Origin of the sequence: Anaeromyxobacter soli (assembly GCF_022808855.1) — a bacterium.
GTDB lineage: Bacteria > Myxococcota > Myxococcia > Myxococcales > Anaeromyxobacteraceae > Anaeromyxobacter > Anaeromyxobacter soli.
Genome location: NZ_JAKZLF010000001.1, coordinates 1 through 55497, shown reverse-complemented (window position 1 = coordinate 55497; position 55497 = coordinate 1). Strand labels below are relative to the sequence as shown.

Annotated in this window: 57 protein-coding genes and 1 tRNA gene (1 of these 58 only partly in view); 48 read left to right on the top strand and 10 right to left on the bottom strand. The window is 72.7% G+C overall.

The window, feature by feature from the left end:
- Together MLV88_RS00280 and MLV88_RS00275 are read left to right on the top strand one after the other, a co-directional pair.
- Window positions 1-1815: the 3' portion of a hypothetical protein gene (locus MLV88_RS00280; protein ID WP_243336544.1), read on the top strand. Its footprint begins 1620 nt before the window's first position; the window shows 1815 of its 3435 coding nt (coding positions 1621-3435); its start codon lies beyond the left edge, outside the window; its stop codon occupies window positions 1813-1815.
- Window positions 1812-4127 (top strand): hypothetical protein, encoded by a 2316-nt coding sequence (locus MLV88_RS00275; RefSeq protein WP_243336543.1) that lies wholly within the window; start codon window positions 1812-1814, stop codon window positions 4125-4127. Before MLV88_RS00280 ends, MLV88_RS00275 begins: the two co-directional genes overlap by 4 nt.
- Here MLV88_RS00275 and MLV88_RS00270 read toward each other — a convergent pair.
- Entirely contained in the window at window positions 4120-5421 is a 1302-nt protein-coding gene (locus MLV88_RS00270; RefSeq protein ID WP_243336541.1) for a DUF4388 domain-containing protein, read from the bottom strand. The two genes, MLV88_RS00275 and MLV88_RS00270, sit on opposite strands and share 8 nt — an antisense overlap.
- 65 nt (window positions 5422-5486) lie before the next feature.
- Here MLV88_RS00270 and MLV88_RS00265 point away from each other — a divergent pair, with 65 nt between their 5' ends.
- From MLV88_RS00265 to MLV88_RS00240, 6 genes are all read left to right on the top strand, one after another.
- Entirely contained in the window at window positions 5487-5882 is a 396-nt protein-coding gene (locus MLV88_RS00265) for a VOC family protein (RefSeq protein ID WP_242335337.1), read from the top strand.
- A gap of 32 nt (window positions 5883-5914) precedes the next feature.
- Entirely contained in the window at window positions 5915-6697 is a 783-nt protein-coding gene (locus tag MLV88_RS00260) for a hydroxyacylglutathione hydrolase C-terminal domain-containing protein (RefSeq protein WP_243336539.1), read from the top strand.
- A gap of 26 nt (window positions 6698-6723) precedes the next feature.
- Entirely contained in the window at window positions 6724-7326 is a 603-nt protein-coding gene (locus tag MLV88_RS00255) for a CDP-alcohol phosphatidyltransferase family protein (protein ID WP_242335331.1), read from the top strand.
- Window positions 7327-7383: 57 nt separating this feature from the next.
- A complete protein-coding gene (locus tag MLV88_RS00250) occupies window positions 7384-8460 on the top strand; it encodes a metallophosphoesterase (RefSeq protein WP_242335328.1) in 1077 nt (358 codons plus the stop codon).
- Window positions 8461-8594: 134 nt separating this feature from the next.
- Window positions 8595-8666, top strand: a tRNA-Val gene (locus MLV88_RS00245).
- 421 nt (window positions 8667-9087) lie between these two features.
- Window positions 9088-9345, top strand: coding sequence for a DUF2917 domain-containing protein (locus MLV88_RS00240; protein WP_242335270.1), 258 nt, complete (start codon window positions 9088-9090; stop codon window positions 9343-9345).
- Window positions 9346-9351: 6 nt separating this feature from the next.
- On the opposite strand, the gene MLV88_RS24760 is transcribed toward MLV88_RS00240, so the two are convergent.
- On the bottom strand, window positions 9352-9906 hold the full coding sequence (locus tag MLV88_RS24760) for a YfhO family protein (protein ID WP_408628789.1): 555 nt from the start codon (window positions 9904-9906) through the stop codon (window positions 9352-9354).
- Between the two features lie 182 nt (window positions 9907-10088).
- On the opposite strand from MLV88_RS24760, the gene MLV88_RS24755 reads away from it, so the two are divergent.
- Both MLV88_RS24755 and MLV88_RS24750 read left to right on the top strand, forming a co-directional pair.
- Complete coding sequence (locus MLV88_RS24755; RefSeq protein ID WP_408628788.1) at window positions 10089-10556, top strand: hypothetical protein; 468 nt, start codon at window positions 10089-10091, stop codon at window positions 10554-10556.
- A gap of 333 nt (window positions 10557-10889) precedes the next feature.
- Window positions 10890-11240 (top strand): hypothetical protein, encoded by a 351-nt coding sequence (locus tag MLV88_RS24750; RefSeq protein WP_408628787.1) that lies wholly within the window; start codon window positions 10890-10892, stop codon window positions 11238-11240.
- Between the two features lie 526 nt (window positions 11241-11766).
- On the opposite strand, the gene MLV88_RS00230 is transcribed toward MLV88_RS24750, so the two are convergent.
- The 4 genes from MLV88_RS00230 to MLV88_RS00215 form a co-directional block, all read right to left on the bottom strand.
- Window positions 11767-12390 carry a class I SAM-dependent methyltransferase gene (locus MLV88_RS00230; RefSeq protein WP_242335264.1) on the bottom strand — a complete coding sequence of 208 codons (624 nt, stop codon included), beginning with the start codon at window positions 12388-12390 and terminating at the stop codon, window positions 11767-11769.
- Window positions 12387-13535, bottom strand: coding sequence for a glycosyltransferase family 2 protein (locus MLV88_RS00225; protein WP_242335261.1), 1149 nt, complete (start codon window positions 13533-13535; stop codon window positions 12387-12389). Before MLV88_RS00225 ends, MLV88_RS00230 begins: the two co-directional genes overlap by 4 nt.
- Window positions 13536-13638: 103 nt before the next feature.
- Window positions 13639-14592, bottom strand: a complete 954-nt coding sequence (locus MLV88_RS00220; protein ID WP_242335258.1) for a glycosyltransferase — start codon at window positions 14590-14592, stop codon at window positions 13639-13641.
- Window positions 14589-15635 (bottom strand): lysylphosphatidylglycerol synthase transmembrane domain-containing protein, encoded by a 1047-nt coding sequence (locus MLV88_RS00215; RefSeq protein WP_242335254.1) that lies wholly within the window; start codon window positions 15633-15635, stop codon window positions 14589-14591. The genes MLV88_RS00220 and MLV88_RS00215 overlap by 4 nt, the downstream gene beginning before the upstream one ends.
- A 242-nt stretch (window positions 15636-15877) precedes the next feature.
- On the opposite strand from MLV88_RS00215, the gene thrS reads away from it, so the two are divergent.
- From thrS to MLV88_RS00085, 26 genes are all read left to right on the top strand, one after another.
- On the top strand, window positions 15878-17839 hold the full coding sequence (gene thrS / locus MLV88_RS00210) for a threonine--tRNA ligase (RefSeq protein ID WP_242335251.1): 1962 nt from the start codon (window positions 15878-15880) through the stop codon (window positions 17837-17839).
- 528 nt (window positions 17840-18367) lie between these two features.
- Window positions 18368-19933: a 2-isopropylmalate synthase gene (locus tag MLV88_RS00205; protein ID WP_242352392.1), complete on the top strand. Its 1566-nt coding sequence runs from the start codon at window positions 18368-18370 to the stop codon at window positions 19931-19933.
- The gene (gene leuC / locus MLV88_RS00200; RefSeq protein WP_242352390.1) at window positions 19933-21372 is read left to right on the top strand and encodes a 3-isopropylmalate dehydratase large subunit; all 1440 of its coding nucleotides are present in this window, start codon (window positions 19933-19935) and stop codon (window positions 21370-21372) included. The genes MLV88_RS00205 and leuC overlap by 1 nt, the downstream gene beginning before the upstream one ends.
- Before the next feature lie 4 nt (window positions 21373-21376).
- Entirely contained in the window at window positions 21377-21949 is a 573-nt protein-coding gene (leuD, locus tag MLV88_RS00195) for a 3-isopropylmalate dehydratase small subunit (RefSeq protein ID WP_242335242.1), read from the top strand.
- A 105-nt stretch (window positions 21950-22054) separates the two neighbouring features.
- Window positions 22055-23767: a biosynthetic-type acetolactate synthase large subunit gene (ilvB, locus tag MLV88_RS00190; RefSeq protein WP_242335239.1), complete on the top strand. Its 1713-nt coding sequence runs from the start codon at window positions 22055-22057 to the stop codon at window positions 23765-23767.
- Between the two features lies 1 nt (window position 23768).
- Complete coding sequence (gene ilvN / locus MLV88_RS00185) at window positions 23769-24302, top strand: acetolactate synthase small subunit (protein ID WP_242335236.1); 534 nt, start codon at window positions 23769-23771, stop codon at window positions 24300-24302.
- Between the two features lie 13 nt (window positions 24303-24315).
- On the top strand, window positions 24316-25344 hold the full coding sequence (gene ilvC / locus MLV88_RS00180; protein WP_242335233.1) for a ketol-acid reductoisomerase: 1029 nt from the start codon (window positions 24316-24318) through the stop codon (window positions 25342-25344).
- 177 nt (window positions 25345-25521) lie between these two features.
- A complete protein-coding gene (gene infC / locus MLV88_RS00175; protein ID WP_243336534.1) occupies window positions 25522-26214 on the top strand; it encodes a translation initiation factor IF-3 in 693 nt (230 codons plus the stop codon).
- Window positions 26215-26290: 76 nt separating this feature from the next.
- Entirely contained in the window at window positions 26291-26494 is a 204-nt protein-coding gene (rpmI, locus tag MLV88_RS00170; protein WP_242340039.1) for a 50S ribosomal protein L35, read from the top strand.
- A 100-nt stretch (window positions 26495-26594) separates the two neighbouring features.
- Complete coding sequence (gene rplT / locus MLV88_RS00165) at window positions 26595-26939, top strand: 50S ribosomal protein L20 (protein ID WP_242340038.1); 345 nt, start codon at window positions 26595-26597, stop codon at window positions 26937-26939.
- A 10-nt stretch (window positions 26940-26949) separates the two neighbouring features.
- The gene (gene pheS / locus MLV88_RS00160) at window positions 26950-28065 is read left to right on the top strand and encodes a phenylalanine--tRNA ligase subunit alpha (protein ID WP_242356931.1); all 1116 of its coding nucleotides are present in this window, start codon (window positions 26950-26952) and stop codon (window positions 28063-28065) included.
- A 9-nt stretch (window positions 28066-28074) separates the two neighbouring features.
- Window positions 28075-30552, top strand: a complete 2478-nt coding sequence (gene pheT / locus MLV88_RS00155; RefSeq protein WP_243336531.1) for a phenylalanine--tRNA ligase subunit beta — start codon at window positions 28075-28077, stop codon at window positions 30550-30552.
- A gap of 3 nt (window positions 30553-30555) precedes the next feature.
- A complete protein-coding gene (locus tag MLV88_RS00150; RefSeq protein WP_242340036.1) occupies window positions 30556-31014 on the top strand; it encodes a hypothetical protein in 459 nt (152 codons plus the stop codon).
- Window positions 31015-31096: 82 nt separating this feature from the next.
- Window positions 31097-31399, top strand: a complete 303-nt coding sequence (locus MLV88_RS00145) for an integration host factor subunit alpha (RefSeq protein WP_242340035.1) — start codon at window positions 31097-31099, stop codon at window positions 31397-31399.
- A 254-nt stretch (window positions 31400-31653) separates the two neighbouring features.
- Window positions 31654-31881 carry a hypothetical protein gene (locus tag MLV88_RS00140; RefSeq protein WP_242340034.1) on the top strand — a complete coding sequence of 76 codons (228 nt, stop codon included), beginning with the start codon at window positions 31654-31656 and terminating at the stop codon, window positions 31879-31881.
- A 104-nt stretch (window positions 31882-31985) separates the two neighbouring features.
- Window positions 31986-32279, top strand: coding sequence for a nitrite reductase small subunit NirD (gene nirD, locus MLV88_RS00135; RefSeq protein ID WP_242356935.1), 294 nt, complete (start codon window positions 31986-31988; stop codon window positions 32277-32279).
- 7 nt (window positions 32280-32286) lie between these two features.
- Window positions 32287-32676 carry a 6-carboxytetrahydropterin synthase QueD gene (queD, locus tag MLV88_RS00130; protein WP_242340032.1) on the top strand — a complete coding sequence of 130 codons (390 nt, stop codon included), beginning with the start codon at window positions 32287-32289 and terminating at the stop codon, window positions 32674-32676.
- On the top strand, window positions 32666-33328 hold the full coding sequence (gene folE, locus MLV88_RS00125; RefSeq protein ID WP_243336530.1) for a GTP cyclohydrolase I: 663 nt from the start codon (window positions 32666-32668) through the stop codon (window positions 33326-33328). The genes queD and folE overlap by 11 nt, the downstream gene beginning before the upstream one ends.
- Window positions 33325-33999 (top strand): SDR family NAD(P)-dependent oxidoreductase, encoded by a 675-nt coding sequence (locus tag MLV88_RS00120; protein ID WP_243336529.1) that lies wholly within the window; start codon window positions 33325-33327, stop codon window positions 33997-33999. Before folE ends, MLV88_RS00120 begins: the two co-directional genes overlap by 4 nt.
- Window positions 33996-35381 (top strand): FAD-binding oxidoreductase, encoded by a 1386-nt coding sequence (locus MLV88_RS00115; protein ID WP_243336526.1) that lies wholly within the window; start codon window positions 33996-33998, stop codon window positions 35379-35381. The genes MLV88_RS00120 and MLV88_RS00115 overlap by 4 nt, the downstream gene beginning before the upstream one ends.
- A 192-nt stretch (window positions 35382-35573) precedes the next feature.
- On the top strand, window positions 35574-37439 hold the full coding sequence (locus MLV88_RS00110; RefSeq protein WP_242340028.1) for a 2-oxoacid:acceptor oxidoreductase subunit alpha: 1866 nt from the start codon (window positions 35574-35576) through the stop codon (window positions 37437-37439).
- 23 nt (window positions 37440-37462) lie between these two features.
- Window positions 37463-38512 (top strand): 2-oxoacid:ferredoxin oxidoreductase subunit beta, encoded by a 1050-nt coding sequence (locus MLV88_RS00105; protein WP_242340027.1) that lies wholly within the window; start codon window positions 37463-37465, stop codon window positions 38510-38512.
- Window positions 38513-38808: 296 nt separating this feature from the next.
- The gene (locus MLV88_RS00100) at window positions 38809-39081 is read left to right on the top strand and encodes a 4Fe-4S dicluster domain-containing protein (RefSeq protein ID WP_242340026.1); all 273 of its coding nucleotides are present in this window, start codon (window positions 38809-38811) and stop codon (window positions 39079-39081) included.
- A gap of 9 nt (window positions 39082-39090) precedes the next feature.
- A complete protein-coding gene (locus tag MLV88_RS00095) occupies window positions 39091-40254 on the top strand; it encodes a 2-oxoacid:acceptor oxidoreductase subunit alpha (RefSeq protein ID WP_242340025.1) in 1164 nt (387 codons plus the stop codon).
- Window positions 40251-41129: a 2-oxoacid:ferredoxin oxidoreductase subunit beta gene (locus MLV88_RS00090; protein ID WP_242340024.1), complete on the top strand. Its 879-nt coding sequence runs from the start codon at window positions 40251-40253 to the stop codon at window positions 41127-41129. Before MLV88_RS00095 ends, MLV88_RS00090 begins: the two co-directional genes overlap by 4 nt.
- A gap of 22 nt (window positions 41130-41151) precedes the next feature.
- Window positions 41152-41703 (top strand): 2-oxoacid:acceptor oxidoreductase family protein, encoded by a 552-nt coding sequence (locus MLV88_RS00085; RefSeq protein ID WP_242340023.1) that lies wholly within the window; start codon window positions 41152-41154, stop codon window positions 41701-41703.
- Window positions 41704-41812: 109 nt separating this feature from the next.
- Here the strand turns inward: MLV88_RS00085 and MLV88_RS00080 are convergent, their stop codons facing one another.
- A complete protein-coding gene (locus MLV88_RS00080; RefSeq protein ID WP_242361689.1) occupies window positions 41813-42586 on the bottom strand; it encodes a tetratricopeptide repeat protein in 774 nt (257 codons plus the stop codon).
- A 29-nt stretch (window positions 42587-42615) separates the two neighbouring features.
- On the opposite strand from MLV88_RS00080, the gene MLV88_RS00075 reads away from it, so the two are divergent.
- The gene (locus tag MLV88_RS00075; RefSeq protein WP_242361687.1) at window positions 42616-43113 is read left to right on the top strand and encodes a hypothetical protein; all 498 of its coding nucleotides are present in this window, start codon (window positions 42616-42618) and stop codon (window positions 43111-43113) included.
- On the opposite strand, the gene MLV88_RS00070 is transcribed toward MLV88_RS00075, so the two are convergent.
- Window positions 43104-43613 (bottom strand): hypothetical protein, encoded by a 510-nt coding sequence (locus MLV88_RS00070; RefSeq protein ID WP_242361685.1) that lies wholly within the window; start codon window positions 43611-43613, stop codon window positions 43104-43106. The two genes, MLV88_RS00075 and MLV88_RS00070, sit on opposite strands and share 10 nt — an antisense overlap.
- Before the next feature lie 50 nt (window positions 43614-43663).
- Between MLV88_RS00070 and MLV88_RS00065 the strand changes: the two genes are divergently transcribed.
- The 4 genes from MLV88_RS00065 (at window position 43664) to MLV88_RS00050 (ending at window position 46849) form a co-directional block, all read left to right on the top strand.
- Window positions 43664-43855 (top strand): ribbon-helix-helix domain-containing protein, encoded by a 192-nt coding sequence (locus MLV88_RS00065; protein WP_242340019.1) that lies wholly within the window; start codon window positions 43664-43666, stop codon window positions 43853-43855.
- Between the two features lie 12 nt (window positions 43856-43867).
- Window positions 43868-44809, top strand: coding sequence for a UDP-glucuronic acid decarboxylase family protein (locus tag MLV88_RS00060; protein WP_242361683.1), 942 nt, complete (start codon window positions 43868-43870; stop codon window positions 44807-44809).
- 27 nt (window positions 44810-44836) lie between these two features.
- Window positions 44837-45775, top strand: a complete 939-nt coding sequence (locus MLV88_RS00055) for an NAD-dependent epimerase/dehydratase family protein (protein ID WP_242356486.1) — start codon at window positions 44837-44839, stop codon at window positions 45773-45775.
- 126 nt (window positions 45776-45901) lie between these two features.
- Window positions 45902-46849: a hypothetical protein gene (locus MLV88_RS00050; RefSeq protein ID WP_242340016.1), complete on the top strand. Its 948-nt coding sequence runs from the start codon at window positions 45902-45904 to the stop codon at window positions 46847-46849.
- 14 nt (window positions 46850-46863) lie between these two features.
- Here MLV88_RS00050 and mtgA read toward each other — a convergent pair whose 3' ends face one another.
- Entirely contained in the window at window positions 46864-47736 is an 873-nt protein-coding gene (mtgA, locus tag MLV88_RS00045; RefSeq protein WP_242340015.1) for a monofunctional biosynthetic peptidoglycan transglycosylase, read from the bottom strand.
- A 334-nt stretch (window positions 47737-48070) separates the two neighbouring features.
- Here mtgA and MLV88_RS00040 point away from each other — a divergent pair, with 334 nt between their 5' ends.
- Entirely contained in the window at window positions 48071-48676 is a 606-nt protein-coding gene (locus tag MLV88_RS00040; RefSeq protein WP_242356481.1) for a Fe-Mn family superoxide dismutase, read from the top strand.
- 79 nt (window positions 48677-48755) lie between these two features.
- Here the strand turns inward: MLV88_RS00040 and MLV88_RS00035 are convergent, their stop codons facing one another.
- Window positions 48756-49610, bottom strand: coding sequence for a DUF1206 domain-containing protein (locus tag MLV88_RS00035; RefSeq protein WP_242361681.1), 855 nt, complete (start codon window positions 49608-49610; stop codon window positions 48756-48758).
- An 89-nt stretch (window positions 49611-49699) separates the two neighbouring features.
- Here MLV88_RS00035 and mutY point away from each other — a divergent pair, with 89 nt between their 5' ends.
- The 6 genes from mutY to MLV88_RS00005 all read left to right on the top strand — a co-directional run.
- Entirely contained in the window at window positions 49700-50851 is a 1152-nt protein-coding gene (mutY, locus tag MLV88_RS00030; protein ID WP_243336524.1) for an A/G-specific adenine glycosylase, read from the top strand.
- A 54-nt stretch (window positions 50852-50905) separates the two neighbouring features.
- Window positions 50906-52045 (top strand): class I SAM-dependent methyltransferase, encoded by a 1140-nt coding sequence (locus MLV88_RS00025; RefSeq protein WP_243336522.1) that lies wholly within the window; start codon window positions 50906-50908, stop codon window positions 52043-52045.
- Between the two features lie 166 nt (window positions 52046-52211).
- Window positions 52212-52583 carry a 30S ribosomal protein S12 gene (gene rpsL, locus MLV88_RS00020; protein ID WP_242341481.1) on the top strand — a complete coding sequence of 124 codons (372 nt, stop codon included), beginning with the start codon at window positions 52212-52214 and terminating at the stop codon, window positions 52581-52583.
- A gap of 20 nt (window positions 52584-52603) precedes the next feature.
- Window positions 52604-53074 (top strand): 30S ribosomal protein S7, encoded by a 471-nt coding sequence (gene rpsG / locus MLV88_RS00015; protein WP_012096690.1) that lies wholly within the window; start codon window positions 52604-52606, stop codon window positions 53072-53074.
- Between the two features lie 171 nt (window positions 53075-53245).
- Window positions 53246-55339, top strand: a complete 2094-nt coding sequence (gene fusA, locus MLV88_RS00010) for an elongation factor G (protein WP_242341482.1) — start codon at window positions 53246-53248, stop codon at window positions 55337-55339.
- Window positions 55340-55372: 33 nt separating this feature from the next.
- Window positions 55373-55497, top strand: a 125-nt coding sequence (locus MLV88_RS00005; protein ID WP_242356372.1) for a GTP-binding protein, incomplete at its 3' end; no start/stop codon positions are given.

The window sequence follows — 55497 nt, the reverse complement described above, 5'->3', positions numbered from 1 at the left end:
GCGCCGCCCGTGCTCGCGACCGGAGAGCCGTTCTCGGCCCAGCGCGCGATCGTCGTCGTCGACTATCAACACGCCGCGACCGGTCCCGGCGGGGAGGACCTCGCCGGCGGCCGGGTCGGCGCGGCGGCCGGACCGCTCACGCTGGCCGTGCATGGCGCGAACGAGGAGCGCGCCGGCGGCTACCGCCTCGCCGCCGGGGCGGCGTCGCTCGACCTCGGTGCGCCGCTCCTCCTCCGCGCCGAGGCGGCCCGGAGCCGGGGCACGCCCTTCGGCGAGGCGGCGGGGAGCGCGTTCGGGAGGAGCGCGGACGGCGGGATCATCTTCGCGCCCGTGGCGGCGGGCGAAGGCGAGGCCGGCGCGGTGCACGTCGAGGCGCAGGGCGCCATCGGGCCGGGGCGGTACGCGGCGTGGTGGCGCGAGCGCGAGGCGGGCTACGTCGACTTCGAGTTCGCCGAGCCGGTCGCCGCGCGCGAGCGCGGGGTCGAGGCCGGGGGGCACGCCGGGATCTTCACCGCCACCGCCATCTACGCGGAGCGCGAGGGCGCGGGTCCGGCGGAGGAGGGCGACGCCACGCCGAACGAGGCGCGGCGGCTCGTCGGCCGCGGGACGGCGCGGGTGGGCGGCGTCGCGCTCACCGCCGAGGCGGCGCACGCGCGGCTCGTCGCGCCCGAGCCCGGCGAGGAGACGTCCGCGGGCGTTCGCGCGAGCTGGCGCGCCGCGCCGGGCCTCTCGCTCGACCTCTCCCACCACCAGGGGCTCGCGGTCTCGGGCGCCGGCCGCGATCCCACCTTCACCGCCGCGGGCGCGACGGTGCACCGGGGCGACGGGCGGCTCTCGGTGCGGGGCGGGTGGGGCCCCGAGCTCGGCCCGCGGGTGCTCGTGGGCGGAGAGCGCGGCCGCGACGGCGAGGCGGTGTACGGCACCTACACCGTGGATCCCGACGCGCCCTCGGCGTTTCGCGAGGCGGGGAGCGCCCTCGGTGCCCGCCGCCGCGCCGGCGCGACGGAGGTGTTCACGGAGGAGCAGTTCGTGCGCGACGCGCTCGGGCTCCGCGCCGCCCGCGTGGTGGGCGCGAGCGTCTCGCCGCTCCGTGGTTTCACGCTCACGGTGACCGGCGAGCGCGGGGCGCGGCTCCGACCGGACGGGAGCGACCTCGAGCGGTCGGGGGCCGGCGGCGCCGCGGCGCTCGTCCGCGGGCCGGTGCGGCTCGCGCTCCGCGGCGAGGCCCGGCGCGACGGGGGCGACGCTCGGGTGGCGACGGGTGGGGCCGCGGAGTGGAGCGCGCTCTCCCGGCTCACGCTCTCGACCCGCGCCGCCTGGGCGCACGCCGCGGGCGCGCGCGAGGCGCTCGCGTTCGAGGCCGCCGCCGGCGCGGCGCTCCGGCTCGAGCGCGCCGGGATCCTCGTCAGCCTCGCGCGGCTCGCCGATCAGCGCCCGGGCGCGATCCGGCGCGACGCGCTCGTGGGACGCCTCGCCGGGACGGCCGACGTGGCCGAGCGCCTCTCGCTCGGCGCGGGGGCGGCGATCGGGTGGCAGCGCGCGGAGGGCGTACGGGACGAGCGCGCGTCGGGGAGCGTCCGCGCGGTCGTGCGCGTCGGGGGGCCTTTGGACGTCGGCGCGGAGTACGCCCGCCGCGCCTCGCTCGAGGGCCTGCCGATCGGCGATCTCGACGCGGTCCGCGCCGAGGCCGGGGTCCGGGCCGGCCAGAGCCGCATCGCGCTCGGCTACACGTTCCTCGGCTTCTCCGGCGACGGGATCGCGCCCCGGGACGACGGCCGGATCTTCCTGCGCGCCCAGCTCGCCTACGGCCCATGAAGCGCCTCCTCTGCACCGCGGTCCTCGCCGCCGTCCTCGCTCCCCCCGCGCGCGCACAGCTCCGGGCCGACCCCATGCGGATCGCCATCCCCGACGGCCGCGCCGAGCTGGCGGTCGCCCCCATCGCGAGCGACGCGCCCGCGAACGACGTGCTCCTCCTCTCGTCCACCGGCGCCGGGGCGGAGGTGAGGCTTCATCGCCAGCTGGCCGTGGCGGCGACGCCGGGTCGCCCCGTGGACGCGAGCGCGCGCGACGTGGCCGCCGCGTTCCTCCGCGGCCCCGCCGTGCGCGCGGATCTCGTGTTCGCGCGCGGCGACGGCGTGTCGGTGTCGTGGGGCGCCTCGGCGAGCCCGCTGTGCGTCGTCCCCGGGCTGTTCACCGGGGGCGCGCCCAGCGTGACGGCGGCGCGGCTCCGGGCCGGAGCTGACGTGGCGGTGGCGCCCGTGGGCACCGGCGGCTGGCTCCCCGGCGTGGTCCAGGCGGTGGACGTGAGCGGCTGCAGGCGTGCGGACGCGGCGGCCTGGACGATCGGGGTGGTGCTCTCGCGCGTCGGGCTCACGGATCAGGTGTACCCGCTGCGGCTCGGGCCCACGGCCCGGGCGCTCGGGCTCGACGATCTCGCGCTGCCCGGGCTCGGAGAGGTGCAGCTCCTCGTGCACGGGCGGGCGCCCGACGCGGGCGTCGGCCTCGCGGGGGTCCACCTGACCGCCGTGAAGGTCGGCGATCACGTCCCCGAGTGGCAGGCGACGTGGCTCCCCGCGGGCGTGCGGCAGGGGGACGTCCAGGGCGTCGCGGCGGTCGACGTCGATCTCGACGGCGTGCCGGAGCTGGTGATGTCGCTCGCCGTCTGGGCGACCGCGCCGGGCGCGACCGGCGCGCTCGTCTCCGTCCGGAACCCCGGCGACCCCGCCGCCCTGGCCACGGCGCCCTGGACGAACCTGACCCGGCGTCCGGAGCTGCAGCCGCTCGTCGATCCGGTCACGCTGCGCGCCGTGGCGATCGACGGCGTCGTCGGCGCGGCCGCGTGGGACCGGACCCTCGGCGAGATCGTCGTGTTCTGGCCGGAGGGCGGGCGCCTCGCGAGCTGGCGCGGCGACGCGCTCGCCCTCGCGGTGAGGGAGATCGTCGCGGCCGACGTGGTCGGCTCGGGCGCGCCCGACCTCATCGCGCTCGCCGAGGATCCGCGCACCGGCGCGGGCGCGCTCCTCGTCTACCCCGACCTCGCCGACGGCTCGCCCACCGTCGCCTGGGCAGCGGGGAGCCCGGGCGAGGCGGAGCGCGGCGTCGATCACGCGCTCGCGGTGGAGGCCCAGGATCCGGAGGGTCCCGTCTCGATCGAGTGGTTCGTCGGCGCGGGCGCGAGCCCCGCCGGTCTCGGCCCGGCGGTGACGCTCCCGGGCGCGCTCCTCTGCGGTCCGGGGGGCGACGTGCCGGTGGTCGCGCGCGCGACGGACGCGGAGGGCGTCTTTCGAGAGGTGGCGGGGACGGTGAAGGTGCGGCTCGCCGCGCCGCGCCTCGCCGTGGCGGGCGGGCCGGGGCACGAGGCGATCGCGCTCGCGCCCGGCGGGGCGGGGGCGGTGCTCGAGGGCGAGGCGTGGAGCGGCTGCGGGCGTCCGGTGCGCTTCACCTGGACGACGAGCGGGTTGCCGGCGGGCGCCCTGCGAACGCTCGACGCCGGTCCGACCGAGTCCCGGCGGGCGCTGGAGCTCCCCGAGGCAAGCTACCCCTCCGTCCTCGCGGGCGCGCCTGCCGTCACGCTCGTCGCTTCCGACGACACGGGCGTCACGAGCCCGCCGGCGACGCTCCCGCTCGTCCTCGACGCGACCGGGCTCGTCGAGGTCACCCACGACGCGGACGCGGCGGCGCTCGCCCGGGGAGAGGTGGCGATCCTCCGCACGCGGCTCCGCAGCCGGATCTCCGCGGCGTTGCCGCGCGTGCGGATCGTGGACGTGCTGCGCGGGGTCGCGCCGGTCGGGGCGCCGCGCGTGAAGGGGGCCCACGCGGCGGAGGTGGCCGCCGGGGGCGCCGAGCTCGTGCTCGACGCGCTGCCCCCCGCAGGCGGAGAGGTGACCATCGAGCTGGCCGTGAGCGGCGACGGGGGTCCGGGCGGCTCGGCGGTGGAGGTCCGCTCCGAGGGCGGACACCTCCTCGCGCCGGCCGCGGCGGCGAGCGACGGCGGCGCGCGGCTCCCGGGCCGCGGCTGCGCCTCTGGCGGTGGCGGCGGCGCCGCCTCGCTGCTCGCCGTCGCGGGGCTCGCGCTCGGGCGGGCGCGGGGCGGTCGGGACAGGCGGGCGCGCCGGCGCGTCACATGAAGCCGATGCGGCGGGTCCCTGCGAGGACGCGCGCGACCTCCTCGAGGACGCGCATCACCCGGCACGCCTGGAGGAACGCGAGCGCATCGCGCTCCGGCACCTCCGAGAGGCGGACGAGGTCCGCGACCGACTTCGTGCCGTCCGCGAGGGCGAGGAGCTTCGCCTCCTCGCGCCGGAGCTTCAGGGCGTAGAGCTCGAACGCCGGATCCGGCGACGGCGCGAGGTGGACGTGCGAGGGGAGCTCCTCTCGCAGGCGCGAGAGCGTCGCCGCGCGGCGCATGCCCTCGAGGACCAGGTCCGCCATGGGGAGCCGCAGGTCGAGCCGGTCCGGCGGCGGCCGCCCGGGCTGGAACGCGTAGCGTCCCTCGCGCCACTCGAACGTGGACCACACGATCGCGCGGACCTGCGCCTGGACGATCTCCAGGCGCCTCCCGGCGGAGACGAGGCCGCGCGAGACGAGCGCCGCGCCGAGCCGCTCCTCCGGCGCGGCGCGCGCCATCGTCTCGATCGCCTCGGCCGTGGCGTCGCCCAGCCGGACGCAGATCGCGCCGAAGCGCTCCGCCGCCACGTTGGAGGCCGCGTACACGGGCACGCCGCGCTCGACGAGAAGGAGCTTCCGCACCGGGCCGCGCTCCAGGGTGAGCGCGCCGGTGGCCTGGCCCACGTGGAGCGCGACGCACAGGCGCGGCACGCTCGCCTCGGAGAGCTCTCCGCTCGGCCGGGGCGGCGCGTCGAGCGACGGGACGCGCGCGGAGGAGCCGGCGGGGAGGGGCAGCGCGAGCCCCGCGAGCAAAGCCGGTGTCGCGCCGGCCGCGTCCTCGCCGGCGAAGGAGGCGGCGATCGCGTCGGGCACCTCGTGGCGCTCGAGCGGGCGCGCCCCGGTGACCTCGTCGGGCGCAGGGGCGTCGAGCGCCGGCGCCTCGGCGCCCACCGCCCGCGCGACCGCGGCGACGAGCGACTCCACCTCGAAGGGCTTCTCGAAGAAGTCCCGCGCGCCCAGCCGCCGGACCTCCTCGGCGGCGCGGGTGCCACGGTGCACGCCCGAGACCACGATCGCGGCGACGCCCGCGCGCGCGAGCGCGTCGATGAGCTCGTTGCCGCGGACGTCGGGGAGCGGGAGATCCAGGACGGCGGCGTCCGGGGCACGTTCGGCGACGGCGGCGAGCGCTGCCCGCCCGGACTTCACGCCCACGACCTCGCCGCCGAGCCGCGCGGCCGCGCCGGCGACGATCGCGGCGAGCTCGCGATCCTCGGCGACGAGCAGGAGACGCTTGCCGGAGAGGGGGCCTCGCACGTTGCGCGGCAATCTATCACGCACCGGGCGTGGCGCCTCGTCCGAGGCGGCGCTAACCTCGCGCCGTGCCGCTCGCCTTCCACCACCTCGCGATCCAGTGCGCCGACCTCGACCGATGCGAGACGTTCTACCGGGACCTGCTGGGCCTCCCCGTGCTGAAGCGGTGGCCGCGCGAGGAGGGTGGCGGGGACCGGAGCGTGTGGCTCTCGGTAGGAGAGGGTGAGGGGGCGTTCCTCGCGCTCGAGCGGGCGGAGGAGCGGCCCGAGCAGCGCCCGTGGCGGGACGGCCGGGCGGGGCTGCACCTGCTCGCGCTCCGCATCTCCCCGTCCGAGCGGGGCGCCTGGGAGGACCGGCTCGACGAGGCGGGTGTGCGCGTGATCCACCGCACCCGCTGGACGATCTACTTCCACGATCCGGAGGGGAACCGGATCGGGCTCACGCACTACCCGCACGACGTCTGACGGCCGCGGCGGCTCCGCGGTAGGAGAGAGAGGTGCTCTTCGACCGCCGCCGCTACCACCGCGACAACTACGTCTACCTGCTCGCCGAGGGGGACGACGCGGTCCTCGTCGATCCGGGCGACGCGCGGGTCGCGCTCGCGCTCGCGGCGGATCACGGCGTCCGCCCGCGCTTCATCCTCCACACGCACGGTCACGCCGACCACACCGGCGGCTCGGCCGAGGTGCGCGCAGCGCTCGGCGCCCCCGCGGTCGAGGTCTACGGCCACGGCGGCGACGCAGCGTGGTTCGCGCCGGACGTGGAGGTCGCCGGCCGCCGGACGCTCTCCCTGGGCGCGGTGCGAGTGGACGTGCATGCGGCGCCGGGGCACACGCCGGGGTCGGTGCTGTACGCCTGGCGCGGCAAGCTCCTCACCGGCGACACGCTGTTCTGGGGAGGCTGCGGCAACTGCCGGCACGGCGGGGATCCGGCGCGGCTCGCGGAGAGCTTCCTCGGGACCCTCGCCGCGCTCGACGGCGCGCTCGAGGTCCACCCCGGCCACGACTACGCGGAGGCGAACCTGCCGTTCGCGCTCGCGCTCGAGCCGGGAAATGCCGCCGCCCGCGCCCGGCTCGCGCAGGTCCGGGCGGCGCACGCGGCCGGCGCGGAGCCGCCCGCGTGGACGCTCGCCGAGGAGCGCGCGGTGAACCCGTTCCTGCGCGTGGGCGCGCCCGAGATCCGCGAGGCCGTCGCCGCGCGCGCGTCCGGCGCGACCTACGTGGACGACGTGGCGCGGTTCGTCGCGCTCCGCGCGCTGCGCGACCGGTTCCAGGCGTGATGGGCGCTTCGCGGAAGGGAGGGCACGTGCGCGATGGGCAGGAGAGGGGAGGAGACGGGGAGGCCCGCGAGCCCGGGCCGTACACGCTCGCGAACGGGCTCACCGCGCTCCGGCTCGTGCTCGCGCCGGTGTTCCTCGTCCTCTACGTGAGCGGCGATCGGCTCCGTGCGCTCGCCGCGTTCGCGGCCGCGGCGGCGACGGACGTCCTCGATGGCCTCGTCGCGCGCGCGCTCCGCCAGCACACCCGCCTCGGCGCAGCCCTCGATCCCATCGCCGACAAGGTCCTCGCGGCGTGCGCCCTCGTCGCGCTCGCGGCGACCGGGAGGCTCCCGCTGTGGTTCCCGGTGCTCGTCGTCTCCCGCGACGCGCTGCAGATCGCGGGGGCGGTGCTCCTGCGGACGACCCACCGGCCCGTCCCCATCGCGCCGACGCGCATCGGCAAGTACGCCACGTTCGGGCTCGCCGCCACGGTCGTGTTCGCGCTGGCCGCCGACTACGGCGCCTACCTCCGCGCGGTTACCGGCCCGTACGTGGCGGCCTGGGCCCTCCTCACCGCGCAGTGCGTGGCGGTGTCGTTCGGCCAGTACTTCCTGCTCTTCGTCCGCGCGCTGCGCGCCCCATCACGGTGACCCGGAACGACAGCCGGTCGCTTCCCGGACGAGCGGCCATGAATAACTTACCGGCGGATGCCCTCCCGGAAGCTCAAGCTCGTCATCTCCGACTTCCACCTGGGGAAGGGGCCCTATCGCGAGGACGGCTCGGTCAACGTGTTCGAGGACTTCCGCCAGGACGGGAAGTTCGCCGAGTTCCTCGACTACCACCGGGAGGGCGAGTTCGCGGGCGCCGAGACCGAGCTCATCGTGAACGGCGACTTCTTCAACCTGCTCTCGGTCGACCTCGACGGCCGCCTGCAGGAGGCGATCACCGAGCGCGTCGCGGTCGAGAAGACCGAGGCGATCCTGCGCGGTCACCCGCACGTCTTCGACGCGGTGGCGCGCTTCGCGGGCGACGCCCGGCGGAGCGTCACGTTCCTCATGGGCAACCACGATCCCGGCCTGCTCTTCGCCGGGGTGCGCGAGGTCATCGCGCGGCGCATCGGCGGGACGCACCGCTTCCTCCTCGACGGCTACGACTTCGACGGCGTGCACGTCGAGCACGGCATGCAGCGCGAGCCGATGAACGCCTTCAACCCGAACCGCTACTTCCGCGAGCGCAAGGGCGAGCTGTTCCTCAACCTGCCGCTCGGGTCCCGCTACATCATCTCGGTGCTGAACGAGGAGAAGGCGCAGCGCCCGTACATCGACAAGGTCGCCCCCTTCGCGAGCTACTACCGGTGGGCGCTCCTCAACGACCCCGAGGCGGTCTTCCGCATCTCCCTGCGGTCGATCCGCTTCGCCGCCGCGGCCGCGCTGAAGAAGATCCCCCACCTCGACCCGATGCCGCTCGCCGACCTCGCGAAGCGGCTCGTGCGCTACACCGCGTTCCCCACCCTGGAGCACGAGGCGCGCCACCTCCTCGCGCGCAAGGGCTACCACACCGTGATCATGGGCCACACGCACGTGCCGATCTACCGTGAGTACGCCCGCGACAAGGTCTACCTGAACACCGGCACCTGGAACGCGATGACGTCGCTCGACGTCGGCAACCTGGGGCGAACGGAGCAGCTCACGTACGCCCACGTAGAGTACGTCGACGGCCGCCCCCGCGCCCGGCTCCGCGAGTGGCGGGGGATCGCTCGGCCGGCGGAGGACGTGTTCTTCTGAAGGGTCTTTTCCCGCGCCGAGGGGAGCACTCCGCGGCCACCCCGGCGGCCGTCGCGGGGCACGCTCCGAGCGTTCGCCTTCCCCGTTGACTCCGGCGGAAAGTGGGCTATAAACGCGCCTCGCCGTTGCGGAACAGGCCCGTAGCTCAGTGGTAGAGCACTACCTTGACACGGTAGGGGTCGTCAGTTCAATCCTGACCGGGCCTACAACAATGACGGGGACCTGGCTCGCGCTGGGTCCCCGTTTTTGTTTCCGGCCGCGGCTGGGTAACGAACCGGTTAACGGCGTCTTCCGATCGCGGTTACCGCTCGCCCGGCGGTTGGTCACGTGTGGCGGCAGAGAGCGCGCCGCTGCGGTGTGATCGCCCGTTCGTCGCGAGTTGCCCGGCTCTCTCGGTTCACGTCGAACACCTTCGGAAAGCCGCGGCTCGGAACCGGCGGCGCGCCGCTCCCGCTTCGCAGCGGCGATGCCGGTGCGTAGCCGCGAAAGGGCCGGGCAACGGCGCGCACCCCGTGCGCAGCACCGAGCGGTGCCGGCGCACCCTTCTCGCCGCCACTGTAACCAGTGAGCCCGCTCCACGTAGTGCCGACGGGCGTACGCGGGAGAGCGGCGTCGAAAGGGCGAGCCATGACGACGAGCAGGACGACGACCAGCGAGATGTGGGAACTCCCGGAGAACGCGGCGCAGCGGCTGCCCGCGGGGATCGGGATCGCCGTGCGGGTCGAGCGCGGCACCGTGCTCGTCACGCAGGAGGGCGACCTCGACGACCACGTGCTCGAGCGGGGCGACGAGTTCGTGCTCTCGCGTTCCGGGCTCGCGGTCGCCTGGGCCTTGAGCGAAGCGGCCCTCTCGATTCACCCAGCGGTCCACCGGATGGCGGCGTGAACCTCGTCACGCGACGGATGAAGGCGGCTGTCTCCGGGCGTTACGCACCATGAGGGCGCCTCCGCCCACGACGCTGAGCACCAGAGCGATCGCCGAGAGCGCCACGAGCGGCCACCAGCCCCGCGGCTGGTACTGGAACACCACCCGGTGCCGCCCGGCCGAGACCGCGGCGCCGCGGAACCAACGGTTCACGCGCAACACCTCCGCGGGGGCGCCATCGATCTCGGCGCTCCAGCCCGGCGCGTAGCGCTCGGTGCTCGCGAGGACCGCTCCGCGTCCCGCTGGCACGTCCAGGTCGAGCACGACGCGCTCGGGAGCGAAGGACGTGATCCTCACGCCGCCGTAGGTCCCGGGGCGGACCGGATCGCCGGGGAGCACGGGCCCCCGCCCGTCGACCAGCACCGGCACCGGGGAGTCCGCGTCGACGTTCGAGAGTATCGCCGCCTCCCATCCCGCGGGAGGCGCCTCGGAGGTGTGCGGCGACAGCCAGAACCGGTTCGCCGCGAGCACCGCGGCGAACCGGCTCTGCACGATCCCCTCGTTGTAGCCCAGTGCCGTCATCGGGTCGTACCGCGCGGCCCGGCCGGGGCGGCGGCCCCCCCCCCCCCCCCGGGCCCCCCCCCCCCCCCGCCCCCCCCCGGCTCTGCACGAGCCCATCGTTGAAGCCCTGTGCCGTCATCGTGACGTATCCCTCGACGACGGGCAGGCGGAGCACCTGCTGGTAGTTCAGGCACCCGAGCTGGATGCCGAGCGCTTCCTGCTCCGCCGGGAGCAGCCGCCGCGCGGTCGCCGGGATCGCGATCGACGTGCGCTCGAGCTCCGCGATCGCACCCGGGACCGTCCACACCGTCTTCGCCTGGGAGTGGACGTGGATCGCGAGATCCCCAGCGAACAGCAGCGCCACGATCGTCAGGCCGGCCCGCGCCCGCGTCGCGGACGGTGCGCCTGCCGCCCACGCGATCGCCGCGCAGCCGAGCGCGACCACTGCGAGCCCCGGGACGAGGGCGAGCGCCACGACCTCCTGGGTCACGTCGTGGCGTGAGAGCGCGCTCGCGACCCAGACGGCGAGCGCGATCGCGCCGGCGAGCCACGCGACCGCCGCACGCGTGGTCCAGCGTCGGAGCTCGGCGCGCCGGAAGATCGCGGTGAGGCCGGCCCCTGCCGCCGCGGCGAGCGGCAGGATCCAGAAGATCCGGAACCCGGCGTTGTGACGCATGTAGCGCGTCGGAGGCACGAGATCGTACAGCAGGGTCCGTACTCCCGCGGCGCCTCCCAGCGAGACGGCGAACATCAGCGCCGCGAACGCCACGATCCACCACGCCCGTCTCAGGCCGCGCGCGCGGACCCACGCGGCGGCGAGCAGGAGCGCGAGGGCGCCGGCGTACCCGTCGAGCATCGAGACGTCGGAGTCGAAGGTGTCCCGCAGCTCGAGCACCGCGCGCGGAAAGAGCAGAGACACCGCGGCGCGGAGGGTGAATGGGTTCTGATAGTTCGCGACCTCGCGGGGGAGCGGCCCGGCGCGGTCCGTGTACTGGGCCGCGTGGGTGAGGAACGCGTGCAGCACGGGCGCCCAGATCGCGACGAGCACGACCGTCACCACGGCGACGATCGCGGCGGCGCGCGCGAGCGAACGCCAGAGGTCCGCGCCGCGCGCGTCCGAGGCGGCGGCGGCGGCGAACAGCCAGAGGGCGAGCGCGAACACCTGGAAGCTGACGAGCCCCGGATACCCTCCGAGCGCCGAGAGCCCCGCGGCGGCACCGGCGAGCAACGCGAGCCCCCAGGATCGCCGGAACAAGGCGAGGTGCGCGAGGCCGAACGTCCAGGGCAGCCAGCTCGCGGTCACGATCCACGTCGTGTGCTGCGCGTTCCCGACGAAGAACCCCGAGAAGGCGTAGGCGATCGCGGCGACGAGTCCGCCCACGGGCCCGGCGCCGAGGGCGAACGCGAGCAGGAGGGCGCCGAGCCCCGCCCACGCCCAGTGAATGCTCCAGTAGAGCGCGAACCCCTGCGAGGCGGACGGCGCTGCGGGCGCGAGCAGGAGGGCGAGCGGATCGAGGAGCGGCGCCTGCGGATCGGCGTGGAACGGGAGCCCGCAGTTCGTGAACGGATCCCAGAGCGGCGCTCGGCCGTCGAGGAGCGCGTCGCGGGTGAAGGCGAACGCGGGATAGAAGTAGTTGACGGCGTCCCACTTCGGCTCGACCCGCTGCAGCCAGATGGGAGAGAGCAGGGCGGCCGCGTAGACGAGATAGCCGGCGATCGCAGCCGTCCAGAGCGCCGAGCGCCGGCTGAAGGCGGGGAGCGCCCCGCGAGGCTCGTCGCCCCGGCGGTGAGCTCTGCCGCCGCCGCGCGGCGAACGAGGACCGCGCGATCCCCGGCCATCCGGATCCGTGCCGGGCGGGCGCTCGCGACGGGGCTCGGTGCTCATCGGTGCTTCCGCGCGATGCACACGAACTCGTTGTACTTGAACACCCGCCCGACCGCGCGCGGGAAGGGGAACGAGTACCGCTCCGAGAGCTCGAGGCCGGCGCCCTCCAGGACCGTCGCGACCCGGGTGAAGTCCATGAACTCGACGTGGGTCGGGTCCGAGCGGAAGCCCGCCTCCTGCGGCGTGATGGCGACCACGCGCGCGTCCGCACGCAAGAGCGGCAGATACCTGCGGACGAGGGCCTCCGCGTCGCCGAGGTGCAGGTGCTCGAGGACGTGGGACAGGAGCAGCGCGTCGAACCGACCGGCGACCGCGAACGCGGACGCGTCGAGCTCCTCCGGGGTGAACGCGACGAGCCGGCGCGCGCGCGCGATCTCGACCGCCCTCGCGTCGACGTCCACCCCGACGGCAGCGCCGGGCCCGAGATGAGCCAGGTTCCGCCCGATGCCGCAGCCGACCTCGAGGACGAATCCCAGGTTCAGCCGACGAAGGTGCTCCCGGTACGGGCGCTGCACGTCGAGCAGCCGCTTCCACCAGGCCTGCTGGAGCCCCACGAGCCGGTCGGCGTAATCGCCCTTCCGATCGCGCGGCGACTCCAGGCGCGGGTCCGCGGACCTCACCGGTGCTTCCTGAGCGCCGCGTGGAGGAACGTGGCGAGCCCGATCTCGGCGCCGATGGTCATGAGCAGGAGCCCGAGGATGCTCCTGCGCGGCTCGTTGAGGGCCCCGAAGTGCTCGGCGATCCACGAGAAGAGCACGACGGCGTCGATGGCGAACCCGCACGCGAACAGCAGGGCCCCCGCAGCCAGACCCCGCCCCATGGTGAGGTGGCGCGCAAGGCCGGACAGCAGGGCGTTGGGACGCAGCACGCGCCCGCGCGCCACGTCCCGCACCAGGATGGCGCCCAGCAGGCCCTGGAGGCCGATGAGGGCCATCGAGCCGCCGAGGAAGAGGAGGTGGAAGTCGAACGTGCGTCCCAGCAGGTGCACCGGTCCGAAGCTCACCGGGACGGAGAACAGCAGCCCGAGCGCCAGCAACAGGACGCCGGGCACGAACAGCAGCTGATCCGGGGCGTGGAGCAGCATGAACTCGAGGTGACGCCAGCCGTCGCTCCACCTGCGGAGGTGAGGCGGACGTCCGCGGCGGTCCGGGTGCAGCGTGACGGGAACCTCCGCGATGCGGAGCTTCTCGACCGCCGCCTTGATCAGCATCTCGGAGGCGAACTCCATCCCGCCGCTCCGCAGGTCGAGCTGCGAGAACTTGTCGCGGGCGATCGCCCGCATCCCACAGTTGACGTCGCGGATGCCGGTCCCGAACAGGCGGTTCAGGATGAACGTGAGGACGGGAGTGCCGACGCGGCGGTGCATCCAGGGGTTCGCGCCGGGGAGGATGCGCCCCGGAGGCAACCGCGTCCCCATCACGAAGTCGGCGCCCCCGTCGAAGGCCTCCACGAATCGGCCGAGCTCGCCGAAGTCGTACGTGTCGTCCGCGTCCCCCATGACGAGGAGCCGTCCCCGGGCAGCCGCCATGCCATGGCGGAGCGCGTTCCCGTAGCCGCGCTCGGGAACCTTCACGACGCGCGCCCCGAGGCCGGTCGCGACGTCGATGGAGCCATCGGTCGAGCCGTTGTCGGCCACGACGACCTCTCCCTCGAGCCCGAGCGCTGCGAACGCACGCTGCGCCTTCTCGATCACGGTGCCGAGCGTCTTCACCTCGTTCAGGCAGGGGATGACGACGGAGACGTCCAAATCGTTCGTGGGCGCCATGTCGGAGCGCGCCGTGCTTTCTCTTGGGCTCATCGAGATCCCGCTGCGGGTGAGTCGGCTCGCGCAGTGTACCGGACCTCGGCGGCAATGGAATTCACCGCGATCACCTTCGGAGCTGCAGCCGGGCGCCTACCCGCTCGAAGATCCGGGAGTCGCGCAGGTACCGGGTCCATCCAGCCGGCCCGAGCGCGACGAACGATCTCGCCAGCCCGGCGACGTCCAGCCGCTCGCCTCGGTACGCGGCCGCGAGGGCGCTGTTCACCTGGATCGAGAACTCGGCGGCCCGGCGGACCGATCTCGCGCGCCGTGGAGGAACGTCGCGCGCCCAGGCCTCGAGGTGGCGCTCGAGGGCGGCCGACAGCTGCTCCTCGAAGGCACGCCGGGTGCGGTCCCTCGCCATCGTCTGCGAGCCGGGGTGCACCCGGAAGCCGGTGAGGCGTTCGCGGAGGACGCGCACGGGGCCGAGCCGCGCGAGGCGCAGCCAGAAGTCCCAGTCCGCCGTGTACCACAGCGACTCGTCGAGGCCACCGAGGTCCAGGGCGGACGCGCGGTCGAACACCGGCGCGGGGATGGCGAGGAAGTTCTGGACGAGCAGTCGCTCGACGAACGCGCTGGACGGCACCGTCCCCCCCGCGCGGAACGGCGTCCGCCAGGCGCCCAGCGGTGCGCCCCCTGGATCGAGGAACGTGGACGCGTGAACGAGCAGCGGGCCCTCGAAGGTGGCGAGCTCGCGCCGAAGCGCCGCGACGCGCCTGGGGAGCCAGACGTCGTCCTGGTGCAGGAAGCACGCGAACCGGCCGTTCGCGGCCCGCAGCGCCGTGTTCGTTCCCACGACCCAGTTGCCGACGCGCTCGCGGCTGACGACGCGCAGCGCGACGCGCGCGCCGTAGCTCTGGACGACGTCGAGCGTCGCGTCCGTGGAACCGTCGTCCGCGACCACCACCTCGATGTCGTCGGCGGCCTCCCGGCAGACGCTCTCCAGCGCCGCGCCGACGTAAGCGGCGCCGTTGTAGGTCGGCATCACGACCGACAGCCACGGGCGTGAGTCGCGGCTCATTCGCGTGGCAACGCCTCCGCCGTCCGAACTGGACCGAGCTGCCGGCCGATCCGGTGCAGGTCGACGTGGCGAGAGAAGAGGAACGGTACGCCCATCGCGACGACCTGGAGGAGCTGCGCTCCCCACAGCACGTTCGCGAAGGCGAGGCCCTGCGCCCCGGCGAGCGCTCCGGGCGCGACGAGCGAGAGCCCGAGGACCGCAGACGCCTGGAACGTCCCGAGCATCGCGGGTCCGGCGGGGATCATCATCCCCACGGAGAGGACGCCGAGGACCGTGAACGCCTGGAGCGACGAGAGGCCGAATCCGAAGCCCTGCGCCAGCACCGCGATGCTCCATCCGCCGAGCGCCCAGAACACGACGGTCAGGGCGAGGAAACAGGCGAGTCCCCGGCGGCGAGGCAAGCGGCGGAGGCCCTCGACGAAGGTCGTCGCGACGGCGGAGACCCGCGCGGCGACGCGGGGCGAGAGGGGGTCGAGCGCGCGATGCGCGAACCGGATGGCCGCGGCGCCGTTCGCCGCGGCGATCGCGAGGAAGGCGACGGCGCCGGCGAACGCGAAGAAGACGGCCCAGCCGCCGGCGCGCAGCAGGGCGACGCCGGGGGCGGTGCTCGGGAGGAACGGCAAGGTCCCGACGAGCACGAGCGCAGAGAACAAACCATCGACCACGCGCTCCACGATGACGGTCGACAGGGCCGCCGGCAGCGGGACCTCGTGCGGATCGGCGACGAGCGCGGGCCGGACGAGCTCTCCGAGCCGGAGCGGAAGGATCAGCGTCGCCATGAACCCGACCGCGCTCACCGCGTTCACTCGCGCGAAAGGGATGCGCGCGCTCGGCTCGAGCAGCAGGGACCAGCGAGCGGCGCGCAGGAAGTGCGAGGCGACGAGGATCGCCAGGTACGCCGCGAGATACCGCGGGTCGGCCGCGCGGGCGGCTCGCCAGATCGCGCCGAGGTCCCGGTTTCGCAGGGTCAACCAGAGCGCCGCGGCGGACACGGCCAGGCCGGCCGCTACCCGCAGCGAGCGTTCCCACGAGGAGCGCTGCACACCGCCGCTTATAGCAGACCCGCGCGCTGCTCGACGCGCCACGGACAGAACCCGTCCCGCTCGACGCCGCTCCGGCCACGGCATGGGAGCGGCGCTCTCGAGCGAGCGCGATCGGACCGGGTCGAGAACGCCGCATCCCCTCGCTCATCGGCTCGCGGGGAGTGCTTGATGGCGACCGTCCCGTGGGCTACAAGCGCGTCGCCGCTGGCCTTTCGCGCCGCGCGCGGTTAAGGAAGACGACCATGTCCGATCTCGTGAAGGTGACCCTCCCCGACGGCAGCCAGAAGGACGCGCCGCGCGGCACCACCGTCCTCGACTTCGTGAAGACGTCGATCGGGCCCGGGCTCGCCAAGGCCGCCTACTTCGCCAGGCTCGACGGCGAGGCGGTGGACCTCTCGCGCGCGATCGACCGCGACGCGAAGCTCGAGATCGTCACCACGAAGAGCCCCGAGGCGCTCGAGGTCGCGCGCCACGACGCGGCGCACGTCATGGCCTCGGTCGTCCAGAAGCTCTACCCGGGCACCCAGGTCACCATCGGCCCGGCGATCGAGGACGGCTTCTACTACGACTTCGCGCGCGAGACGCCCTTCACGCCGGAGGACCTCGAGAAGATCGAGAAGGCGACCAACGAGGCCATCGCGGCCGACCTCCCGTTCGTCCGCGAGGAGATCTCGATGGACGCCGCGCTCGGGCTCTTCGAGGGGTTGGGCGAGAAGTACAAGGTCGAGATCGTGAAGGACATCGCCGCGCGCGGGGCGAAGACGCTGACGCTCTACCGCCACGGCGACTGGGTCGACTTCTGCCTCGGCCCGCACGGTCCGTCGACCAAGCGCATCGGCGTCGTGAAGCTCCTCAACGTCGCGGGGGCGTACTGGCGCGGCGACGCGCGGAACGCGATGCTCCAGCGCATCTACGGCACCGCCTTCTTCGACAAGAAGGAGCTCGAGGCGCACCTCGCGAAGCTCGAGGAGGTGCGGAAGCGCGATCACCGCAAGCTCGGGCCCGCGCTCGGCCTGTTCGCGTTCCACGAGGTCGCGCCCGGCGCGGCGTTCTGGCTGCCGAACGGGACCACGCTCTACAACGTCCTCGAGGACGCGATGCGGCGCCTCGTGACGAAGGGCGGGTACCAGGAGGTGAAGACGCCGCTCCTCTTCAACAAGCGGCTGTGGGAGCAGAGCGGCCACTGGGGCGTCTACCGCGAGAACATGTTCCTCGTGTTCGACAAGGAGTCGGACCCGGCGCTCCCCGTCGACGAGCGGCTCTCGATGAGCCTCAAGCCGATGAACTGCCCCTCGCACCACCTGCTCTACAAGATGGGGAAGCGCTCGTACCGCGAGCTCCCCATCCGCTACTTCACGGTGGACACGCTGCACCGGAACGAGCTCTCCGGCTCGCTCGGCGGGCTCACCCGCGTCCGCCAGTTCGCGCAGGACGACGCGCACCTCTACCTCATGGAGTCGCAGATCCCGGAGGAGGTCAGCCGGATCGTCGAGCTCATGAAGACGGTGTACGGCGCGTTCGGGCTCGAGTTCTCGCTGCTCTTCTCGACCCGCCCGCTGAAGCCCGAGGACCGGATCGGCGACGACGCGCTCTGGGACAAGGCGGAGGGCGCGCTCCGCGCCGCGCTCGACAAGATGGGCCTGCCCTGGGAGCTGAACCCGGGCGACGGCGCGTTCTACGGCCCGAAGATCGACTTCGTCGTGACCGACTCGCTCGGCCGCAAGTGGCAGACCTGCACGATCCAGCTCGACTACGCGGCGCCGGAGCGGTTCGACCTCACCTACGTCGGCGACGACAACCACGAGCACCGGCCGGTCGTCATCCACCGCGCGGTGTACGGCTCCTTCGAGCGCTTCATCGCCATCCTCACCGAGCACTACGCCGGCGTCTTCCCGGCCTGGCTCGCGCCGGTGCAGGCGCGCGTCGTGACGGTCTCGGACCGGTTCGACGCCTGGGCGCGCGAGGTCCAGGCGAAGCTCGCGGCCCAGGGCTGGCGCGTCGAGCTCGACGAGTCCTCCGACAAGCTCGGCGCCAAGATCCGCAACGCGCAGCTCGCGAAGATCCCCTTCTCGCTCGTCATCGGCGAGAAGGAGGTCGAGGCGAAGGGCGTCGCGCCCCGCCGCCACGGCGGCGAGGATCTCAAGACCATGTCGCTCGACGCGTTCGAGGCGCTGCTGCGCCGCGAGGCGACGCCGCCGTACTAGGCGACGGCCGGCGATTCGAGAATCACCTCGGGTGATTCGCGAATCACGCCGTCGTTTGGCGATCATCCGAGCGTCCACGCGGAGTGACGGGCTCGAGGCCCATCGCGTCGTGCTCGCCCTTCGATCAGCGATCGTGCGCCCGCTCCTTCGCAGGGAGCGCGGCGGCCCGCCGTGCGCGTCGTGCGCCCCGCTTGACAGGTCCGCTCGCGGATCGCTAGGCTCGTTTTTCTGATGTTCCTCGTACGCGCGCACCGACTTCTTAGCCTGGCGGGAGAGGTATCCCGGTCAGGCTAACGCCGCGCCGCGACCTCTTCCGCCGAACCGGCCGGAGAGGTTGCCCCCGACAGGCGACGTTCTCCGGCCCCAACGAAACAGGAGCCAGGAGACCGCATGTCGACAGATTCCCCCGAACAACGGACCGTTTCTTCCCAAGCCAGCACGAGCTCAGCCGCCGATCGTTCCCACCGCAGCTCAGAAGCGAGCAAACCCCAGGGTTCCCGTCGCGAGGGCGGCGGAGAAAGCGTTGCCGTGAGAGACGCCGACAGGGTCATCATCTTCGACACCACGCTGCGCGACGGCGAGCAGTCGCCCGGGGCGTCGATGAACCTGGGGCAGAAGCTCCAGGTCGCGCGGGCCCTGCGGGATCTGGGCGTCGACGTCATCGAGGCCGGGTTCGCGGCCGCCTCGCCGGGGGATCTCGAGGCCATCCAGGCCGTATCGCGCGAGGTCGAGGGCCCCAGCATCGCGAGCCTCGCCCGCTGCACGCGGGGCGACATCGACGCCGCGTGGAAGGGCCTGCAGGACGCCCCGCGCCGCCGCTGCCACGTGTTCCTGGCCACCTCGCCCATCCACCGTGACTTCAAGCTGAAGCTCGCGAAGGACGAGATCATCCGCCGCGCGGTGGACGGCGTGAAGCTCGCGCGCGAGCGCTTCGACGACGTCGAGTTCTCCACCGAGGACGCCGCCCGCACGGAGCTCGAGTTCCTCGCCGAGGTGGTCGAGCGGGTGATCGAGGCCGGCGCCGGCACGGTGAACATCCCGGACACGGTGGGGTACGCGCTGCCGACCACCTACGCGGACACCCTCCGTTACCTGAAGCAGCACGTGCGCGGCATCGACGGCGTGGTCATGTCGGTGCACTGCCACAACGACCTGGGCCTCGCGGTGGCCAACAGCCTCGCGGGTGTCATGGCGGGGGCGCGCCAGGTCGAGTGCACCATCAACGGCATCGGCGAGCGCGCCGGCAACGCCTCCCTCGAGGAGGTCGTGATGGCGTTCCGCACCCGGCAGGACGTCCTCGGCGTGCGCACGGGCGTGAAGACGGAGCGCCTCTACCCGACGAGCAGGCTGGTCTCGCAGGTGACCGGCCTCCACGTGCAGCGCAACAAGGCGATCGTCGGCCAGAACGCGTTCGCCCACGAGGCCGGCATCCACCAGCACGGGATGCTCACCCACCGTGAGACCTACGAGATCATGCGCCCCGAGGAGGTCGGCTTCACGAAGAGCCAGCTCGTCCTCGGCAAGCACTCGGGCCGGCACGCGCTGAAGGAGCGGCTCGTGGCGCTCGGCTACGTGCTCGAGGACGCCGCGGTGGACAAGGTCTTCCAGGACTTCAAGGTCCTTGCCGACAAGAAGAAGGACATCTACGACGCCGACATCGAGGCGCTCGTCGTCCACGGCCAGATGCTCGCCCAGGGCGGCCGCGCCTGGGAGCTCGAGGCGCTGTCGACGACCTCCGGCACGGGCACGCTCCCGGTCGCCTCGATCGCGCTCCGCTCGCGCGGCGGCGAGCAGCGCCGCGAGGCGGCCACCGGCGACGGGCCGGTCGACGCCGTCTACCGCGCCATCGAGAAGATCACCGGCATCCCGGTGAAGCTGCGCGACTACCAGATCGTGAGCGTCTCGACGGGCGAGGACGCGCAGGGCGAGGTGTCGATCGAGGTCGAGCACGCGTCCGGCGTCTACCGCGGCCGGGCGCTCTCGACCGACATCGTCGAGGGGTCGGCGCGCGCGTTCCTCGACGTCGTGAACCGCATCGCGCTGAAGACGCCGGCGACCGACGAGGCCCGCCGCGAGGAGATGGGTACCGTCTGATGACCGCCGCCACCGACGCGCGCCGCGCGCGCACGCTGTTCGAGAAGGTCTGGGACGCCCACGTCGTCCGCGCCGAGACGCCGGAGACGCCCGCCGTCCTCTACGTCGACCTCCACCTCATGCACGAGGTGACGAGCCCGCAGGCGTTCTCCATGCTGCGGGAGCGGAGCCTCAAGGTCCGGCGCCCCGACCGCACGCTCGCCACCACCGACCACTCCACCCCGACGCTCCCGCGGCTGCCCGACGGCCGCTGGCCGTTCTACGACGCGCAGAACGAGGCCCAGGTCGCGCAGATCGAGCGGAACGCGCGCGACTTCGGCGTGGAGCTCCACGGCCTCGGCGATCCGCAGCAGGGCGTCGTGCACGTCTTCGGGCCGGAGATGGGGGCGACGCAGCCGGGCATGACGGTGGTCTGCGGCGACAGCCACACCGCCACCCACGGCGCCTTCGGCGCGCTCGCCTTCGGCATCGGGACGTCCGAGGTCGGCCACGTCCTCGCGACGCAGTGTCTCCTCCAGCGCAAGCCGCGCTCGCTCGCCATCCGCGTGGAGGGGGCCCTGCAGCCGGGCGTCACCGCGAAGGACCTCGTCCTCGCGATCATCGCCCAGATCGGCGTGGGCGGCGGCACGGGGCACGTGATGGAGTTCACGGGCCCGGCGGTGCGCGCGCTCACCATGGAAGGGCGCATGACCCTCTGCAACATGGCGATCGAGGGCGGCGCCCGGGCCGGGATGATCGCGCCCGACGACGTCACGTTCCAGTGGCTCGCCGGGAAGCCCCGCGTCCCGCAGGGCGCCGCGTTCGAGGCGGCGGTGGCGCGCTGGCGAAGGCTCCCGACGGACGACGGCGCGGTCTACGACCGGGAGGTGACGGTGGACGTCTCGCGCCTCGAGCCGATGGTCACCTTCGGCACGAACCCGGCGCAGGGCATCCCCGTCACCGGGCGCATCCCGGATCCGGGGGCAGAGAAGGATCCCGCCGCGCGCGCGACGCTCGAGAGCGCGCTCCGCTACATGGCGCTCACGCCGGGGAAGCCCATCCTCGGGCAGAAGATCGACGTGGTGTTCGTGGGGAGCTGCACGAACGGCCGGCTCGAGGATCTGCGCGAGGCGGCGAGGGTGATGCGCGGCCGCAAGGTGAGGACGCGGACGCTCGTCGTGGCGGGCTCCCACGCCGTGAAGAAGGCGGCGGAGGCGGAGGGGCTCGACCGGATCTTCCGCGACGCGGGCGCCGAGTGGCGCGAGCCGGGCTGCTCGATGTGCCTCGCCATGAACGGCGACATGCTCGAGCCCGGCCAGTACTGCGTCTCGACGTCGAACCGGAACTTCGAGGGGCGCCAGGGGCCCGGCGGGCGGACGCTGCTCGCGAGCCCGGCGACGGCGGCGGCGGCGGCGGTGTCCGGCGCGGTCGCCGATCCGCGGCGGCTGGTGGAGGGCTAGGACCATGGAACCGATCCGCACCATCGAGAGCCGCACGGTCGTCATCCCGCGCGAGAACATCGACACCGATCAGATCATCCCGGGGCGCTTCCTCAAGGTCACCGACAAGCAGGGGCTCGGGAAGGCGCTCTTCTCCGACTGGCGCTACGACGCCGGCGGGAAGCCGCGGCCCGAGTTCGTGCTGAACCTCCCCGAGGCGCAGGGCTGCACCGTCCTCGTCGCGGGCGACAACTTCGGCTGCGGCTCGTCGCGCGAGCACGCGCCGTGGGCGCTCGTCGACCACGGCATCCGCGCGGTCGTCTCGACGCGCATCGCCGACATCTTCCGCAACAACGCCCTCAAGAACGGGCTCGTCCCGGTCGTGCTCGATCCCGCGAGCCACGCGAAGCTGCTCGCGGCGCCGGGCGCGAAGGTCCGCATCGACATCTCCTCGCAGACGGTCGCGCTGCCCGACGGCACGACCGCCTCGTTCCCCCTCGACGGGTTCGCGAAGTACTGCCTGCTGAACGGCGTCGACGAGCTCGGCTTCCTGCTCTCGCAGGAGGAGGCCATCGCGGCGTTCGAGTCGAAGGTATAGCGGCGGGCGCCTCGCCCCGGCGCTCGCCGGGGCGGGGAGGGCCCGCCGTCTCCGTCTCGCGAGCTGCGGTCTCACACGGAACGTAAAGCGCTTCACGAGGAAGACATGGCCAAGGAGAAGATCACGGGCGCGATGGCGGTTCGCCGCGCGCTCGAGGCCGAGGGCGTCGACTACGTCTTCGGCATGCCCGGCGGGACGATCCTGCCGATCTACGACGCGATGTGGGGGTGCGAGCGCCCGAAGCAGGTGCTCATCCGCCACGAGCAGGTGGGCGGGCACGCGGCGGAGGGGTACGCGCACGCGACCGGGAAGGTCGGCGTGTGCTTCGGGACGTCCGGCCCCGGCGCGACGAACCTCGTCACCGCGATCGCCGACGCGTACATGGACTCGGTCCCGCTCGTCGCCATCACGGGCAACGTCGCGACCTCGCTCATCGGGTCCGACGCCTTCCAGGAGGCGGACATCACGGGCATCACGATGCCCATCACGAAGCACAACTGGCTCGTGACCGACGTGCACGACCTGCCGCGCATCCTCAAGGAGGCGTTCTACGTCGCGCGCACCGGGCGGCCGGGCCCGGTGCTCGTGGACATCCCGAAGGACATCCAGAACACCGAGTTCGAGTTCGAGTACCCGGAGACCGTCGAGATCCCCGGCTACCACCCGCCCGTGCGCGAGGAGCCGCGGCTCAAGGACGCCGCGGTGCTCATCCGCGGCGCGACGCGCCCGATCATCTACCTCGGCGGCGGCGTCCGGATCTCGGACGCGCACAAGGAGGTCTCGGCCTTCGCGGAGCTCGTGGGGGCGCCGGTCGTCACGACCGTGCACGGGAAGGGCGCCTTCCCCGAGACGAGCTCGCAGTGCCTCGGCATGTTCGGCATGCACGGCTCGCGGTACGCGAACTACGCCGTGCAGTACTCGGACCTCATCATCGCGCTCGGCGCGCGCTTCGACGACCGCGTCACGGGCAAGCTCTCGACCTTCGCGCCCGAGGCGAAGATCGTCCACCTCGACATCGACCCCGCCGAGATCTCGAAGCTCGTCACCGCGACGGTCCCGCTCGTCGGCGACCTGAGGCGGCTCCTGCCGCAGCTCACCGACGAGGTGCGCCGCGCGGAGGCCGCGCACGGCAAGCCCGACCTCTCGGCGTGGTGGAAGCGGATCGACGAGTGGAGGAAGAAGTACCCGCTCAAGTACGAGCAGGACGGGCAGAAGTACCTGCTCCCGCAGTACGTCGTCGACACGCTCTGGAAGAAGACGGGCGGGAAGGCCATCGTCACGACCGGCGTCGGCGAGCACCAGATGTTCGCGGCGCAGTGGTGGCGGACCTCCGAGCCGCGCCAGTTCATCACCTCGGGCGGCCTCGGCACGATGGGCTTCTGCCTCCCGTCGGCGATCGGCGCCCAGCTCGGCCGGCCCGGCGAGCTCGTGATCGGCATCGACGGCGACGGCTCGTTCCAGATGACGCTGCAGGACCTCGCGACCGCGGTGGACCTCGAGCTGCCGATCAAGATCTTCGTCCTCAACAACCTGTTCCTCGGCATGGTCCGGCAGTGGCAGGAGCTCTTCTACGAGCGCCGCTTCGCGCAGACGCCGCTCACGGATCGCCCCGATCTCGTGAAGCTCGCGGACGCGTACGGCTGCCTCGGGCTCCGCGCGCGCACGCCCGAGGAGCTGGACCAGGTCATCGATCAGGCGCTCGCGAACTCGAAGGGCCCGACCATCGTCGACGTCCGGGTCCGCCGTCAGGAGAAGGTGTTCCCGATGGTGCCGGCCGGCGCCCCCTTGAACGACATGATCGACGGCGGAGGTGACTAGGATGGAACGCACCGAAGAGAAGCCCAACGGGTCCACCCACACCATCAGCCTCCTCGTCGAGAACAAGCCGGGCGTGCTCCACCGCATCTCCGGCCTCTTCTCGCGGCGCGGGTACAACATCGCGAGCCTCACCGTCGGACCGACGGAGCGGCCCGAGTACTCGCGCATGACCATCGTCGTGCGCCTGGGCTCGAAGACCGTCGAGCAGGTGGTGCGGCAGGTCCAGAAGCTCGTCCCCGTCGTCGAGGTCCGCGAGCTCTCGGCGGCGGACCTCATCGAGCGCGAGCTCATGCTCGTGAAGATCCACACCCCGGAGCGCAACCACGCCGAGCTCCGGGCGCTCGCCGAGACCTACGAGGCGACCATCGTGGACGTCTCGCCCGACGCGCTCGTCGTCGAGGCGAGCGGCAACGCCGGGAAGCTCGACGCGCTCGAGGACCGGCTGCGCCCCTTCGGAATCCAGGAGATCTGCCGCTCCGGACGCATCGCCCTCGAGCGCGGTTTCAAGACGCTCGCTCCCCCCAATCTCAAGTAGCGAGGAACCAAGAATGGCTGCCACCATCTATTACGACAAGGACGCGAACCTCGACCTGCTCAAGAAGCGCAAGGTCGCCGTGATCGGCTACGGCTCGCAGGGCCACGCCCACGCGCTCAACCTCCGCGACTCCGGGGTCGACGTCCGCGTCGGCCTCGGCGCGGGCTCGCGCTCGAAGGCGAAGGCCGAGGGCGCCGGGCTGCGCGTCGTCTCCGTGGCGGAGGCCGCCCGCGAGGCCGACGTCATCATGGTCCTCATCCCGGACCAGACGCAGAAGAAGGTCTACGACGAGGAGATCGCGCAGCACATGACGAAGGGGAAGGCGCTCCTCTTCGCGCACGGGTTCAACGTGCACTTCGGCCAGATCCGCGCCGCCGAGGGCGTGGACGTGCTCCTCGTCGCGCCGAAGGGGCCGGGCCACATGGTGCGCCGGCAGTACCAGGACGGCCGCGGCATCCCCGGCCTCATCGCCGTCCACCAGGACGCGAGCGGCCAGGCCAAGGCCGTCGGGCTCGCGTACGCGCGGGGGATCGGCTGCACGCGCGCCGGCGTCCTCGAGACGACCTTCAAGGAGGAGACGGAGACCGACCTGTTCGGCGAGCAGGCGGTCCTCTGCGGCGGCGCCTCGGCGCTCGTGAAGGCGGGCTTCGAGGTGCTCACCGAGGCGGGCTACCAGCCGGAGAGCGCCTACTTCGAGTGCCTGCACGAGCTGAAGCTCATCGTCGACCTGATGTACGAGGGTGGGCTCGCCTGGATGCGTCACTCCATCTCGGACACCGCCGAGTACGGCGACTACACCCGCGGCCCGCGCGTGGTGACGAGCCAGACGAAGGAGGAGATGCGGAAGATCCTGCGCGAGATCCAGAGCGGCCAGTTCGCGAAGGAGTTCATCATCGAGAACCAGGTCGGGCGGCCCATGTTCGACAAGATGCGCGAGGCCGAGGCCCAGCATCCCATCGAGGAGGTGGGCAAGCGCCTGCGCGACATGATGAGCTGGATCCGCGAGGCCAAGAAGGACTCCTCGGACCCCAACGCGAGGTAGGGGAGGGTGGGCGCCGGGCGCGGCGGCGGGTCCCTCCCTCGCCGTCGCGGCCCCGGCGCACCGCCGCGTTTGACTTCGCTCGTGAAATCCTTATCCTACAGCGTCTTTTCGGCCCCGCTCCCGGGGCCTCGTCCTTTGAGGCCACCTGGGGAGCGACGGCGACCGTAGTGGAGGAGCATGGCGATCCAGCAGCGAGACAGCCGAGGGGGAGGGAACCGGGACGCGCGCACCAACCGCCGCATCAAGGCGCGTGAGGTCCGTGCGATCGGTCCCGAAGGCGAGCAGCTCGGTGTGCTTCCGATCGAGCAGGCATTGGCGCGGGCGCAGGAGCTGGGGATGGACCTCGTCGAGGTCAGCCCCATGGCCAAGCCGCCAGTCTGCAAGATCATGGACTACGGCAAGTTCAAGTACCTCGAGAAGAAGAAGCAGAACGAGGCCAAGAAGAAGCAGGTCGTCGTCCAGCTCAAGGAAGTGAAGCTCCGCCCGCGCACCGAGGAGCACGACTACGCGACCAAGATCAAGAAGGTCCGCGAGTTCCTCGCCGAGTCGAACAAGGCGCGCATCACGGTGACCTTCCGCGGCCGCGAGATGTCGCACCGCGAGCTCGGGCAGAAGGTGCTCCAGCGGATCATCGAGGACCTGCGCGAGGTGGCGGTGATCGAGGCGGCGCCCCGCATGGAAGGGCGCCAGATGTTCATGATCCTCGCCCCGAACCCGAGGATGCTCCAGGCCCAGCGCGACCGCGCCAAGGCCGCCGCCCAGGCCGGTCCGGCCGCCGGGGCGCAGCCCGGCGAGGCCCCCGCGCCCGCCCCTCAGCCCGCGCCGCCCCCGGCGGCGGCGCCGGCGCCGAACCCGGACGGCCCGCGGTAGGCCGAACCGATCTCCGTGCGCGGCGCGAGACCGGAAAGGTCCGTCGCCGGGCACGATGCACGAAGGAACGAAGGAAATGCCCAAGCTGAAGACGAAGAGCGGCGCGAAGAAGCGCTTCATCCCGAAGAAGAGCGGCAAGGTGAAGTTCCGCCGCGCCGGCGTCCGCCACCTCGCGACGTTCGGGAAGACGAAGAAGCAGAAGGTCCATCTCCGGGGCACGGACCACCTGTCCCCGATGGACGAGAAGAAGATCAAGGAGTGCTTCCCGTACGCCCGCTAGGGCGCCGGGAGCCGTAACGCCCAAGCGGGGTCCACAAGAGTGCACGGGGCGTCACGAGGAGTGACGGACCGCGGCGCCTCCCGCCGGCAGGAGAAGGAAGATGCGCGTCAAGAAGGGATTCAAGGCTCGCCGTCGTCGTAACCGCGTCCTGAAGCTGGCGAAGGGCTTCCGCGGCCGCCGCAAGAACTGCTACCGCCGCGCGAACCAGGCCGTCGAGCGCGCGCTCGACTACGCCACGCGCGACCGCCGCCAGAAGCGCCGCGACTTCCGCGCGCTCTGGATCGTCCGCATCAACGCCGCCGCCCGCCAGAACGGCACGACGTACTCGCGGCTCGTCGCGGGGCTCAAGAAGGCGGGCATCGCCATCGACCGCAAGATCCTCGCGGATCTCGCGCTCGCGCTGCCCGGCGACTTCGCGGCCGTCGTCAAGTCCGCCCGGGCATAGGGGAGGGGCCTTGGCCGACCTCCTCGGACAGCTCGAGGCGCTCGCGAAGGGCGCCCGAGAGGCCGTCGGCTCCGCAGCCGACGAGAAGGCGCTCGAGGATCTCCGCGTCCGCTTCCTCGGCAAGAAGGGCGAGCTCTCCGCGGTCCTCCGCGGCATGGGCGCGCTCCCCGCCGAGGAGCGGCCGCGGGTCGGCGAGGTCGCGAACCGCGTCCGGGACGAGGTCGAGGCGCTCCTCGCCGGCGCGAAGTCCCGGCTCGACGCCCGGAAGCTCGAGGCCGAGCTCGCCGGGCCCCCCATCGACGTGACGCTCCCGGGCCGGCGGGTCCTGCCGCGCGGCCACCGTCACCCGATCACCCGCGCGACCGAGGACATCTCGGCCATCTTCGCGCGCCTCGGCTACGAGGTCGCGAGCGGGCCGGAGATCGAGCTCGACTGGTTCAACTTCGAGGCGCTGAACATCCCGCCGGATCACCCCGCGCGGGACATGCAGGACACCTTCTACGTGGAGGCGTCCACGCTCGGTGACGGTGCGCCCGACGGCAGCGTGCTGCTCCGGACGCACACCTCCCCGGTGCAGATCCGGGCCATGCAGCGCCTCGGCGTCCCGCCGGTGCGGATCATCTGCCCGGGGCGCGTGTACCGCTCCGACTACGACCAGACCCACTCGCCCATGTTCCACCAGGTCGAGGGGCTCTGCGTCGGCGAGGGGATCACCTTCGCCGATCTGAAGGGCACGCTCGCCGCGTTCGCGCGCGCGTACTTCGGCGAGGGCACCCGAACCCGGTTCCGGCCGAGCTACTTCCCGTTCGTCGAGCCCGGCGCCGAGGTCGACGTCTCCTGCTCCATCTGCGGCGGCACCGGTCGGATCCCGGTGCGAGCGCAGGGGCAGGCGGGTGAGCCTGCCCAGACGCGGCGCTGCGGGACGTGCAAGGAGACCGGCTGGCTCGAGGTGCTCGGCGCCGGCATGGTCCACCCGAAGGTCCTCGAGAACGGCGGCTTCGACCCGAAGCGCTACAGCGGCTTCGCGTTCGGGATGGGCGTCGAGCGGATGGCGATGCTCCGCTACGGCATCGACGACCTGCGCCTCTACTTCGAGAACGACCTGCGCTTTCTCGAGCAGTTCTGAGCCCTCGGCATGCGGATCTCTCTCAAGTGGCTCTCGGAGTACGTGGACCTCGGCAGCCTCGCCGGGGGGGCGCAACAGGGCGCCCCGCTCGCTCCGGCGCAGCCACGGTCGGCCGCGCCCGTGCTGGCCGCCGCGGACGAGGTGGCGCGCCGGCTGACCGCCGTGGGCTTCGAGGTCGAGGCCGTCGAGCGGGTCGGCCAGGGGCTCGCCGGGGTGGTCGCGGCGCGGATCCTCGCCTCCGAGAAGCACCCGAACGCCGAGAAGCTCTCCGTCACGAAGATCGACGCGGGCCAGGGCGAGCCGCTCCAGATCGTCTGCGGCGCGAAGAACTACCAGGTCGGCGACGTCGTCCCGCTCGCCACCGTCGGCACGACGCTGCCGGGCGGGACCCGGATCGAGAAGGCGAAGCTCCGCGGCGTCGAGTCGTTCGGGATGCTCTGCTCGGCCCGCGAGCTCGGGCTCTCCGAGGACGCGAGCGGGCTCCTCATCCTCGACCGTGGCCTCGCGCCGGGCACGCCGATCGCGGACGCGCTCGGGCTCGAGGACGTGCTCCTCGAGGTGAACGTCACGCCGAACCGGCCGGACGCGCTCTCGCACGTCGGCCTCGCCCGCGAGGTCGCGGCGATCCTGGGCCAGGAGGTGCGGCTCCCCCGCCCCGCGCTGCGCGAGGCGGGCGCGCCGGCGGCCGAGGCGGTGAAGGTCCGGATCGAGGCGCCGGAGAAGTGCGCCCGCTACGCCGCGCGCGTGGTCGAGGGCGTGAAGATCGGCCCGTCGCCGCAGTGGCTCGCGCGCAGGCTCGAGGCGTGCGGGGTCCGCTCGATCTCGAACGTGGTCGACGCGACCAACTTCGCGCTGCTCGAGCTCGGCCACCCGCTCCACGCGTTCGACCTCGACAAGGTGGCCGGCCACGAGATCGTCGTCCGGACCGCCCGGCCCGGCGAGAAGATCGTCACGCTCGACGGGAAGGAGCGGGCGCTCGAGCCCGACGATCTCCTCATCGCCGATCGCGATCGCGGCAGCGCGCTCGCGGGTGTGATGGGCGGGGGCGACTCGGAGATCTCCGCGGGCACGACCCGCGTGCTCGTCGAGTCCGCCTGGTTCGCGCCGAGCGGGATCCGCCGCACCTCGCGGCGGCACGGCCTCAAGACCGAGGCCTCCTACCGGTTCGAGCGGGGCGCCGATCCGGGGATGGTGATCCCGGCGCTCGATCGCTGCGCGGCGCTCATCGCGGAGCTCGCCGGCGGGACCGTGCGGCCCGGGATCGTCGACGCCCACCCGCGCCCGCACCAGGCGCCGGCGGTGCGCCTCCGCTGGCGCAGGCCCGCCGAGCTGCTCGGCATCGACGTGGCGCGCGACGAGGTGCGCCGCATCCTCGCCGGCCTCGGGTTCGAGGAGCGCGCGAGCGACGCGGACGGGGCCACGTTCGGGGTGCCGAGCTGGCGCGTCGACGTGTCGCTCGAGGAGGATCTCGTCGAGGAGATCGTCCGCACGAAGGGCTACGACGCCATCCCCGAGACGCTGCCCGCCAACGCGGTCCGCACGCCGGTCGAGCCGGCGGACGCGCAGGTGACCGCGCGCGCCCGGGAGGCGCTCGAGGCGGCGGGCTTCGCCGAGGCGGTGAACTTCAGCTTCGTGGCGGAGCGCGACCTCGCGCCCTTCGCGGATCCCGCGGCGACCGCGCTCCGGCCCATCGCGCTCAAGAACCCGATCAGCGCCGACCTGGCGGTGATGCGGACGAGCCTCGTGCCGTCGCTCCTCCGCAACGCCTCCACCAACCGTCGCCAGCGCGTCGAGGACGTGCGGCTCTACGAGATCGCCCGCGTGTATCGCCCCGCCCCGGCGGGCGCGCCGGCGCCGGCCGCCGAGGAGGGGGAGCTCGCAGGCGTGCTCGTCGGCCGCCGGAGCCCGACCGGGTGGGCGGGCGGATCGGACCCCGTCGACTTCCACGACGCGAAGGCCGCCGTCGCGGCCGTGCTCGAGGCGCTCGGCATCGACGCGCGCTGGCGGGCGCGCGGCGGAGCGTGGCTCCACCCGCGGCTCTCCGCCGAGGTGCTCGGCGCCGACGATGCGCCGCTCGGCGAGGTCGGCGAGCTCCACCCGCGCGTCGCCGAGGCGTTCGAGCTGCCGCGCGGCGTGCTCGCGTTCCGTCTCTCCGGCGCCGCGCTCGTGCGGGGCGCGCGGCTCGTGCCGCGCTACGCCGGGATCCCCCGCTTCCCCGCGGTCCTGCGCGACCTCGCGGTCGTGGTGGCCGAGGGCGTCGAGGCGGGCGCGGTGCTCGCCGCGGTCCGCGAGGAGCCGCTCGTCGAGGACGCGACGCTGTTCGACGTGTATCGCGGTCCCCCCATCCCGGCAGGCAAGAAGAACCTCGCGCTCGCCATCCGCTACCGCGCCCCGGATCGGACGCTCACCGACACCGAGGCGGACGCCGCCCACGCGCGCATCGTCGCGCGCCTGCGCGGCGGGCTCGGCGCGGAGCTCCGGGGGTAGGGCGTGGCCACCCGCCGGCTGCCGCTCGCTGCGCTCGGCTTCGCCGTCGCGGCGGCGCTGTCGTCGTGGAATCCGCTCTCGGCCCCGTTCGGCGTGATCGTCGGCCTCGCGGCCGCCGTCATCGCCGTGCGCGCGCTCGTCGAGGGCTCGAGCCGACCCGCGGCGGCCACGGCGCTCTGCCTTTCGCTCGCCGCGGCGAGCGTGAGCGGGATCGTGCTCGCCCGGACGGCCGGCCTGGGGCGACGCGGACCCAGCGAGAGCATCGTGACAGTCCCGCCCGGGGAGGGTGTCGAGGCCCAGCTCGACGCGGCCGCCGAACGTACCCGTGCGCCCCGGGAAGGGGCACAGCGCGAGCTCCAGACGCTGGAAAAGCGCGAAAGCGCGGCTCCGGCGCGGCCGGGTTCACCCGCTCCCGAGGGGAGCGGCGAGGGAGCGGCACCGGGCGGGGCGGGTCAGCGCTGAAGGTGCGCGTGCGGGTTTGACACCGTTTCTGAAATCAGCTAACGAATTCGACACTTAGCCGACCCGGGAGCGGGAGCGCGACGTGACCAAGGCCGATATCATCGAGAGCGTCTACGAGAAGGTGGGCTTCTCCAAGAAGGAGGCCGCCGAGGTCGTCGAGATGGTCTTTGACACCATCAAGGAGACGCTCGAGCGCGGCGAGAAGATCAAGATCAGCGGCTTCGGGAACTTCATCGTCCGCGAGAAGAAGTCGCGCGTCGGCCGGAACCCGCAGACGGGCGAGGAGATCGAGATCAGCGCCCGGCGAGTGCTCACCTTCCGGCCGAGCCAGGTGCTGAAGAACGCGCTCAACCTGAGCGACATGCCTCCTCCGCCGGTCGCCTAGCGTCCGGAAATCTCGCCTCGTCTTCGCGCCGAAGCTCGGCTGCCGCGCTCCAGCGCGCGCCTCCCGCGCGTGCGTTCGTCCGCGCCGTGCGGGGTGTCGTTCCCGGCGCGAGGGCTCACCGTGTTCCGATGCACCCGGTCCTTCGCTCGCGCCGGGCCCGGACGTGCCCACGTCGGGGCGCTCCCGCGGCGGGCACCCGGAAGCTAGCTTCCCTCCTGGCGAGCGCCGCCTAGGGCAGCGCGAGGGAGGCGACCATGGACCGTTGTGCATGCTGCGGAGGCGCCGTCGGGCCGTATCCGGTGGGACTCAGGTATCGCGGCCGGGAGACGACCTTCTGCTCGTTCGGCTGCGCGGTCGTGCAGGCCGCGCCCGCGTGCTCCGCGTGCGGCGCCAAGATGCTCGGGCGCGGACACGCGGCGGGTGGGCGGCTGTACTGCTCGATCGACTGCGTCCCCGCGCAGGTCGCCGCGAGCGCAGGCTGATTCGCCCGTCGCCGCCGACGTCCCGGCGGCGAGGCGCGCGACTCGCGGCGCGACCCGGCGGACGTCCGCGCGTCGGACCTCCCGGCTACGGTGAGGTCGTGCGCGTGAAGGTCGGAAGGCTCCAGGACATCGAGGACGGGCGTGGGCGGGTCGTCGAGGTGGGCGGCCGCGAGCTCGCGATCTTCCGCCAGGGCGAGCGCGTCTACGCGCTCGACAACGTCTGCCCGCATCGCGGCGCGGCGCTCGCGTCCGGAGACGTGAAGGGCGACACGGTCTTCTGCCCGCTGCACGCGTGGCCCTTCGCGCTCGAGACGGGCGAGTGCTCCGAGTTCCCGGACGTGTGCGTCCAGTCGTTCGACGTGCGCGTCGAGGGCGAGGACGTCGTGGTGGAGCTATAAGAGGGCCATGGCAGCGATCGACTACCCCGACGCCCGCCGCATGCGGCTCGACGTGGAGTTCTACTTCGCCGCGGCGCACCGCCTCCCTCGCTACGAGGGCCCGTGCTTCCGGATGCACGGGCACAACTACCGGTTCTTCGTCGCGCTCGAGGGCGAGGTCGATCCCCGCACCGGGATGATCGCCGACTTCGGCGAGGTGAAGCGCGTCGTGCAGGAGCAGGTGCTCGCGCGCGTCGACCACCGAACGCTGAACGACGTGCTCGAGAACCCCACCGCGGAGAACATCGCGCGGTGGATCTGGGAGGCGCTCGAGCCGCACCTGCCGGGGCTCGCCGAGGTGCGGCTCTACGAGATCCCGGACTCGTGCGTCACCTACCGGGGGCCGCGTGGCCGTTAGGCCAGTCCGGCCGGCGCGGCCCCGCGCCACCGGCGGCGCCGCGCCGCCGGATCCGGCCGCGGCCGCGGAGGCCGTCGAGCGGTTCCTCGACGCGCTCGGGCTGCCCGCCGAGACCCGCGCGTCCGAGGATCTCCAGGGCACGCCCCGGCGCGTGGCGCAGGCCTGGCTCGAGGACCTCGTCGACGGCTACCGGCGCGATCCGGCCGAGCTGCTCGCCGAGGCGATCCCGTCGTCCAGCCGCGATCTCGTCGCCGTGACGGGCATCGCGTTCCACTCGGTCTGCCCGCACCACCTCCTGCCGTCGAGGGGGGTCGCCCACGTCGCCTACCTGCCCGGCGGCAGGGTGGTGGGGTTCGGTCAGCTCGTCCGGCTCGTCGACACCCTCGCCCACCGGCTCCTGCTGCAGGAGGAGCTCTCTCGCGCGATCGCGGACGCGCTCGTCACGCACCTCGGGGCGCGCGGCGCGGCGTGCCTGCTCGACGCGGAGCAGCTCTGCATGACCGTGCGCGGCGAGAAGCGCGGCGGCGCGCGCGCGCACGCGGACGCCTGGGTGGGGGCGCTCGCGCGGGACGGCGCGGCGCGGCGGCGCTTCCTCGCGCTCGCCGGGCGCGCCGGTGCGCCGGCCCGCGGGGCGCGGAGGGCGAGGCGGTGACCGCGAGGACCGCCATCGTCACGGGCGGCGGGCGGGGCATCGGCGCGGCGATCGCGCGGGCGCTCACGGCCCGCGGGGTCGCCGTCACGGTCTTCGCCCGGACGGCAGGTCAGGTGGAGGCGCTCGTGGAGGAGGGCGGCGCGGCCCTCGCCGTGGCGGGGGACGTCTCGCGCGAGGACGACGTGGCCCGCCTCCTCGCGGCGCACGAGCGCGCCCTCGGCCCGGTCGAGCTGCTCGTGAACAACGCCGGCGTGCTCGCGCGCGGGCTCGCCGAGGATCTCACCCCGGCCGCGTTCCGCGAGGTGCTCGAGGTGAACCTCACCGGCGCGTTCCTCTGCGCCCGCGCCGTGATCCCCGGGATGAAGGCGCGGCGGCGCGGCAGGATCGTGAACGTCTGCTCGATCTCCGCCACGCTCGGCACCGCGGCGGCGAGCGCCTACAACGCGTCGAAGTGGGGGCTCGTCGGGCTCACGAAGTGCCTCGCCGAGGAGCTCCGCCCGCACGGCGTGCAGTGCGTCGCCGTGTCGCCGGGCAGCACCGACACCGAGATGCTGAAGGCGACGCCGTTCGCGCCGGTCCTGAGCCCCGAGGACGTCGCGCGGGTCGTGGTGTTCGCGGCGCTCGACGCGCCGGCGGCGATCACGGCCGCGAACCTGGAGGTGTTCGGATGACCGCGCCCGTCGCCGCGGCGCTGGCGGACCTCGCCCGCGCCTTCCCCGCCGAGCGCCTCACGCGCGACCCCGAGCGCCTCGAGGCGTACGGGCGAGACGAGTCCGACCTCGGGGCCTACCCGCCCGACGTCGCGGTGCTCGTCGAGTCCGCCGAGGAGATCCGGGAGGTCTTCCGGATCGCGAGCGCGCACCGCGTGCCGGTCGTGCCGGTGGCGGCGCGCAGCGGCAAGTCGGGCGGCGTGCTGGCGGTGCAGCGCGGGATCGCGGTGTCGCTCGAGCGGATGAACCGGATCCTCGAGATCTCGCCCGAGGACCTCGTGGCCCGTGTCGAGCCCGGCGTCGTGACGGGCCAGCTCCAGGCGGCGGTCGAGGAGCACGGGCTCTTCTACCCCCCGGATCCGAACTCGCTCGAGCTGTGCACCATCGGCGGCAACGTCGCCGAGAACGCGGGCGGGCCGCGCGCGCTCAAGTACGGCGTGACCCGCGAGTACGTCCTCGGGCTCACCGCGGTCGTCCCCACCGGCGAGATCCTGAAGGTCGGCCACCGGAGCATCAAGGGCGTCGCCGGCTACGACCTGACCGGCCTGCTCGTCGGGAGCGAGGGGACGCTCGCGATCGTCACCGAGGTCATGGTGAAGCTCCTGCCGCGCCCGCGCCACGTCTCGACCGCGCTCGTGGTGTTCGACTCGGTCGCGAGCGCGGCGCGCGCCGTCTCCCGCGTGCTCGCGGGCGGGGTGATCCCGCGCTGCCTCGAGCTCCTCGACGACGTCTCGCTCGCCGCCGCGGGCAAGACCTCGCCGTTCCGGTTCCCCGCGGGGGCGGGGGCGGCGCTCCTCGTCGAGACCGACGGCAACGACGAGGAGAGCGTGTTCGCGGAGATCGTCCGGGTCGCCGAGATCGTGCAGGGGGACGCGGCGGGCGAGGTGATCGTCGCGCAGAACGAGGCGCAGCGCCGCGAGGTGTGGGAGACGCGCCGCTACCTGTCGGTCAACCTCAAGACGCTCCACCCGATGAAGCTCTCGGAGGACGTCGCCGTCCCGCGCTCCAAGATCCCGGCGATGGTCGAGCGCGCCAAGGCGATCGGGGCCCGGCACGGCCTCGTCGTCGCGACGTACGGGCACGCCGGCGACGGCAACCTCCACTGCAACGTGCTCTTCGATCGGGCGGAGGAGCGCCCGCGGGTCGATCTCGCGGTCGGGGAGATCCTCCGCGCGGCGGTGGATCTCGGCGGCACCATCACCGGCGAGCACGGCGTCGGCCTCGCGAAGCGCGACTTCCTCGAGTACGAGCAGGGCAGGGAGCTCGTCGCCCTCCAGCGCCGCCTCAAGGCGGTCTTCGATCCGCTCGGAATCCTCAACCCGGGGAAGATGTTCCCGGGCTGAGGGGCCCTCGGACGCGCGGATCCGATCTTCTGATCAGATTGATTGGGGACAAGGACGGTCCACAATCCTCGCGTCATTTCAGGGGGTTAGGTTTGACTTCCCCGGCCCAATCCGGCATGAAGTCAAGGCCGGCCCGGCGCCTACCGCCGGGCCTTCGCTTCGCGCGCACTCTCTGAAAGGACGAAAGGACACATGTCCACGCAAGTTTCCGCGGGAAAGCACACGGTCGAGCAGGTCGAGGCCGTCACCATCCGCTTCGTCGGCGACTCCGGCGACGGCATGCAGCTCACCGGCACTGAGTTCACGCGGGCGAGCGCGCTGGCCGGCAACGACCTCGCGACGTTCCCGGACTACCCCGCGGAGATCCGCGCGCCCGCCGGCTCGCTCTACGGCGTGTCGGGCTACCAGGTGAACTTCGGCGCCCGGGAGATCCACACCCCCGGCGACGCGCCCGACGTGCTGGTCGCGATGAACCCGGCGGCGCTCAAGACGAACCTCGCCGATCTGAAGCCGGGCGGCATGCTGCTCGTGAACGCCGGCGCGTTCACGGCGGGCAACCTCGAGAAGGCCGGCTACAAGACGAACCCGCTCGAGGACGCCGCGCTCACGCAGACGTACAAGCTCGTCCCCGTCGACATGAACAAGCTCACCGAGACCGCGCTCGCGGGCTCGGGGCTGTCGTCGAAGGAGGTCGCGCGCTGCAAGAACTACTTCGCGCTCGGCCTCATGTACTGGCTCTACAGCCGGCCGATCGAGCCGCAGCTCGAGGCGATCCAGCGGAAGTTCGCGAAGAAGCCGGAGTTCGCCTCGGCGAACGCCGCCGTCTTCAAGGCGGGCCACGCCTACGGCGAGACGTCCGAGGTGTTCTACCAGCGGTACCAGGTGCCGGCCTCGAAGCTCGCCGCGGGCACGTACCGCAACGTGACCGGCAACTTCGCCACGGCGCTCGGCTTCGCCACGGTCGCGCGGCTCACCGGCCGGCAGGTGTTCCTCGGCAGCTACCCCATCACGCCCGCCACCGAGATCCTCCAGGAGATGTCGTACTTCAAGGAGCACGGGGTGGTGACGTACCAGGCCGAGGACGAGATCGCGGGCATCGGCTCCGCCATCGGCGCCGCCTTCGGCGGCGCGCTCGCCTGCACCTCCACCTCCGGCCCGGGCCTCGCGCTCAAGACCGAGATGATGGGCCTCGCCGTCATCACCGAGCTGCCGCTCGTCATCGTGAACGTGCAGCGCGGCGGTCCGTCCACGGGCATGCCGACGAAGACCGAGCAGGCGGACCTGCTCATGGCCCTCTTCGGCCGCCACGGCGAGGCGCCCATGCCGGTCCTCGCGGCGCAGAGCCCGGCGGACTGCTTCTGGTCGGCGATCGAGGCGATGAAGATCGCCACGAAGTGGATGACGCCGGTGCTCCTCCTCACCGACGGCTACCTCGGCAACGGCTCGGAGCCGTTCAAGGTCCCGAGCCTCGACGAGCTGCCCAAGCTGCAGGTGAAGTACCAGACCGTCCCGAACTACGCGGACGGCGCGCAGTACATGCCGTACCTGCGCGACGACAAGCTCGTGCGGCCCTGGGCGGTCCCGGGCACGCCGGGTCTCGAGCACCGCGTCGGCGGCCTCGAGAAGGACTCGCTCTCGGGCATGGTGTCGTACGACGGCATGAACCACGAGCGCATGGTGAAGACGCGCGCGCAGAAGATCCGCAACGTGGTGGAGGACGTCCCTGACGTCGAGACGTTCGGCGCGGCGAGCGGGGACCTCCTGCTCGTCTCCTGGGGCGGCACGTTCGGCGCGGTCCGCGGCGCCGCCGAGGAGCTGCAGGCGCGCGGCAAGGCCGTGAGCCACGTGCACCTGCGCTGGCTGAACCCGCTCCCGAAGAACCTCGGCGAGGTGCTGAGGCGCTTCAAGAAGGTGTTCGTGCCCGAGGTGAACGACGGGCAGCTCGCCTTCTACCTGCGCGGCAAGTTCCCGGGGGTCGATCCGCTGCAGTTCAACCGCATCAACGGCAAGCCCATCAAGATCGGCGAGCTCGTGGGCAAGGTCCTCGAGGTCCTCTGAGAGAGCCGGAAAGGACTATCACCATGAGCACGAATGGACAGAACGTGAATACCGCCCTCCCGACCTACACGAAGAAGGACTTCGAGTCCGGCGTCGATCCGCGCTGGTGCCCCGGCTGCGGCGACTACTCGATCATCAACCAGGTGCAGCGCGCGCTGCCGGCCGTCGGGGTGAAGCGCGAGAACATCGTCTTCATCTCCGGCATCGGCTGCTCGTCCCGCTTCCCGTACTACATGAACAACTACGGGATGCACACGCTGCACGGCCGCGCGCCGTCCTTCGCCTCGGGCCTCAAGGTCTCCCGGCCCGAGCTGCAGGTGTGGATCGTGACCGGCGACGGCGACGCGCTCGCCATCGGCGGCAACCACTTCATCCACGCGATGCGGCGGAACCTCGACCTCAAGATGCTGCTGTTCAACAACCGCATCTACGGGCTCACGAAGGGCCAGGTCTCGCCGACCTCCGAGCTCGGCAAGAAGACCAAGACGACGCCGCACGGCTCGCCCGACTACCCGTTCAACCCGCCGGCGCTCGCGCTCGGCGCCGGCGCCACGTTCGTCGCGCGCACCATCGACGTCGAGGGCGCGCACATGGGCGGCGTCCTCAAGGCGGCGGCGGAGCACAAGGGCAGCACGCTCGTGGAGGTCTTCCAGAACTGCCCGGTGTTCAACGACGGCGCCTACGAGTTCCTCACCGACAAGGCGGTGAAGGCGGACGCGCTCCTTCGGATGGAGCAGGGCAAGCCGCTCGTGTTCGGCAAGGACAACAAGAAGGGCATTCGCTTCAACCCGCAGAGCGCCGAGCTCGAGGTGGTGACGATCGGCGACGGCGGCGTGACCGAGAAGGACATCCTCGTGCACGACGCGACGCGGGAGGATCCGACCATCGCGTTCATGCTCGCGAACCTCTCGATGAAGCCCGGGTTCCCCACGCCGATCGGCGTGTTCCGCAACGTGCGCATGCCGACCTGCGAGGAGCTGACCTGGCAGATCATCGACGGCGCCAAGGCGAAGAAGCCCGACGCGTCGCTCGAGAAGCTGCTCGCCGGCAGCGACACCTGGACCATCGGGTAGCCCGACCGCCGCGTCCCGACCTCGAAGGCCCTTCCCCTCATCCGGGGGAGGGCCTTCGTCTTTTCGCGCCTCTGCGCGGATTCGCGCGACCCCGGGCCGGCCCGCGTCGAATCGTGGAGGCGCGCGGTCGATCAAACGTCGAGCAAATGGGTCGATGAAATGCGCAATCGATTCGCGGGGAAATCTCTTCTCGATTGACCTGCGTCCAGGCGCCCGCGTGGGGCGACGTAGTACTGACCCCGGCACTCTCCCAGCGTGACCGGACCATGCCGGCCCGGACGCTCCAGAGGAGCGATATGACGACAGCAGCGTCACCGGCGGCGAAGAAGGACAAGAAGTTCAAAGGCGTGGTGGTCGTGAACCGCGAGAACTGCAAGGGCTGTGGGTTCTGCGTCGAGTTCTGTCCGCTGCACGCCCTCGACCTGGAGAAGGGCTACAACGCGAAGGGCTACCACCCGCCCTTCCTCGCGAAGCCGGAGCTCTGCAACGGCTGCGACATGTGCGGCCTCTTCTGCCCCGACTTCTCGATCTACGGCTACCGCGAGAAGCTCGACTCGGCCGCCGCCTAGGAGCCACGAATGTCAAACGCGAACTCTTCCGGAACCCTCACCGGCAGCCACTACCTGGACGGCGACCACGCCTGCAGCGAGGGCGCCATCGCCGCCGGCTGCCGCTTCGCCGCCGGCTACCCCATCACGCCCTCGACCGAGGTGGTCGAGCGGCTCGCGCAGCGCTTCCCGTTCGTCGGCGGCCGCTTCCTCCAGTTCGAGGACGAGCTCGCCGCGTCGATCGCGCTGCTCGGCGGCGCCTGGGGCGGCGCGAAGGCCTGCACCGTCACCTCGGGCCCCGGCTTCTCGCTCATGATGGAGCACATCGGCCTCGCCGCGATCACCGAGACGCCGTGCGTGTTCTTCAACGTGCAGCGCGCCGGCCCGTCGACGGGCCTCCCGACGCAGCCCGCGCAGGGCGACATGATGCAGGCGCGGTTCGGCTCGCACGGCGACTACCGCCTCATCGCGCTCTGCCCGAACTCGCCGCAGGAGTGTTTCGACCTCACCGTGGACGCGTTCAACATGGCCGAGGAGTTCCGCGTCCCGGTCCTCGTGATGCTCGACGAGGTGGTGGGGCACATGACCGAGAAGGTGGTCATCCCCGAGGACGCGGAGATCAAGGTCACCGAGCGCCGCTGGACGAAGAAGCCGCCCGGCGAGTTCAAGCTCTTCGCGCCCGCCGAGGGCAGCCTCGTCCCCGAGATGGTGAAGCCGGGCGACGGCTACCGCATCCACGTCACGGGCCTCACGCACGACGAGCGCGGCTACCCGAAGATGACGGTCCCCGAGCACGAGAAGATGCAGATGCGGCTCTGGAACAAGATCGTCCTCAACGCCGACAAGATCGTGAAGTACGAGGCGAAGGACCTCGACGACGCCGAGGTGGTGGTCGTCTCCTACGGCATCACCTCGCGCATCGCCGAGCGCGCGATCCAGCAGGCGCGCGCCCAGGGCGTGAAGGTCGGCTCCTTCCGGCTCATCACCGCCTGGCCCTTCCCCGAGAAGGAGATCCTCCAGCTCTCGAAGAAGGTGAAGGCGTTCGTCGTCCCCGAGCTGAACCTGGGCCAGATGGTGCTCGAGGTGCAGCGCATCGTCGAGGGCCGGACCAAGGTCGTCCCGGTCCCGCACGTCGGCGGCACCGTTCACGATCCGCAGGTCATCACCAACGCCATTGTGGGAGCCGTTCGATGAGCGCGCCGGTCAAGGAGAACCCCGTCAACAAGTACCTGCGCATGGAGCGCATGCCGTCGATCTGGTGCCCGGGCTGCGGCATCGGCACGACGGTGAACTGCTTCGCGCGCGCGCTCGACGAGTCCAAGATCCCGCTCGACAACCTGGCGGTGGTCTCGGGCATCGGCTGCACCGGCCGCGTGGCCGGCTACCTGAACGTCGACTCGTTCCACACGACGCACGGCCGCGCCATCCCGTTCGCGACGGGCCTGCAGCTCGCCCGCCCGGACCTGAAGGTGGTCGTCTACTCCGGTGACGGCGACCTGTCCGCCATCGGCGGCAACCACTTCATCCACGCGGCGCGCCGCAACGCCGACCTGCTCGTCGTGATGGTGAACAACTTCACGTACGGCATGACGGGCGGCCAGGTGACGCCGACCACGTTCCGCCCGGCCATCGCCTCGACCACGCCGTACGGCGCGTTCGAGCAGACGTTCAACATGCCGATGCTCGCCGACTCCTGCGGCGCGGTCTACGTCGCCCGCTGGACGGCCTACCACGTGAAGCAGCTCGCGAAGTCGATGGCCGAAGCCATCAACAAGCGCGGCTTCCGCTTCATCGAGATCGCCGCGCCGTGCCCCACGCTGTACCTCCGCCGCAACAAGCTCGGCGAGGGGCTCGACGAGATGAAGTTCTACAAGGAGAAGAGCGTCATCCGTAACGGCGTCGACACGCGCGAGGTCGCGCTCGACTACCGCAAGGAGATCACGGTCGGCAAGTTCGTCGACCGCGAGCGGGCGACGCTCGAGGACGCGATGGATCAGCGGTACAAGGAGGCGCTCGGCGCGAAGTACGTGCCGTACGTCTCGCCCGGCGCCGCGAAGTCGCAGGCGTAAACGCCCAGAGGAGAATACGGAAATGGGTCCCACGGAGATCAAGATCGGCGGGCTGGGCGGCCAGGGCGTCATCCTGGGCGGCATCATCATCGGCAAGGCGGCGGCGCTGTTCGACAGCAAGCACTCGTGCCTCACGCAGGCCTTCGGCCCCGAGGCGCGCGGCTCTGCCTGCAGCGCGCAGGTGGTCGTCGACAGCGAGCCGATCCTCTACCCGTACGTGCAGAAGCCGCACCTCATGGTGGCGATGTCGCAGGACGCGTTCGCGAAGTTCTCGCCCGAGCTCCGGCCGGACGGGACGCTCCTCATCGAGGAGGAGCTCGTGAAGCCCACCGGGCTGCCGAGCACGGTGAAGGTGTTCGCCGTCCCGGCGACGCGCATCGCCGAGGAGCTCGGCCGGAAGATGGTGATGAACATCGTCATGGTGGGGTTCTTCACCGCCGTGACGGGCATCGTGAGCGAGGAGGCGGCCCGGGAGGCGGTGAAGGACTCCGTCCCCCCCGCCACTGTCGAGCTGAACATGAAGGCGTTCCAGCGCGGCTTCGATCACGGCAAGAAGCTCGTCGCGAAGGCGTAGCGACGACGCGGTTCGGCATCCGGCGCGCCGCGGGGCTTCCCCGCGGCGCGTCGTCTCGTTCTCGCGGCGAAGCTCTCGTCGAGGCGCGCGACCCGGGCGAGGGCGCCGCCTACTCGCACGCGCGCGCGCCGCGCAGGCTGGTGCGGCAGGCGTCGGCGCCCGGCGCGACCTCGAGGCAGCGCTCGCAGGCGCGCGCCGCCTCGGCGCAGCGGCCGAGCCTCACGAGCGAGATGCAGAGGCCGTGGAGCGCCTCGCGCGAGCGGGGCTCGAGCTCCGCGGCGCGCCGGTATCCCGCCTCCGCGCGCGCGTAGCGCCCGTCCGAGTAGTCCATGAACGCGAGATCGTGGTGCGCGGCGGCGCGGGCGGGGTCCGCCTCGAGGAGGTGCAGGTACTCGCGCCGCGCCTCCGCCCAGCGTGCCGGGCGATCCGGCGCGTCCAGCCCGCGGCGGAGCAGCGCCCGGGCGAGGTTCTGCCGCGCGTCGGCGAGGTCGGGGTCGATGCGGAGCGCGGCGCGCAGCTCCGCCAGCGCGGGCTCTGCGCGCGAGGCGGCGAGCAGCGTCTCCCCGAGGTTCGCGTGGCCCTCGGCGAAGTCCGGCGCGAGGCGCACCGCCCGCTCGAACCGGCGCCTCGCCGCGTCGAGATCGCCCTCGCGCCGGGCGACGATGCCGAGCCCGTTCAGCGCCTCCGGGAACTGCGGATCGAACTCGAGGGCGTGCGCGAAGGCGACGCCGGCGCGCTCGGGGTCCGCCGCCTCCAGGTAGGCGTAGCCGCGGCGGACCTCCTCGGCGGCGCGGGGGTGCACGGTCGCGCGGCCGGCGCAGGCGACGAGCGGGAGGGCCGCGAGCATCGAACGGAAGGCGAGGGGGACGTGGAGAGCGGGCATGCGCCCGCTTCTTGCTGCGCGCGTGCCGCATGCGCCCCTTCCTGCGACTCACCGTCCTCGCCGCCCTCGCCGCGGCGTCCCCCGCGGTTGCCCAGCTCTCGAACTGCTCCATCTCCGTGGAATCCGGGCTTTCGTGGCCGGCCGGCGGCGCAGCTCGCGTCTCGCTCCCCGTCGCGATCGCGGCGACCGCGTGGCTCGACGGGCCGTTCGAGGCCGTCGCGCGCCTCGGCTTCGGGTCCGCCCCGGAGCCCTCCGGCCGCGGGACGGTCCGCCGCGTCGAGGGCACCGCCGGGCTGCGCTGGTCGCCGGGCACCGACGCGCTCCGGCCGCTGCTTCAGCTCGAGCTGGGGTGGAGCCACGCCGGATGGGACCCGGCGGGAGCGAGCGGGCTCTCCGCCGCGGCAGGGGCCGGGCTCGAGTGGTTCGCGCACCGGGACCTCGCGCTCGGGGCGAGGGCGGGCCTCCGGCGCGTCCCCGGGGAGGGCTGGCGTCCCGAGCTGGCGCTCTGCGCGAGCTTCTACTTCTGATCCGCCTGCGCCGCGCCGGCGCGCTCCGTCCGATCCGGCGTCCCGTCGCGGTCCGTGTCGACCTCGACGCGCTCGAGCACGCCGTGCGCATGGCGCTCCCAGAGGTCGGGCCGTCCGTCGCCGTCGGTGTCCCGCTCCTTGCGGACGAGCTCGCCCTGCTCGAACACGCTCCAGGTCGCGGGGACGCCGCCGACGGGATACGCGAGCTCCTCCCGCACGAGCGCGCCGCCCTCGAGCACGAGCACCACGTCGGGCGTCCCGTCGCGGTCGAGGTCGTAGGCGAGCCGCGAGGGGGCGCCGTCCGGGCCGCGCGTCACCCAGGTGTCGGGGCGGCCGTCGCCGTCCTGGTCCTCCGGCGTCCCCGACGGAGATCCCGCGGGCTCGGCGGTGAACGGGCGCCGGCTCGCCGCAGCACGCGGGGCGGCGGAGGTCGCCGGCGGGTGAGCAGCGCTGCAGGCGAGCCCCGCCAGGGCGGCGAGGAGGGGAGGTAGCTTACGCATGGCGTTATTTGACACTATACCGATGGTCACATAGGTTCGCCGGAGCCGCCATGGCCCGGAAAAAGATCTCGACGACCGTCTACATCACGCCCGAGCAGAACGAGCGCCTCAAGCTCCTGCACGAGCGCACGCGCGTGCCCGTCGCCGAGTACATCCGGCAGGGCATCGATCTGGTGCTCGAGAAGTACCGCCAGGCGCTCCCCGGCCAGCTGACGCTCGATGACCTCGGCGCCAAGAAGTAGATTGCCCCACGAATGAGCGAAAAGCGCGCAGTCGTCCTCGGGGCGGCAGGGTTCATCGGCAGCCATCTCACCGACCGCCTCCTCGCGGAGGGCTGGCGCGTCACCGGGATGGACAACTTCATCACGGGCACGCGGCGCAACCTCGAGCACCTCTCCCGCGAGCCTCGCTTCGACTTCGTCGAGGGCGACATCTGCCAGCCCCTCGACGCGCTCACCGGGCCCGTCGACGCGGTCCTGGACTTCGCCTCTCCCGCCTCGCCGATCGACTACCTGAAGCACCCCTTCGAGACGCTGCACGTCGGCTCGCACGGCGTCGAGAACGCGCTGCGGCTCGCGAAGCGGGCGGGCGCCGTCTTCGTGCTCTCCTCGACGTCCGAGGTGTACGGCGATCCCCTCGAGCACCCGCAGCGCGAGTCGTACTGGGGGAACGTGAACCCCATCGGCCCCCGCGCGGTCTACGACGAAGCCAAGCGCTTCGCCGAGGCGATCACCGTCGCCTACCGCCGCTACGAGAAGGTGGACGTCCGCATCGCCCGCATCTTCAACACCTACGGCCCCCGCATGCGGTTGGACGACGGGCGGATCGTGCCCACCTTCGTGGCGCAGGCGCTCCGCGGGCAGCCCATCACCGTGTTCGGCGAGGGCACCCAGACCCGGAGCTTCTGCTACGTGGACGACAACGTGGAAGGGATCTGGCGGCTCCTGCACGCGCGCTTCCAGGATCCCGTGAACATCGGGAACCCGCACGAGATGACCGTCCTGCAGTTCGCCGAGGCGGTGCAGCGGTTCGTCGGGAGCCACTGTCCCATCGTGCACGAGCCGCTCCCGGAGGACGACCCGCGCGTGCGGCGGCCGGACATCACGCGCGCGAAGGAGGTCCTGGGCTGGGAGCCGAGGGTGGGGTTCGAGGACGGAATGCGGCGGACGATCGCCTGGTTCCGCGAGCGGGTTTGAACGTCGGGTGAACGGGAGGGAGGCGAGGTGGCGAAGCGGATTCTCATCACGGGCGGGGCGGGGTTCATCGGTTCGACCATCGCCGATCTGTTCCTTCAGTCGGGCTGGGACGTGGCGGTCCTCGACGACCTCTCGTCGGGCAAGCGCGAGCACGTGCCCGCCGCGGCGCGCTTCTACCCGGTGGACGTGCGCAGCGCGGCCGCGCTCGAGGTCCTGAAGCAGGAGCGACCGCAGGTGGTCTGCCACCACGCCGCCCAGATCGACGTCCGCCGGTCGATGGCGGACCCGCGCTTCGACGCGGACGTCAACATCGGCGGCCTCCTCAACCTCATGCAGGGCGCGGTCGAGGCGAAGAGCGTCGAGCACGTCCTCTTCGCCTCCTCCGGCGGCGCCACCTACGGCGACACCGAGCGCGTGCCCACGCCCGAGGACCACCCGCAGCTGCCCGTCTCCCACTACGGCGCGGCGAAGGCCGCGAGCGAGCTGTACCTCGGCGTGTACCGGGCGAACTACGGGATCCCCTTCACCGCGCTGCGCTACTCGAACGTCTACGGCCCGCGCCAGGATCCCCACGGCGAGGCGGGCGTGGTCGCGATCTTCTGCGGGCGCCTGCTCGAGGGCCGCCCCTGCACGATCTTCGGGGACGGCGGGCAGACGCGCGACTACGTCTTCGCCGGCGACGTCGCGCGCGCGAACCTGCTCGCCGCGGAGAAGCGGTACGACGGGCCGCTCAACGTCGGCACCGGGGTGGAGACCGACGTGAACGAGCTCTACGCGCACATCGCGCGGGCGGCCCGCTCCGAGCGGCCCGCCGAGCACGCCGCGGCGCGCCTCGGGGAGCAGAAGCGCTCGTGCATCGACCCGGCGCGCGCCGCCGCGGCCATCGGCTGGCGGCCGGAGGTGAAGCTCGCGGACGGGCTCGCGCGCACCTTCGAGTGGTTCGCGGCGCGTCGCAAGGCCGCGTGACCTGGTGACCCGGGCGGCGGGGCTCGCGCCGCCCTCCCACATCGTCGCCTTCCCTGCCACCTCCGCGCGCTGGCATGCTCGGCCACGCCAGGGGCCGCGCGCCCGCGGATCCGGCAGGAGGAGACGATGAGGACGACGCTCGCGCTCGCCGCAGTGCTCCTCGCCGCGTGCGAGGCGGCGGTGCAGACCGACGCCGACGGCCTCCGCACCGCGCTCCCCGAGGAGGCGGCGATCCGGATGGCCTCCCCGGCGCCGCCCCCCTCGCCGACGGCCACCACCGCTGAGGTGGTCGCCGCCGCTCCGACGTTCGGGTCGGGCTACGCCCGGACGACCTTCTGGGCGGCGACGACCGTGAACGCCGGCGTCGCCTGGACCCTCGGACGGCTTCGCGCCGTCGCCTCGCTGCCGCCGACGACCTGCGACGTCGCGTCGTGCACCTGGGGGCCCTGGACGGATCGCGAGGGGCTGAACGTGTGGCGCCTCGTGGCGCGCCGGGACGGCACGGGCTGGTCGTACCTGCTCGACGCGCGCCGGGGCTCGGACGCGCGCGCGGCGTTCGCGCCGATCGTGGCGGGCGTCGCGCACCCGGGCGCGCTCCCGTCTCGCGGCAGCGGCTCGTTCGCCGTGGACTTCGACGCGGCGGCCGCGCTGGACCACGCCGCGGGATGGCAGCAGGAGGACTTCGGCCGCCTCGAGGTCGCGTACGACGCGCGCGAGGCCGTCCGGGTGGACGCGACCGCGCTCGGCGCGCGCAGCCGCGATCCGGACGACCCGGTCCGCCTCGACGCGGTGTACGCCTTCCGCGCGACTGCGGCGGGCGGCGACCTGCAGGTCGCGCTCCAGACGCTCGAGGCCACGCCGCGGAACCTGTCGCTCCGCTCGCGCTGGGACGCGGCCGGGGCGGGCCGCGGTGACGCCGCGTGGGTGTCCGCCGGGCTGCAGTACCGCGCGAGCGAGTGCTGGAGCGGCGCCGCGCTGGGGTTCTCGCTCCTCTACGACGACGACCCGCTCGCCGGGTACGAGGGCGCCTGCGCGTTCGTCCCGGCGCTCTTCGCCGACCTGACGCTCCCGTAGCGCGACAGGCTGCCTTAACCTTCGCCCGGCTCGGCGCTCGTCGCGACCGGGGCGGGCGCGAGCGGCGCGTCGTCCTCCGGCGGCTCCTCGAGGTCGTCGGCCGGCGTGGGACCGGCGAGGATCCGCTCGAGCTCGCTGCTCGCGCGGAGGTGCTCCTCGGCGGTCACGCGGCCGGCCGCGCGCAGGCGGTCGAGGAGGCGCCGCGAGCGGTGCTTGAGCCAGGAGGACGGGTTCGCGAGGTCCACCCGCCGCGGCGCAGGCAGGATGGACGCCATCACGACGGCCTGCGCCGTGGAGAGCGACGCCGCGGAGACGCCGAACCGTGCGCGCGCCCCCGCCTCGGCGCCGAAGACGCCGTCGTCCCACTCCACCACGTTCAGGTAGAGCGCGAGGATGCGCCGCTTCGAGAGGGCGTGCTCGAGCTTCGCCGCGAGCACCGCCTCCTTCGCCTTGCGCAGGAGACTCTTCTCGGTGCCGAGCCAGAGGTTCTTGGCGAGCTGCTGCGTGAGGGTGGAGGCTCCGCGCGCGAACCGGCGCTCCTTGAGGTCGTGCTCGGCGGCGAGCCGGATCGCCTCCCAGTCGAGCCCCTCGTGCCCGAAGAAGTTCGCGTCCTCGGAGGCCAGCACCGCCTCGACGAGCCGCGGGGACACGCGATCGAGGCCGACCCACACCTGCCGGGGCCGGAACGAGTGCCTGCGCGCCTTCGCCTCCGCCTGCCGCTGCGCGATGAGCGCCGTCGTCCGCGGGTTCTCGCGGGCGAGCGGGCGCGGGTCGGGCGTGGCGAGCCAGAGGCCACCGAGCGCGGCGGCTGCGGCGAGGACGACGGCGAGGAGGGCGAGGGCGAGGCGGCGGACGCGGCGCCCGGGGGCGTGAGCCCGGGATGGCATGCGGCGGACCTATAGCACCCGCAGGGACGCGGGGGCCAGGCGCGCCGCGCGGGACTGCGGCGACGCCGCGCCGCGAGCGCGCGCCGGCCGGACGCGTCCCTCCTACGGAGGCGCCGCCGCGCGGCGCAGAGACGCCGTCGCGGAGCGCGAGGCGAGGGACCTCGCGGGCGGGCCTTCGGCCGGCGTCACGGTGACGACGTTGCCTCACCGTGAATGGTGATCCCGTTCGGGCCCCCGTTCGGCGCCTTGACGCATCCGGGACCCACCGCTACCTCCCGCTCACCGAAAACGGCACCGTACGGCCGCTCACGGCCCGCAGGCCCACGGAGGGAACATGGCTGACGTGAAGCGTTACACCCCGCGCGACTACTCCAAGGTCCGGGGGCTCACCGGCATCTCGGACAAGCAGATCGAGGAGCACCTGAAGCTCTACGAGGGCTACGTCAAGCGCACGAACGCGCTCACGGAGAAGCTCCAGGGCATCTGCAACGACGGCAAGGCCTCCGGCGCCGACCCGGTGTTCGCCGAGCTCACCCGGCGCCTCGGGTTCGAGTACAGCGGGATGGTGAACCACGAGTACTACTTCGAGAACCTGGCGCCGGGCGCCCAGGCCGAGCCGCCCACCGGCGGGAAGCTGCGCAAGGCGCTCGAGGCCTCGTTCGGGAAGTACGAGACCTGGCTCGCCGACTTCCGCGCGATCGCGACGATGCCCGGCGTCGGCTGGGCGATGACCTTCCAGGATCCGTCCACCGGCTGGCTCTCGAACCACTGGATCAACCTGCACCAGGACAACGTGCCGGTCGGCTTCAAGCCCGTCCTCGTCATGGACGGGTGGGAGCACGCGTTCATGCGCGACTACCTCGCGACCGAGCGCGCGAAGTACGTCGACGCGTTCTTCAAGAACCTGAGCTGGGAGACGATCGAGAAGCGGATAGTTTGAACGGGAGCTGCGCCCCCGCCGCGCCGCCAGGCCCGGATCGCACCAGCGGTCCGGGCCTCGTCGTCCGGGCCTCGACCCGTCAGCGCGCGCCGAGGCGCCGGTAGCGGCCTTCGACGAGCGCGAACGCCGCGTAGGCGAGGAGGCCGAGCGCCGCCGCCCCGAGGAGCACGGCCCCGTACGGCTGGCGCGCCAGCGTCGCGAGCGCGCCGTCGAAACCGGTCGCCTCGTGCGGATCCCCCTCGAGCGCCGCCTGCGCGAAGAAGAGGCCCACGAGCACGAAGACCACGCCCTGCGCCGTGAAGCCGAGGGTGCCGAGGGGCGCCGCCCAGCGCCGCACCCAGGCTCCGGCGCGCGCGAGGTCGAGGTGCTTCAGGAACTTCCGCCGCACGCCGGTCCAGATCTGGCGCGCCCCCACGAAGACCACGATCGCGGCGGCCGCGAGGACGAGCACGCGGCCGGCCGGGAGCTCGAGCGCGCGGGCAGTCCAGCTGCGCGCCGCTGCGTTCCCGCTCGGACCGGCCCGGCCGCCGGAGGCGAGGCGCACCGCCGCCAGGGCGAGCGAGACGTAGCCGAGGCCGCCGATCGCCTGTCCCACGCGCGACAGGACCGCCCAGGCGCCGCGCCGGCGCTCGCCGTCCGGATCGGCGATCGCCTGGACCTCGAACCAGAGGGCCATGCCGACGAGCCCGATCGCGAGCGCCGCGACGAGCGCGCCGCCGAGCGGCGCCTGCGCGAGCGTGGCGAGCGCGCCCTTCGAGTCGGTGGCCCGCCCGCCCTCGCCGAGCGCGAGCCGGAGGGCGAGCGCGCCGATGACGGCGTACACGGCGCCCTTCGCGGCGAACCCCGCTCGCGCGAGCGCCCGAACCCACGGGCGCCTCGCCGAGCGATCGCCCGCCCGCTCCACCTCCGACCAGACCTCGCCCGCGCCGCGCATCCGGCGTTCAAGCTGGCCACTCCGCCGCCCGCCCGCCCGCCGGCGCCCGCGTTTGACCCGCTCCGCAGGGCGGCCGTACCCTCGGCCGCGTGATCGTCCCGCCGGGCCGCCGCGCCGCGCTCCGCCGCCGCCTCCTCGCCTGGTACGACGCCGGCCACCGCTCCCTGCCGTGGCGCGCCGCGCAGCACGGCGCGGATCCGTACCGCGTCTGGCTCGCGGAGGTCATGCTCCAGCAGACGCAGGTGGCCACCGTGGTGCCGTACTTCGAGCGCTTCGTGGCGCGCTTCCCGACGCTCGCCGCGCTCGCCGCGGCGGACGAGGACGAGGTGCTCGCGCTCTGGAGCGGGCTCGGCTACTACGCGCGCTGCCGGAACCTCCTCGCCGCCGCGCGCACCGCGCTGGCGCGCCACGGTGGACTGCCGGGCTCGGTCGAGGCCCTGCGGGCGCTCCCCGGGTTCGGCCCCTACACCGCGGGCGCGGTCGCGAGCATCGCGTTCGCGCTGCCCGCCGCGGCGGTGGACGGGAACGTGGCGCGGGTCGTCGCGCGGCTCTTCTGCGTCGACGGCGAGCCGGGCGCGCCGGCGGTGCAGCGCGCCCTGTGGGCGCTCGCGGGCGAGCTCGTCCCCGAGGAGCGGCCCGGCGACTTCAACCAGGCGCTGATGGAGCTCGGGGCGACGCTGTGCCGCAAGCCCGCGCCGGCCTGCGCGCGGTGCCCCGTGCGGAGTGCCTGCGCCGCTCACGGTGCCGGCCGCGCAGCGGAGATCCCGCCGGCCCGGCGGCGGGGTGCGCGGCGAGCGGCAGCGGTCGCGTGCGCCGTCGCCGAGGTGGGCGGGGCGCTCGTGCTGGTGCGGCGCGCGCCGGGCGGGCTGCTCGGCGGGCTGTGGGATCTGCCGGCGGTGGACGTGACCGGCGCGACCGAGCGGCAGGGCGCGGCCGCGCTCCGGCGGACGCTGCGGGCGCGCTTCGGCGTCGGCGCGGTGGGCGCGCTGCTCGCCGAGGTCGAGCGCACGCTCACGCACCGGGACCTCGCGCTCCGCGCGTATGCCTGCGAGGTGCCGGGGGCGTTCGCGCCCGGCGACGACGTCCGGCTCGCGCCGCCCGGCACGCTCGACGGGATCGGCCTCTCCGCCGCGACGCGCGCGCTGCTCGCGGCCGCGGGCTGGCCGGCGCGCCCGTCCGGGGTCGCCCGCGGCGAGGCGGGAGCGCGCGTCGAGCCCGCGCGCGGCCGCGGCGCCGTCTGATGGCGCTGCCCGCCGGAGGTGCGGCGGAGCCCCCGGCGCGCTATCACGAGGCCGATGCCCGCCAACTTCACGCGCCGTCGCGACCTGCTCCTCGACTCGGGGTTCGGCGATCCGGAGCGCGTGCTCGCGGCGCTCTCGGCCGACGTCGCCGCGCTGGGGCTGCCGGCGGAGTGGGGGACGGCCGCGCCGCCCGGCGGCGCCGACGCGCTCCGCGCCGCGCTCGCGCCGCGCGTCGCGCGGCTCTCCCCGGCGCAGCAGCGCCTCGCGCGCCACGTGCCCGAGTTCGTGGCCGCCCGCTCGGGCGATCTCGCGACGGCGCTGTGGCTCGCGCGCGCCGAGCACGGCGACGCGCTCGATCTGCCGGGATTCCTGCTCGCCGTCCTCGACGCGCTCCTCGCCGCCGGGCGCGAGCGCGACGCGCTCGCCTACGCCCGCTTCATGCTCGACCTGCGCTTCGACTGGGAGCGCCTCTACCGGGAGCCGCAGCTCGCCTACGGGTTCACTCGCGTGCGCGAGCCGAACCCGCTCGTGTGGCGGCTCCTCGAGGAGCTGGGCGCGCGCGGCGTGCGCCTGCGCGTCCTGGAGCTCGGCTGCGGCGTGGGGAACGACGCCTTCGGCTTCCTCGGTGCGCCGGGGGTGGACGGCTACGCGGGCGTCGACGTCTCGCAGGACGCGCTCGCCGCCTTCCAGGCGCGCGTGGACCGCGAGCCGCCGCCCGTCGTCCCCGCGCTCGTGGCCGGGGACTTTGCCGAGGTGCTCGAGCGGCCGGACACGCCCGCGGCCGGCGCGAACCTCGTCTACTCGTACTCGAGCCTGCACTACTTCTCGTCCGGCGAGCTCGCTCGCATCTACGCGCTCGTGCGCCGGCTGCTGCTCGCCGGCGCGCCAGCGGGGGACCGGGGGGCGCAGCTTCCTCGCGCCCCCCGGCAAGAGCTCGGATTCTTCGCCTTCGGGATCAAGGGCGCGGGCTCGGTATGGGAAGGGCAGGGGCTGCCGCTCTATCGGCCCGACGTGTGGGTGAACTGGGACGGCCAATCGCGCTGGTTCCCGTCCCGGGAGGCGCTCGCCCGCCAGCTCGACCGTGCGGGGTTCGAGATCCGGTTCCACGAGCTGCACGAGCACTGGGGGTACAGCGAGCACGGCAGGCGGGACGTCTTCCACTACGTGCTCTGCTCGCCCCGCGCCGGGGAATGACCCTCCTTCGCGCGAACGTTCCCTGGCCGCCGAGCGCAAGCGCGCGGAAGGGCTTGACTCTCGAACGCGCACCCGTATAATCCGCCGCCCTTAAGACGGGATTTGTCCACACGCGCCCGGTTCCACGATTCCGGCGCGTTTTTGTTGGGAAAAGAGCTCGCTCAAGATGCCGACGATCAGCCAGCTGGTGCGCAAGGGGCGCGAGAAGCTCCTCACGAAGAAGAAGGCGCCCGCGCTCAAGGAGTCGCCGCAGAAGCGCGGCGTCTGCACGCGCGTGTACACGACGACGCCCAAGAAGCCGAACTCGGCGCTCCGCAAGGTCGCCCGCGTTCGCCTCACGAACGGCTTCGAGGTGACGAGCTACATCCCCGGCGTGGGCCACAACCTGCAGGAGCACTCGGTGGTCCTCATCCGCGGTGGCCGCGTGAAGGACCTCCCGGGCGTCCGCTACCACATCGTCCGCGGGACCCTCGACGCCGTCGGCGTGCAGGGCCGCAAGCAGAGCCGCTCGAAGTACGGCGCGAAGCGCCCGAGCTAGCTCGAGAAGGATAAGGTCCGATGCCTCGTCGTCGCGAAGTCGAGAAGCGGAAGATTCTGCCCGATCCGAAGTTCCAGGACCGGATCGTGGCGAAGTTCGTCAACAACCTGATGCGCGAGGGGAAGAAGTCCACCGGCGAGCGCATCATCTACGGCGCGTTCGACCAGGTCGAGCAGAAGCTCAAGGACGATCCGCTCAAGATCTTCAAGAAGGCCCTCGACAACGTGAAGCCCGTCGTCGAGGTCAAGAGCCGCCGCGTCGGCGGCGCGACGTACCAGGTGCCGGTCGAGGTCCGCCAGGATCGGCGCACCGCGCTTGCAATGCGCTGGCTGATCGATTACTCGAAGGCCCGCGGCGAGAAGACGATGCAGGAGAAGCTCGCCGGCGAGATCATCGACGCTGCGAACAACCGCGGGAACGCGGTGAAGAAGCGCGAGGACACGCACAAGATGGCCGAGGCCAACAAGGCCTTCGCGCATTACCGGTGGTGAGAGGGTAGGAGGAGGATCGAGGAAGAGCAGGGGTCGGCGCTGCCGGCCGGGGTTCTCGAGCACGGTAGGACCCGCTTCGCTCTTTGACAGCTCGGTCGGTAACGCGGTGTCGCCGGAGGGATCCGGCGGACCGGTCTTGCGCACGCACGAAGGATTCGAAGGAACGAACAGATGCCCCGCACCAGTCCACTCGAGCGTTATCGCAACTTCGGCATCATGGCGCACATCGATGCCGGCAAGACGACTACGACCGAGCGAATCCTCTTCTACACCGGCGTCACGCACAAGATCGGTGAGGTCCATGAGGGCACGACCGTCATGGACTGGATGGAGCAGGAGCGGGAGCGCGGCATCACCATCACGTCGGCCGCGACGACCGCGTTCTGGCGCGAGCACCGGCTGAACATCATCGACACCCCCGGGCACGTCGACTTCACCATCGAGGTGGAGCGCTCGCTCCGCGTGCTCGACGGCGCGTGCGCGGTGTTCGACGCGGTGCAGGGCGTCCAGCCGCAGTCCGAGACGGTCTGGCGGCAGGCGGACAAGTACAAGGTCCCCCGCATCTGCTTCATCAACAAGATGGACCGCATCGGCGCCGACTACTTCCGCGCCGTCCAGACCATCCAGCAGAAGCTCGGCGCCCGCCCGGTGTCGCTCCAGATCCCGATCGGCGCGGAGGACAAGTTCCGCGGCATGGTCGATCTCATCAAGATGAAGGGCATCACCTTCGACGATGAGACGATGGGCGCGAAGTACCAGGAGGTCGAGATCCCGGAGAACCTCCGGGAGCAGGCCGCCGAGTACCGGTCCAAGCTCGAGGAGGCCGCGGCCGAGGTCGACGACGCCCTGATGCACAAGTACCTCGACGGCCACCCGCTCACGGCGGAGGAGCTCCTCCGCGGCCTGCGCAAGGGCACGCTCGAGATGAAGTTCTTCCCGGTCATCTGCGGGACGGCCTTCAAGAACAAGGGCGTCCAGCAGATCCTCGACGCAGTGGTCGACTTCCTGCCGAGCCCGCTCGACGTCCCGGCGGTGAAGGGCGTGACGGCGAAGGGCGACGAGGTCACGCGCGCCACCGCCGACTCGGAGCCGTTCGCGGCCCTCGCGTTCAAGATCATGAACGACCCGTTCGTGGGGAACCTCACGTTCTTCCGCGTCTACTCGGGCAAGCTCGAGGCGGGCTCCTACGTCTACAACGCGACGAAGGACAAGAAGGAGCGCATCGGCCGCCTCCTCCAGATGCACGCCAACAAGCGCGAGGAGATCAAGGAGGTCTACGCGGGCGACATCGCCGCGGCGGTCGGCCTCCGCGCGACCACGACGGGCGACACGCTCTGCGACGAGTCGGCCGCGGTCATCCTCGAGCGGATGGAGTTCCCGGAGCCGGTGATCCACGTCGCCATCGAGCCCAAGTCGAAGGCCGACCAGGACAAGATGGGCGTCGCGCTGAACCGCCTCCAGATGGAGGATCCGTCCTTCCGCGTCCACACCGACGAGGAGACGGGCCAGACGATCATCGGCGGGATGGGCGAGCTCCACCTCGAGATCCTCGTCGACCGCATGTTCCGCGAGTTCAAGGTCGAGGCGAACGTCGGCAAGCCGCAGGTCGCCTACCGCGAGACCATCACGAAGCAGGTCGAGTCCGAGGGCCGCTACATCCGTCAGACCGGCGGCCGCGGCCAGTACGGCCACTGCTGGCTGCGCCTCATCCCGCAGGAGCCGGGCAAGGGCTTCGAGTTCGTGAACGCCACGGTCGGCGGCTCGATCCCGAAGGAGTTCATCTCCCCGATCCAGAAGGGCATCGAGGAGGCCATGACGAGCGGCGTGCTCGCCGGCTACCCGGTGGTCGACATCAAGATCGAGGTCTTCGACGGCAGCTACCACGACGTCGACTCGTCCGAGATGGCGTTCAAGATCGCCGGCTCGATGGGCTTCAAGGATGGCGCGGCGAAGGCGAAGCCCATCCTGCTCGAGCCGATCATGGCGGTCGAGGTCACGACTCCCGACGACTACATGGGCGACGTCATCGGCGACCTGAACTCGCGCCGCGGCAAGATCCAGTCGATGAACCCCGGGACGGGCGTCCAGATCATCGAGGCGCTCGTGCCGCTCGCGGAGATGTTCGGCTACGCCACCGACCTCCGCTCCAAGACGCAGGGCCGCGCCACCTACTCGATGCAGTTCAAGCACTACGCGCAGGTCCCGAGCAACATCGCGGAGACCATCGTCTCCAAGGCGAAGGGCACCGCTGCGGCCACGAAGTAGCCGCCAGACCTCGGACAGGAAAGAGAGGAAGTCATGGGCAAGGAGAAGTTCGAGCGCAGCAAGCCGCACGTGAACGTGGGGACGATCGGTCACGTCGACCACGGCAAGACGACGCTGACGGCCGCCATCACGAAGTACTGCGCGACGAAGGGCCGCGC

Excerpts from the sequence above, each read along its gene's own strand:
- MLV88_RS00275 (WP_243336543.1), top strand. The coding sequence starts at position 1,812 with ATGAAGCGCCTCCTCTGCACCGCGGTCCTCGCCGCCGTCCTCGCTCCC.
- MLV88_RS00250 (WP_242335328.1), top strand. The coding sequence starts at position 7,384 with ATGCCCTCCCGGAAGCTCAAGCTCGTCATCTCCGACTTCCACCTGGGG.
- MLV88_RS00240 (WP_242335270.1), top strand. The coding sequence starts at position 9,088 with ATGACGACGAGCAGGACGACGACCAGCGAGATGTGGGAACTCCCGGAG.
- MLV88_RS24760 (WP_408628789.1), bottom strand. The coding sequence starts at position 9,906 with ATGACGGCACTGGGCTACAACGAGGGGATCGTGCAGAGCCGGTTCGCC.
- MLV88_RS24755 (WP_408628788.1), top strand. The coding sequence starts at position 10,089 with ATGCCGAGCGCTTCCTGCTCCGCCGGGAGCAGCCGCCGCGCGGTCGCC.
- MLV88_RS00225 (WP_242335261.1), bottom strand. The coding sequence starts at position 13,535 with ATGGCGCCCACGAACGATTTGGACGTCTCCGTCGTCATCCCCTGCCTG.
- MLV88_RS00220 (WP_242335258.1), bottom strand. The coding sequence starts at position 14,592 with ATGAGCCGCGACTCACGCCCGTGGCTGTCGGTCGTGATGCCGACCTAC.
- thrS (WP_242335251.1), top strand. The coding sequence starts at position 15,878 with ATGTCCGATCTCGTGAAGGTGACCCTCCCCGACGGCAGCCAGAAGGAC.
- leuC (WP_242352390.1), top strand. The coding sequence starts at position 19,933 with ATGACCGCCGCCACCGACGCGCGCCGCGCGCGCACGCTGTTCGAGAAG.
- leuD (WP_242335242.1), top strand. The coding sequence starts at position 21,377 with ATGGAACCGATCCGCACCATCGAGAGCCGCACGGTCGTCATCCCGCGC.
- ilvB (WP_242335239.1), top strand. The coding sequence starts at position 22,055 with ATGGCCAAGGAGAAGATCACGGGCGCGATGGCGGTTCGCCGCGCGCTC.
- ilvN (WP_242335236.1), top strand. The coding sequence starts at position 23,769 with ATGGAACGCACCGAAGAGAAGCCCAACGGGTCCACCCACACCATCAGC.
- ilvC (WP_242335233.1), top strand. The coding sequence starts at position 24,316 with ATGGCTGCCACCATCTATTACGACAAGGACGCGAACCTCGACCTGCTC.
- infC (WP_243336534.1), top strand. The coding sequence starts at position 25,522 with ATGGCGATCCAGCAGCGAGACAGCCGAGGGGGAGGGAACCGGGACGCG.
- rpmI (WP_242340039.1), top strand. The coding sequence starts at position 26,291 with ATGCCCAAGCTGAAGACGAAGAGCGGCGCGAAGAAGCGCTTCATCCCG.
- rplT (WP_242340038.1), top strand. The coding sequence starts at position 26,595 with ATGCGCGTCAAGAAGGGATTCAAGGCTCGCCGTCGTCGTAACCGCGTC.
- pheT (WP_243336531.1), top strand. The coding sequence starts at position 28,075 with ATGCGGATCTCTCTCAAGTGGCTCTCGGAGTACGTGGACCTCGGCAGC.
- MLV88_RS00140 (WP_242340034.1), top strand. The coding sequence starts at position 31,654 with ATGGACCGTTGTGCATGCTGCGGAGGCGCCGTCGGGCCGTATCCGGTG.
- queD (WP_242340032.1), top strand. The coding sequence starts at position 32,287 with ATGGCAGCGATCGACTACCCCGACGCCCGCCGCATGCGGCTCGACGTG.
- MLV88_RS00115 (WP_243336526.1), top strand. The coding sequence starts at position 33,996 with ATGACCGCGCCCGTCGCCGCGGCGCTGGCGGACCTCGCCCGCGCCTTC.
- MLV88_RS00110 (WP_242340028.1), top strand. The coding sequence starts at position 35,574 with ATGTCCACGCAAGTTTCCGCGGGAAAGCACACGGTCGAGCAGGTCGAG.
- MLV88_RS00105 (WP_242340027.1), top strand. The coding sequence starts at position 37,463 with ATGAGCACGAATGGACAGAACGTGAATACCGCCCTCCCGACCTACACG.
- MLV88_RS00100 (WP_242340026.1), top strand. The coding sequence starts at position 38,809 with ATGACGACAGCAGCGTCACCGGCGGCGAAGAAGGACAAGAAGTTCAAA.
- MLV88_RS00095 (WP_242340025.1), top strand. The coding sequence starts at position 39,091 with ATGTCAAACGCGAACTCTTCCGGAACCCTCACCGGCAGCCACTACCTG.
- MLV88_RS00090 (WP_242340024.1), top strand. The coding sequence starts at position 40,251 with ATGAGCGCGCCGGTCAAGGAGAACCCCGTCAACAAGTACCTGCGCATG.
- MLV88_RS00085 (WP_242340023.1), top strand. The coding sequence starts at position 41,152 with ATGGGTCCCACGGAGATCAAGATCGGCGGGCTGGGCGGCCAGGGCGTC.
- MLV88_RS00080 (WP_242361689.1), bottom strand. The coding sequence starts at position 42,586 with ATGCCCGCTCTCCACGTCCCCCTCGCCTTCCGTTCGATGCTCGCGGCC.
- MLV88_RS00075 (WP_242361687.1), top strand. The coding sequence starts at position 42,616 with ATGCGCCCCTTCCTGCGACTCACCGTCCTCGCCGCCCTCGCCGCGGCG.
- MLV88_RS00070 (WP_242361685.1), bottom strand. The coding sequence starts at position 43,613 with ATGCGTAAGCTACCTCCCCTCCTCGCCGCCCTGGCGGGGCTCGCCTGC.
- MLV88_RS00065 (WP_242340019.1), top strand. The coding sequence starts at position 43,664 with ATGGCCCGGAAAAAGATCTCGACGACCGTCTACATCACGCCCGAGCAG.
- MLV88_RS00060 (WP_242361683.1), top strand. The coding sequence starts at position 43,868 with ATGAGCGAAAAGCGCGCAGTCGTCCTCGGGGCGGCAGGGTTCATCGGC.
- MLV88_RS00050 (WP_242340016.1), top strand. The coding sequence starts at position 45,902 with ATGAGGACGACGCTCGCGCTCGCCGCAGTGCTCCTCGCCGCGTGCGAG.
- mtgA (WP_242340015.1), bottom strand. The coding sequence starts at position 47,736 with ATGCCATCCCGGGCTCACGCCCCCGGGCGCCGCGTCCGCCGCCTCGCC.
- MLV88_RS00040 (WP_242356481.1), top strand. The coding sequence starts at position 48,071 with ATGGCTGACGTGAAGCGTTACACCCCGCGCGACTACTCCAAGGTCCGG.
- MLV88_RS00035 (WP_242361681.1), bottom strand. The coding sequence starts at position 49,610 with ATGCGCGGCGCGGGCGAGGTCTGGTCGGAGGTGGAGCGGGCGGGCGAT.
- MLV88_RS00025 (WP_243336522.1), top strand. The coding sequence starts at position 50,906 with ATGCCCGCCAACTTCACGCGCCGTCGCGACCTGCTCCTCGACTCGGGG.
- rpsL (WP_242341481.1), top strand. The coding sequence starts at position 52,212 with ATGCCGACGATCAGCCAGCTGGTGCGCAAGGGGCGCGAGAAGCTCCTC.
- rpsG (WP_012096690.1), top strand. The coding sequence starts at position 52,604 with ATGCCTCGTCGTCGCGAAGTCGAGAAGCGGAAGATTCTGCCCGATCCG.
- fusA (WP_242341482.1), top strand. The coding sequence starts at position 53,246 with ATGCCCCGCACCAGTCCACTCGAGCGTTATCGCAACTTCGGCATCATG.